The sequence below is a fragment of the Acinetobacter sp. YH12043 genome (genome assembly GCF_013419915.1).
Classification (GTDB): Bacteria; Pseudomonadota; Gammaproteobacteria; order Pseudomonadales; family Moraxellaceae; genus Acinetobacter.
The window spans coordinates 57,169-114,839 of sequence record NZ_VOZD01000009.1 but is presented as its reverse complement, the minus strand read 5'-3'; the positions used below and the strand labels follow the sequence as shown (position 1 = coordinate 114,839).

Here is a 57,671-nt window from a genome sequence, read left to right as displayed (position 1 = left end):
ATATTATAGCGTATGACTTGAATATCCGATGCTTCAGGCAAGGTATCCTCATCATAAGACTGTTGACTTAAAAATACCCTTTCCTGTGGTCGGAACGAATCATTATCATCGTCATTACACGCAGTCATAAACAATGACATGGAACATACCAGTGCCAGACAGGTTTTTTTGAAACCGTTTTTCACTACATTATTCATATTCTAATCCCTTATTGTTGTTTATGATTTTCATGAAGAATCTTGAATTAAGCATAAAAAAAAGCACCCTTATAGGATGCTTTTGTTATGAATCGACAAGGTGCAGTTACAGAAGCGCGGCAAAGATTCCAAGGAAAATCATCAGCCCCACCCAACGGTTATGCCGGAAGGCCCAGAAACAGCGCTGCGGGTCCTTATCTCGAGTTTTTGACCATTGATAAATAAAATCAATTGCGACGGCTAGAAGCCCCATCAGGCCAAATGGAACAAGCAAATCCTCAATCCATAATGCCGTGCCAATCAAGACCAGACTTAGAACCTGTAAGGTACTAATGATCTGAATATCATGCTGACCGAATAAAATGGCTGTCGATTTTACTCCAATCTTTAAATCATACTCACGATCGGTAATCGCATATTGCGTGTCATAGGCCACGGTCCAAGCCAGATTGCCAAAATAGAGAAGCCAGCAGGTTAGGTCTGGTGTCTGCCCGACTGCGGTATAGGCCATAGGAATGGACCAGGAAAACGCAGCTCCCAAAAATACCTGCGGCAAATGGGTATAGCGTTTCATAAATGGATAAATGAACGCTAAAAATAACGCGCCAAATGACCAGTAAAAGGTTTCAATCGGCAGGAAAAATAACAGGCAGGCACTGGCTGCGACGAGCACCAGAAAGACCATCACTGCTTCTTTAGCACTAATAATACCGGTGGCTAAGGGACGGGTTTTGGTACGCTCGACATGCGCATCCACTTTACGGTCGGCAAAGTCATTAATGGCACAGCCCGCTGCACGCATAAAAATTACACCTAGAATCATCAGCACCAGAATACTGAGATCAGGAACACCTTTTGCTGCGACCCATAGCGCCCACATGGTCGGCCAAAAGACCAGCTCTGTGCCAATTGGCTTATCAAAACGACAAAGATAATAATAGGCGCTCAGACGTTCACGCCAGGTAATTGCTTGTGCAGTTGCCATATCAAGTTAAGCCTGTTGATTTTGTATAAAGTGTTCAAATGCCGGTAAAAATGTTTCTTGTACAATAAATTTACAACCATGCCAAGTATAGCAGCTCTGGCGGGTCCAGCCCTCTTCCAGATAAATCACACGTCGCTCACAGTTTGGATTGGTCCGCTGGAATAATAGCCAGCCAATCGGCTTCGATCCAATGTGCTGAAAAATCCGCGCACGTTTTTGCAAGCTTAATATCGGAAATATACTTTTTGCTTTGACCCATGGCTGCTCTTCACAGCCATATAAATAACTTTCCCGCACCCAGGACGTATGCTGATGTGGCATCTGCATCCACCGCGCATCCACAAATTCCAGACGCTGAAAATGTTCCTGCTGTGGTTCTACCCGAAACTGTCCACTAGCCAGATCCGTTAATTGCTGCGTCAATGACCCTGAGGCATACAGCCATTCTCGAAGCGCAGCAGGTATATGCGGTCCATGTGGATTTTTAAATTTTACACTCACAACGTTATCAACTTCACGATTAGGCATTATCTGTCTTGGCAATCACTTCATATTTTCCATTTGGCAACTTTTTCAAAATCATGCCATCTGTGGTGAGATAAAAACTTTGTGGGTAGTCATAGTCCAAAGCCAGCTCAGGATGACGTAATGCCACAAACTCGACCTGCTTATAACCTTCAGATGTACGCGCAACTTCTACATAGGTCACTTCAGAAAAATTCAGTTTAAAGCCTTTACTATGATCCTGAGGATCAATCCAGGGAAAAAAGCCGGTATGTCTTTTACGTTGTGCCATAACTTCATATCTTTGATCAATAACAGCATCATACAAAAAAACCCGCACAAAGGCGGGTCTTTTTTACAATGAAATTCAGATCAGAATTACAGACTGTAGTACATGTCGAATTCAACTGGGTGAGTAGTCGTGTTCAGACGACGTACATCTTCAGTCTTAAGTTCGATGTAAGCATCAAGCATTTCTTTAGTAAACACGCCACCTTTAAGCAGGTAGTCATGATCTTCTTTAAGAGATTCAAGTGCCATTTCAAGGCTGTGTGCCACTGTAGGGATTTTCGCTTCTTCTTCAGGAGGAAGATCGTACAGGTTCTTGTCAGCAGCTTCACCTGGGTGAATTTTGTTTTGGATACCGTCGATACCCGCCATCAACAATGCAGCGAAACCTAGGTACGGGTTCATCATTGGATCAGGGAAACGTGCTTCGATACGTTTGCCTTTAGGGCTAGAAACATAAGGAATACGGATAGAAGCTGAACGGTTACGCGCTGAGTAAGCAAGCATAATCGGTGCTTCGAAGTGAGGTACCAAACGTTTGTATGAGTTTGTAGATGGGTTAGTGATCGCATTCAATGAACGAGCATGTTTGATCACACCACCGATGAAGTACAATGCCATTTCTGAAAGGCCTGCATATTCATCACCAGCAAACAGGTTCTTGCCATCTTTAGAGATCGACATGTGAACGTGCATACCAGAACCGTTGTCGCCTACCATTGGTTTAGGCATAAAGGTTGCAGTTTTAGCGTATTGGTGCGCAACGTTCCAAACAGCATATTTGAACTGTTGTACTTCGTCAGCTTTACGAACCATTGTGTTGAAGCTCACGCCAATTTCTAACTGGCAAGATGCAACTTCGTGATGATGTACTTCTACACGACCTGGGCCCATGATTTCTTCAATTTTTGCACACATGTCTGCACGCATATCTTGATGAGAATCAACAGGAGGAACTGGGAAATAACCACCTTTAACACGTGGACGGTGACCTGAGTTACCTGCTTCGTAATCTTTACCAGTAGACCAAGCAGCTTCTTCAGCGATCAATGTGTGGCGCGCGCCAGACATGTCGATGTCCCATTTCACTTCGTCAAATACGAAGAATTCTGGTTCTGGACCGAAGAATGCAGTATCACCGATACCTGTAGATTTCAGGTATTCTTCTGCACGGCGAGCAATCGAACGTGGGTCACGTTCATAACCTTGACCAGTTGATGGTTCGATAACGTCACAAGTCACAACAACAGTTGGCTCTGCAAAGAACGGGTCGATGAAACCTGTTTCTGCATCTGGACGTAAGATCATGTCCGATGCTTCGATGCCTTTCCAACCTGCGATTGAAGAACCGTCAAACATTTTGCCGTCTTCAAACGTATCTTCATCAATACTGTCTGCTGGATAAGTAACGTGCTGTTCTTTACCCTTGGTATCAGTAAAGCGAAAATCGACCCATTTCGCGCCACTTTCTTGTATGAGTTGAAGGACCTTGTTCGCCATGCTCATTTTGCTCCGATGTTTTTTGTTGCACTCGCAAAGTGCGTGTTAGAAGTTGGTATCTATTAAGCAATTAGCGTACCAACTTTTAAAAGTATATCTAAAATCTTGAAATCTTTATAAGAAAACATAGGAAGATAAAAATACCTTGTCGCTATTATACTGTGACTTAAACTAAATGCACTATATTCAAGCATTCTTCCTGAGATTTGTTGCAGGTATTTTTTTAGCGCACCTAAATAGTGCGATGATTTCATATTAGGTAAGAATAGGAGCACTTTTCAGTGAGGAATTGCGTTTTTATGCTAATTTAGTTTAAAAAATATTCGATTTCGTTTAATTCTGGTTAAGTTTTATCAGTTACAAAGCGTGATCTGTAGGTTTATGTACTTAAAAAGATCACTATTTTGAGTCACTTTTATTCAAATTGTCGATCTTATCGTTTGATTTATCCCACGCATTATTATTCAAATGATGTTTTTTTCAGCATAATTAATTTAATAATTTAAAACCTATTTATTTTTAATTTAAAAAAAATAATAACTGCAATATTTATTTAAACTTACTTTTCGTCAGTTAATTACTTATACACACATTTAAAATGCCTAAAAGGCTGTGAGCTAATCACCAGCCTGAAAATTGAAAAATTATTGCGCCCGATGTGGCTATTTTTTGCTATGATGAGGCGTGCTTTATTTTCACACAATGAAATCAACGATTTAGTCGTGTATTCCCTAGACTTGCAACAAGTCCCGATAAAGCTCAATCTGGATCACTTTAGCACAGTTAAGTGCAATAATTTCAATAGGTTAAGCTCATGCTTCTAATGATCGACAACTATGACTCCTTTACTTATAACATCGTCCAGTATTTTGGCGAACTGAATCAAGAAGTAAAAGTAGTCCGCAATGATGCCGTGACATTGGAGGATATTGAGCGATGGCAACCCAAGTATCTGGTGATTGGTCCTGGTCCATGTTCGCCAAGTGAAGCAGGAATTTCGATTCCTGCCATTCAGCATTTTGGCGGCAAGATTCCCCTGCTCGGTGTTTGTCTGGGACATCAAAGTATTGGTCAGGCTTTTGGCGGCGATATTATTCGTGCCAAACGCGTCATGCATGGTCGTTTGTCTGACATGTATCACAGCGACAAAGGCATTTTTAGCAACTTGCCGAATCCTTTCTCTGCGACGCGTTACCACTCGCTGGTGATTGATCAGGCCACTTTACCAGAATGCCTGGAAGTGACCTGCTGGACCAATGAAGAAGATGGCTCTATGGAAGAAATCATGGGGATTAAACATAAGACACTACCGATTGAAGGCGTGCAGTTCCATCCGGAATCAATCCTGAGCCAGCATGGTCATCAGATCTTTAAAAACTTTCTTGAAATTTACGCATAATGGGCAAAACGCAAGTCATGAATATTCAACAAGCTTTAAGCAATATTACTAAAAACATTCACCTGACTCAGGAACAAATGGAAGACGTGATGCGCACCATTATGTCTGGCGAAGCAACCGATGCCCAGATCGGTGCTCTGCTCATGGGTCTACGCCTGAAAGGCGAAAGTATTGACGAGATTACTGCTGCAGCACGTGTCATGCGTGAACTGGCAACCAAAATTGATGTCAGTGATGTCCCTCATCTGGTGGATATCGTCGGTACAGGCGGTGATGGACAAAACCTGTTTAACGTATCTACCGCTTCAGCCTTTGTAATTGCAGCAGCTGGTGCAACGATTGCCAAACATGGTAACCGTGGTGTTTCTACCAAATCAGGCTCTTCAGATTTACTGGAACAGGCAGGCATTAATCTTGATTTGAATATGCAGCAAACCGAACGCTGTATCCGTGATATTGGTGTGGGCTTCCTGTTCGCACCGAATCATCACAAAGCCATGAAATATGCGATTGGTCCACGTAAAGAACTGGGTATTCGCAGTATTTTCAACCTGCTCGGCCCGCTTACGAATCCGGCCGGCGTAAAACGTTTGGTCATCGGGGTATTTTCCAATGAACTTTGCCGCCCAATTGCAGAAGTCATGAAACAGCTCGGTGCTGAACATGTCATGGTCGTACATTCACGTGATGGCTTAGATGAAATCAGTCTGGCTTCTTCGACGCATGTGGCTGAGCTGAAAAACGGTGAAATCACTGAATGGGAAATCATTCCTGAACAGGTCGACATTGAATCGCAAACCTTAACTGGCTTAATTATTGAAAGTTCAGCAGAAAGTCTGGCTCTGATTAAAGATGCCTTAGGCAAGAAGAAATCTGAGATCGGTCATAAGGCTGCCAATATGATTGCCCTAAATGCCGGTGCTGGTATTTATGTATCAGGCCTGACTTCAAGCTATAAGCAAGGTGTGGCATTGGCACACGATATTATTTATGGTGGCCAGGCACTGGAAAAAATGAGCGTGCTGTCTGAATTCACCAAAACCATCAAACAATATGAAGCTTAATACGGTCAGGAATTTGAATCATGGTTGATATTGCAAATACAATTTTGGGTAAAATTGTTGATCGTAAGAAAGAAGAGTTCGCTCTTCGTTTGAAGCAGAAAAGCTATAAGGATATAGAAGAGTTAGCTCAAGGCGCGACACCTGTACGTGGTTTTGCTCAATCTTTAATGTCTAAACGTCCGGGTGTAATCGCTGAAATTAAAAAGGCTTCTCCGTCCAAAGGCGTGATTCGTGAAAACTTCAATCCTGCAGAAATTGCGGCGCAATATCAGGATGCCGGCGCTGCCTGTTTATCTGTACTGACTGATGTGGATTTTTTTCAGGGTGCTGATGAAAATATTCAGATCGCCCGTTCGCACTGTGACTTGCCTGCGCTGCGTAAAGATTTCCTGATCGATCCTTATGGTGTGATTGAAGCGCGTGCACTACATGCAGACTGTATCTTGCTGATCGTGGCCTGTCTGTCTGATCAGCAGTTAGAAGAAATGTCTAAAACCGCATTTGAGCATAATCTGGATGTACTGGTTGAAGTGCATGATGAAGAAGAATTAGGACGTGCTTTAAAACTGTCTGATCGTTGTCTGCTGGGTGTGAACAACCGTAATTTAAAAACTTTTGATGTCGACCTGAATACATCACTACGTCTGAAAAAATTACTGGATCCTTCACGCCTGCTGGTCACTGAAAGCGGTATTGCGACCCCTGCTGATGTTTCGATGATGCAGGAACATGATATTCATGCCTTCCTAGTCGGTGAAAGTTTCATGAAACAGCCACGTCCAGATCATGCTTTCCGTGATTTATTCGGTGAGCCTGAATCGGTTTAAAATATTAAGTATAAAAAAAGCCCCATCTCAGCATGGGGCTTTTTTTTATTTCTATTAACCAAATTCATTTAATACTGAGTTGAATGATCAAAATAAGAGATTAATTTTTCAAATTCTGGCAGTTCAGAATAGGACTCATCCGCCTTGATTTCATCTGCCCAATCCACCTTCGAGTTCAGACAAAAACTCAGTCTGTGCTGAATTTTGGGTGCTTGATCCAGAAGCCCTAAAGGAATCCAGATCAATGCAATTGTACCTACCTGATTCGGTACAGGCGAGCCACAGTGTTGACAAAAATGAGAACGAAATCCGGTCTCTTTTTGATAGCAGGAAATTGAAGTCTGTTCTGAGGTCCATTCAAAATATTGCTGATGAACTAAAGTTGCTGCATTTGCGGCCGTACCACTCTGTTTACGACATAAACTGCAGTGACAATGATACATGGCCTGAATATTCGTATTTACTTTGAACTGGACATCGCCACACAAACAACTGCCTGAATAACTCATTTTTTTATTTTCCAGGTTTGATTGATTTATATTTAAAGAGAGATGTTCCATCGAGGCAACTGTTAAGATGATAAAAGGAGAATATTCATGAATTATTTTCTATTTAAAGTTCATCAAGCTATACAATCTTAGAAAACTATTGAGAAATTAATGCTGGGTTTGGGATATGTTGTATTTAGTGCAATTCATTTCTCCTTTCAGTCATTTAAGACTATAATTTACCAAATTCAGTATCTCCCCCGTTTCCAGATTATGAGCAAACACGATTCTTCGCTTTCTAAAGATCAGTACAATTTACTCAAAGATCTTAAAAAGCAAATTAGTCATCCTCAGCCTAAGGCTGAACCTGTTGCCCCTGTCGTGAAAACAGCGGAGCAGGAACAGGAGGAAGACCTCGATCTATTTCGCAAGCAGATGCAAGGCGTACAAAAAATTGATGCCGGCAATATTGCGAAAATAGAAAAATCTCCCAAGAAAAAAGTCGATGCGCAAACTTTGGCCAAGCGTGCTGCTGCCGAAGGCCCCATGCATACCGATGAAACCGTCCTGTCTGATACTCAAGCCATGCTCAATCCGGTTGGCAGTCAAGCGAGCTTAAGCTACCGCATTGCGACCTTGCAGCATAAGGTTTTTGAAGATTTAAAAGCAGGCAATCTGCGCTGGTTCGAAGCTGTCGACCTGCATGGTTGTACGGTCGAAGAGGCACGTCAGGCTGTGCTTCAGATTATCCAGATCGCCAAAGATGAAAACCAGAACGTGATCAAGATCGTACATGGCAAAGGGCCGGAAGCGATTTTAAAAACTTATGTCAACGGCTGGTTACGTCAGCACCGTGATGTTCTGGCCTTTGTCAGTGCGCCTGAAAAACAGGGTGGCACTGGCGCAGTTTTAGTTTTGCTAAAACGTGCAGAAAAAAATCCAAAGTTTAAACAGTAAGCGGATTTACCCCCAAAATAAGGCATTGTAAAAGATTTCTGCTACAATGCCGTCCTTGTTCATTCTCAGTTTAAGTGAATACGTCATATGACTATGCAGCAATCTTACGCAAACATTCTTACTGCCGTTGGTGAAGATCTCAATCGCCCTGGTCTCAAAGATACGCCCGTGCGTGCTGCGAAAGCGTTTTCGTATTTAACCTCAGGTTATAGCCAGACTCTGGAAGAAGTGACCAATAGTGCGGTTTTTCCATCAGATAACCGTGAAATGGTTTTAGTGAAAAATATCGAATTTTATTCACTCTGCGAACACCATTTATTGCCATTTTATGGCCGTGTACATATTGCCTATTTACCTGAAGGCAAGGTATTGGGGCTGTCTAAATTTGCCCGAATTACTGAAATGTTTGCCCGTCGTTTGCAGATTCAGGAAAATCTGACCCAGCAAATCGCAGAAGCGGTTGCTGAAGTCACCAATGCACGTGGTGTGGCTGTGATGATTGATTCAGCACATATGTGTATGATGATGCGTGGTGTTGGCAAACAGGAATCGACGACGCGTACGGTGTCATTTATCGGTGACTTTAAAACCGATAAAGAAGTCCGCCGTGAGTTTTTAGGCGCTGTACCAGAAAGTTATTAATATAGATTCATACATGAAAGCCTCAATTGATATTGGGGCTTTTTTACACGATGAGGTTACGAAAATGTCATCTATTTGGATTGCGGGTCAAGGTTTAGGCCAGGCTGAAGAAAGTATCGATTATCCACGGCCAGACCGGCTGGTTAAAGGCAATCCTAAACGCCTGACCCAGAGTGCCTATCAACATCCCAATATGGATTGCGGAATCTGGCAATGTGAAGTGGGTGCGTGGAATATCGTATTTGCCGAGAATAAACAGGAATTCTTTCAGGTAATCGAAGGGATCGTCCGTTTACATGATGCTCAAAGACAATCCTTTGTTGAAATCAAAGCAGGTGAAGCCGGCATTATTCCACTCGGTTTTATTGGCACTTTTGAAGTGGTTGAAGCCGTTAAAAAATATTATGTCGTGGTAGAAAGTTAAAAGATAAGTACGAATTCAATATCTTCATCAGTTAAGGAATTTTGCAATCAATTCCTTAACTTTTCTACGTATTCATTCAATTTCTTAAAATTTTATCCCTACATTCTTTTCAAAAAGTTGTCTCATTAACTTAACTTCCCTAGTTTTAAAAATAAACAAATTGATGCTGCATAATTAATTTCCTGACTACATTTCCTGCCATGTTTAAATACAGATCTTTTGTTTAGAAGGCTGCATGATCCAAGTGTATAAATTCTGGAAACAGCCATGAGTAGAAAACAGCCTGATCCGCCTAAACGCCCTTCACGTGTTCATTCAAATAGTTTTGACTATAGTCTAGATTTTAAAAAAATTGATTTCCGTAAACGTCCAGACTTATACCGGATTGGACGCGGTGAGCAAGGCGTGCTTTTAGTAGAACCTTATAAGTCGGAAATTCTGCCCCACTGGCGTTTTGCAGATGCGGAAAAAGCCCAAGCCAGTAGTGAAAAAATTTATGCCCTGTTTCTAGAATATTTAAAACATGAAGATTTCGTCGGGGCCGATATGGCACGCAAGTTTTTACAAATGGGTTATACCCGCGCCCGACGTTATGCCAATCATAAAGGCGGCAAAAAATACGATGGTCCGGTTCCAGATGATAAAAAGGGTTTAAGTGGTGCGCATGGGCGTGAGGAATTGCCGCGCAGTTCTGAAGATCCGGTTAAAGCTGCTGCAGCGAAAAAATTTAAACAAAAATGGGATAAAGCCAAAGTCCATCCCGAATATGTACGGCAAAAACAGCAATTTCAGGCTGCGATTCAGCAGCAAATTTTAAATTAGACAGACGCTTTTTGTGCGCCCTGAATTTGAGAAGGTTGCGCCAGATAGACCCGGTTACGCCCTGTATTTTTAGCCATATACAGTGCAGCATCTGCGGCATCCAGGAATCTTTGGTAATCCGGATGACCATCAAATAACGCGCAGCCGATACTAACCGTGAGTCTAAATTGCTGTCCTTGAGCCGTACTGATCAGGCCATGCTCTACATATGTACGGATATTTTCAGCAATGTTCAGCGCGCGTCTTTCATCGGAATCCACCAGCAGCAGCAGGAATTCTTCCCCACCGACACGGAAGGCATAGTCACTGCCCTGAATATATTTCTGTAAGGCATCAGCAATAAATTTTAAGGCCAGATCGCCGGCTGCATGACCATATTTATCATTAATGGCTTTGAAGAAATCGGCATCGATCGCCAGCAAGGATAGTGGTGTCTGGTTATCACGAGAGAAATTGATTTCACGTGAAATAATGGTATTTAAATAACGGCGATTCAATAACTGGGTTAACGAGTCATTTCCAGATTCGATGTAATCTGCAACCTGGAATAATTGATCGACCAAGTGCTGTATTTCACGGTTTAAGTCACGAATACTTTGAATCAGATTCAGCATCTGATCTTTTTCAGTACATTCCAGCACTGCCTGATTCAGCGTATCGATCTGATAAATTCGCTCGATAATTAAATCGACCTGATCAGAACCGGTAAAGGCATAAGACGCCTTATGAATAAACCATAAGCCAAATTCTGACTTGGACAGCATTTGATGTCTAATGCCTGTAGTTCCAGAAAAGACCTTGAACATCAGCTCATTTTCCCAATCCAGCAATGAACTGCGCTGCTTATCTTTTTGTACCGCGACATCCTGCATTGCAGAAAATACCCGGTAACTGTGCTTCATTTCCTGATTCTGAACTGATTTCGCCTCATAGGAACGACACATAATTTCTGTGGCAAATCCCATGATTTGTACAATATAACTACAGGTAGTAAGCATGTTCGGCTGCGGATTTAAACTCAGCAATTCAAACATTTTGCGCTGAATTTCTCGTACACCGCGCATAATCAGCCAGGATGGAATCCCGACGCGTGCATGCACATGTCCAACGATATTCTGTTTTTGCACAGCCTCTGCATAACGCTTATTCAGCGCTACACTAAAACTTTCTGAAAGCCATTGATGTAAAGTATCGCGTAAACGCTGCTGAATCAGCTCATCAGTAAAATACTGAGATGCTTCTTCTTCCAGAAGCATATTTTTATAGAATTCTTCTACCAGTACCAAAGAGTGGTCTTGAATAAACTGAAATGCGTGTAGCAAATCATCTGATGAATAATTTTGACAGATCTGCTCCCACTGCTCCGCCAGCATAGCCATACACTCATTATTCATATAACTTTTCCCGATACTTTGCGATTCGCAGTGATATTATGTGACAAATACAACAATATTCAGGCATTTTAACCCAATTACTGAATACAATCTTTGATAATATCGGTAGAAGTCTCCGAACATGAATTTATTTTAAACATTCAAATACAAGTCATTTGATCTATAAAATTAATTTACTCAATATTCGATGTTATGTTCGCCAAATCAGAAATAATGGACTAAGCCCAGACTCCATTTTTCCCAGTCTTTCGAGTCCTGTTGCTGATATTCCCAGCCCGCCCGAATGGCATTTTGTGTATTCCATGCATATTGCAACTGGCTTTTCAACTTCAGTTGCCACTGATGAGAATCTTCCCAATACGGCAGTTCCACCTGTACCAGACTATTGATCTGATCCGTCCAGATATTCTGACAACCCACCGTTGGCCCCATACCGACACGCCATCCTTTGTCAAGCGCTTTTCCGGCCTGCACATGATTTTGTAGCTGCACATAGCAGAGATGTTCACGTGCTTCATTTGCCCAGCTATAGCCACCCTGAACCTGAAAATTGGCTACGCCATGCTGCTGCTCGGTACTAAACTGGCCATGCTGATCCAGTGCTTCCTGTTTCCAGCCCAAACTAAAACCCCAAGATAACGGCGCTTTAAATGCATTGATCGGGTTATAGGAATTCACTGTAAGTAGATCCAGGTGCTCCAGCTTCACGCGGTCATCACGGTATTGCAATGCACCATCCAGGAATAATAATTGGGTTCCTGTACGCAGCCCGCCTTGCGGATCCATGAGGTCGTGATAAGCCTGACGATGCCCCAACTGCACAAAAGTCTCACCCTGTACTTGCCCAGTTTCAAGAACGATATTTCGGGCATGATGGCTTTGAACCGGATCTATTTTTGGACGCTCTGGCTGCTGACGCTGTTTGTCTATCGCCAACTGACTTCTTAGGCCCAATAATTTGCGAAAGCGCGGCTGGGCAAAAGATTCATCAACTTCTTGACGAAGAAAATCCAGATATAAATGGTCATAGGCCATTTCCAGAATCTTGGCTTGGTCTTCAGCCGGATAATGTTGCAGCATGGCTTCCATTTCAGAGGTTTCTGCATAAGCCACCTGATGCGCAGTTTTTGCCAAGGATTTGCCATGTTGCCGGGCTTGAGCCAGCAATTGAGTTTCCAGCGCCGGACGATAAATTTTCTTCCTGATCAGTCCCTGCTGTTCCACAACTTTTAAAGTTTCGACCGGAATCGCGGCGGTATCGAATTGCTGCTGCAAGTTCAGTTCAGGACGCACCAGATCAAAAAGCCCTAGTAGACGATAAGCACAGTTATCATTAATGAAATAATAAGGGAAACTTACCTGCTGCATTTCCCAGAGATGCTTCACCAGAAAACCGGTTTCTTCAGGTGTTAAATTAAGTTCATATTCCCATAAATCACGGCTTTCAAAGTCACCATATTCCTTGACTTTGCGGTAATACGGCATCAAGGAATATTCCCCCGGATATTGTCCGGTCAGCCCTTTCCAGGCAAAGGACCAGTTATCATTACTGTCAACTGTGGCAGCATAATTGACCGCATAAGAAACCAGATTCAGTTGCTGCTGGTCTTTGGGATCCAGACGCAGCAAAGTATGACCAAACATGGAGCTGGGATTGCCCATATAATCGGTGGCATAAATCAGGGTCGCCTGATAAGGCTTGACTTCATTCATCCAGCGCTCAAAATCCGGGCAACTCGCTTCAGGCAATTGCTGTTCAGAAATATTCAGCTGTTGCATTAACCACTGACTACGTGCCGGGAATTTACATCGTACAGACTGATTGGGTTCTGCGGGCTCAAACAATGCTTGTATATTTTGCTCCAATTCAAGTTGCAGATCTGTCTTGCCCTGCTTTGCCAGAAAATAACCAGGATAGCTGACTTCACTTTTTCCTTCAGCATTGACATACATCAAACGCTGCCAGGTCGCGGTCTGGTGCAATTTTTTTTGTGTGGCTTGTTCTAGATAAGCTTGAATATCTGGAGAAATTTCGGATGCAAAACTTAGGGGACTCCACAGCAAGGCTGAGAGCAAAAAAGCATATTTCATTCAGTCAACGGTTCTTTTCAGTTTTTATTTATAAGAAAACCCTGCCAGGACAGCAGGGTTTTTACAGCGATACTTAGATATAAGCTTTTAATACTTCATCTTTAGCCATGACTGTTTGTAGAGTACTTAACACTTGTAAAGTATTCTGGTTTTCTTCTGAATAGATTTCAGAGAAATTCTGCTTAGATACAGTGAAGAAACGTGCTTTGTCTTCTGCCTTGATATTTAGCAGTTCAGCCAGTACATTCAGGCTTTCACCTTCACCTACGGCCATATCACGTGCCAATGCCTCAGCATTTTCATTGGTAAAAGTCACGACTTGAGCCGTTACTGTACCGCCCTGGCTACATCCTAAAGTACCGAAAGTAATACCCAGCCACTGGTTAGTAAACAGGACGTTTGTTGTACCTGCAAGCAGCTTAGGAATAATGCCTGACTGGCCTGCCCATACCTGGCTACCAATACCACAACCTACATCTCTATCCGCCATCGCCATACCAGAACCCGTTGCCAATACCACAGCGAGCATAATCTTTTTTAACATACTTATTCTCCGGTTATTCTCATGCATCTTTTGTTATTACGCTAATGATGTAATCTTCATTACACATTCAGGAGAGTAGCGGGAAGTCTAATTTGGCGCAATGAAAAAACTGTCTGATTTACATAAAGATAAACAGAATAGTTTTACCGGGTTTTTAGACTCCAGTTACCTTGAGAATTACGCTGTCCTAGAATCTTTAATACCAGCACCAGACTGAGCAATAAAAGTAAATACCAGGAACCGAGCTTGCCCCAACCGACCATGTGCCATTTTTCTACCTGGCTTGGATATAGCCAGATCTGATAAAAGGTACTGATGTTCTCAGCCACCCAGATAATGAAAGCCAAAATCAACAGGACAGGTAACATCGGCAGCTGAAAAGCATGCTGATTCAACTGAAATCGAATTCTGGTTTTCCAGAACATCACTACACTCCAGACAAATAACAGCAAACGATAGTCCGGAATGAAGAATTTACTCATAAAGTTGATGTAGGACAGTACTGCCAAAGCCAGCATATGGCTAAAGTGCGGCAATTTTTCAAATGAGACTTGGTATAAGCGTAAGGAACGTGCAAAAAAACTGCCGACAGCCGAATACATAAAGCCAGCAAATAAAGGCACCGTCAGTATTTTAAAAATTGCAGGTTGTGGATATTGCCAGGATGCAATCGCCGGATGGGTCAGGAAAATTTCCATAACCATCGCCATGATATGGAACAAGGAAATTACTTTGGCTTCGGCCCAGGATTCCAGTTTGGTATAGAGTAATACCACCTGAATCAGTAAAGCGAAAAATAATAGATAGTCATAGCGATAGAAACCGTAAAATAGTTCACTACCCATTGATGCGGTTTGTGCAAAAGCAAGCAGGAGCAGAATCCCAAATAAGGCAGCCGAAGCTGCCTTATAGATAAATTCAAACCCTGATTTAAAAAAGTCGATCAAGGTTTACATCCTAAAGGTATTTAGCGCTGTACTCATGTACGGTATCAATAAATACTTTAGGATTGGCTGGATCCACCCACTGGGTAATGCCATGACCTAAGTTGGCTACATAACCGGTTTTTTCACCGTTAGCATAGGCATCATCCAGCATCAACTTGGTTGCTTTAGCAATCGCGTCTGGAGTGCCATATAAAGTTGCCGGATCCAGGTTGCCTTGTAGTGCGGCACGGCCTGCAACAGTCTGACGCGCAACATTAAGCGGTGTAGTCCAGTCCAGACCAAAAGCATCTGCACCGGTCGCAACCATTGGCTCCAGCCATTGACCTCCACCTTTGGTAAACAGAATTACTGGAATCTTGCGACCGTCTTTTTCACGTTGCAAACCTGCCACAATTTTCTGCATATAATTGAGTGAAAATTCAATATATTCACGATGAGCAAGTGCCCCGCCCCAGCTATCAAAGATCTGTACTGCCTGAGCACCTGCATCAATCTGGGCATTCAGATATTCAGTCACAGCATCTGCTAAACGTTCTAATAAAGCATGCAGAACCTCTGGCTGTGCGTACATCATGTTTTTAGTGAAGCGGAAGTCTTTGCTCGAACCCCCTTCAACCATATATGTCGCCAAGGTCCACGGACTGCCAGAGAAGCCGATCAATGGTACTTGCCCACCCAAAGCGGAACGAATGGTCGACACTGCATTCATTACATAATCAAGGTCAGACTTGGCATTGAATTTGGGTAAATTAGCCACATCCTGTTCAGTCCGCACAGTTTTGTGGAATTTCGGACCTTCACCTGCTTCAAAATACAGACCCAGACCTAAAGCATCTGGTACAGTCAGAATGTCCGAAAATAAAATGGCCGCATCCAGCTCATAACGGCGTAAAGGCTGCAAAGTCACTTCACAGGCAAATTCAGTATTTTTGCAAAGAGAAAGGAAATCCCCTGCTTTGGCACGTGTTTCTCGATATTCTGGTAAATAACGGCCTGCCTGACGCATCATCCATACAGGGGTAGTATCTACAGGTTCACGTAACAATGCGCGCAGAAAACGATCATTTTTTAAGGTCGTCATTCACTTTCCTATCTATCTTTGATATTGCCCACATCATAACAAAATGGCTGCATTTTGAATAACTTCTCATGACTTTAAAAACCGATCATGTTAAGTGATCAAATGTGAGGAACTACACAAAAGAACTACTGCATCTCCACATTTTTTCTGTAATACTTATAGTGTTTTTTCACATAGTTAACGAAATATTTTTAAGGTTGAGTTACATGTTCGTTCGCACAATGCTCGCTGTGAGTCTAGGTTGCATTTTCGCAGGTACTGTTTTCGCTGCGTCTAATGCTGAACAACCATTAAACCCCCAAGTTGTCACTGATGTTGCGGTTCAGGATCCGATTGATCCTTTAGCGACTGAAGCTTCGGCAGCACAAGCAGAAACTCGAATTAGTGCTCAAGAACAACAAGATCTGAAGAAAGCTTCTGAAGCATTAGATGTATTACAAGATACTGAAGACCAGACTGCCAATATCGGTGCTGCTCCAACCACGACTAAAGCACCGACAAATTCTGCTGCTGCGAAAGCATCTTGGACTTTAGACGGCCTTAATAATGCAAGCTGGTATGAAGATATTGGTAAAGGCCAATTTCCGGTATATGCACGTGCGCATGTCATGTTGAATAATGCCCATGCTTCTCCAGGTGCGATTGACGGTACTAGCGGTAAAAATACCTTGAAAGCGATCGCATCTTTCCAGCAAATGAATGGCATTAAACCAACAGGTACGTTGACTCAGGAAACTTGGGATGCCCTATTGGCTAAACAGGGTTCTAAGCCTGCTTTTATTGAATACACCATCACTGAAGAAGACCTGAAAGGTCCTTATGCCGAGTCTATTCCTTCTGACTATGCCTTACAGGCAAAAATGAAAGGTCTGTATTACACTCGCGTAACTGAAATGCTGGGTGAAAAATTCCATATGGATGAAGACTTTTTGAAAAAGTTAAATCCAAAAGCTACCTTCAAAAAAGCTGGGGAAAAGCTGATTGTTGCTAATATCCGTAATGAAGTTCCTGAAGATATTCATTTAATTGTGGCGCATAAAGGCGCCAAGCAGCTTTATCTGTTCAATAGCCGCAACCAGATGATTGCTTCTTTCCCGGCAACGATTGGTAGTTCAAGTACTCCATCGCCAACAGGAACTTATAAAGTGACTGGCGTAGCGAAAAACCCATGGTATAGCTACTCGCCATCTAACTTTGTTCAAGGCAACAACAAGAAACCACTTTCTTTACCACCTGGTCCAAACGGTCCTGTAGGTAATATCTGGATCGGTTTAAGCAAAAAATCATTTGGTATTCACGGTACACCAAATCCATCGGCAATCTCTAAAACTGCATCACATGGTTGTATCCGTCTGACCAACTGGGATGCGAATGATTTAGGCCGTAAAGTGAAATCAGGTGTAACTGTCCGTTTCCTTGAATAATCTTTATTTAAGTCCCTAAGCCCGCTTACGAGTGGGCTTTTTTATTCCTGCTTTCTTTTATATCGTTGCAAAAATGCAATGATCTGTCGCCTGTTTATAATTTTTTAAGAATTAAAACAACGTTATGATGATCTCAAGTTAAAAATTAAAGTGAGATAAATTCATGAAAGCTTTTCTACATCCAAGTGAAAATCGTGGTCATGTAAAAATGGGCTGGCTGGAGTCTAAACACAGCTTCTCATTTGGCAACTGGTACAATCCGAACTATATGGGCGTGAGTGCATTACGCGTTATTAATGATGATCTGATTGATGCACATCAGGGCTTTGGTACCCATCCGCATGACAATATGGAAATCCTGACCTGTGTATTGAAAGGCACGATTACTCATCAGGACAGTATGGGCAATCATGGCGGTATTGCAGCAGGTGAATGGCAACTGATGAGTGCTGGAACCGGTGTACGTCATAGTGAAATGAACCAGGGTGATGAACAGGTGCATCTCCTGCAAATCTGGATCATTCCGAATGAACATGATGCTCAGCCAAATTATCAGCAAATTCGTCTGAACGCAAAAGAACAACCAAATCAATGGCATTTAATTTGTGGACCAAATGACAATGCACCCATGCACATTCGTCAAAATGCTGAAGTCAAAACAGCCGTGATCCAGCAAGGTCAAAGTCTAGATATTAAGGCTACCCAGCATATCAATTATGTACATGTGATTTCTGGCTCAGTACAAATTGCAGAATATACAGTTGAAGCTGGTGGTGCGATTGCCTTTATGGATGACGCAGAGATTAAAGCAATTGAAGATGCACAAGTGATCTGGTTTGATTTGCCAGAAGCTGCTAATTAAAACTTCTATTTATATTCAGTCTATGCCGACCCATCATTTTGATCAGTCGGCATTTTTTATAGAAAACATATAAAAATAATAGTGATTCATTCTTTATAAGGATTTGAACTTCAATATCCCACTATACAAATTAAACCAATTCACATCAGTTTTTTACCGAACAACAGTAAATTTTGGGCGAAGATTGAGCTGATCCATTTTGATTGAATCAATATAGCGAATGGCTGTTCTGGTCATTATCTTGTATAGATTAAACAGGTGTATGCACCTTTTCATTTATTCTGAATAAACCGAAGAGCACATCTAATGAACCAGATTTTAGAAATCCAAAGCAGCCAGCAACAAGCTCTGCACTTTTTATTAGACTTTTTAAAACAGCAGCAATATCAGTTTACGGCCATTACCCCACTTTCCCATCAACGGATTCTGGATCGTAAAAGAAGCGAAAAAAATAAATATAAAACCCTACAGGATATCTTTGGCTGGAATCTGGAATTTACAATTACCGATCTTGATCCTGTTCTTTTTTCATTATTATTAGAGCATCAGCTTTTGGAAGTTCAGGATAACGCATATAAAAGTCTGATCAGAGTCGCTTCACTCGAAGACGAATTATTTATTCACTCAGCCTTTCCCACCACCCAACAGGACGCTGTTTTTTTTGGTCCTGATACTTACCGTTTTGCCTATCATTTAAAGCAGTATTTATCTTGCCAGGCCAATTCTTTTAAACGGGCGGCTGAAATATGCTGTGGCACTTCTGCTGCTGCAATTCATATAGCTAAACATTTTCCAGATCATGAGGAAATCTTTGTCGCAGATCTGAATCCGAAAGCCCTTCTCTATAGCCAGATTAATATTGATTTTTCAGGTTTTGATACGATTTATCCTGTGCAGAGTAATTTATTTTCTGGTCTTGAAGGCCAGTTCGATCTGATTTTTGCCAATCCTCCTTATTTAATTGATCCAGATCAACGGCAATACCGTCATGGAGGCAATGAACTGGATGGCAATGAATTGTCTTTTAAGATTATCAAACAGGGTTTACAGCGGCTCAGCTCAAATGGACGTCTATTTTTATATACTGGCGTCACTATTTGTCAGGATGGCAATCGCTTCTTGCAGCATCTGGAAGATTTAATGAAACAGCATCAAAATATTAACTGGTCTTATGAGGAAATTGATCCGGATATTTTTGGTGAAGAGTTAGAGCAACCTGCTTATCAACATGTAGAAAGAATTGCGCTGGCTCTGCTGAAGTTCAAAGTCAAAACTGATAGAACATGAAATTTCAGCTCGGGTTGAGGCCATTTTTAAACTGCGGCCTAATTAAAACAAATAAAAATTAAATCAACCCACATCACATTTAAGATTATTTTCAATAATTATTTATCATTAAAAACATATACTTAAATTAAATATGAGTTATATTTTACCGCCACTTACTTCTATAATTCTCATCTGATATTTACGACAACTTTAAAAATAATGTCGTCTTTTTGGTTATACCTTGGGGAAAATTGTGGAAAGAAATTATTTGAGGTTGAGAACAGCCTTACTAACCTTATCGCTATCGATGAGTCTGATTGCCTGTGGTGGAGGTGGCAGTAGCGGAACATCTTCTCCTGCAGAAACACCAGATTCTGCTGTTAATCCACCATCAACAACCCATCCACCTGATAACGAGGAATCATCCCCCTCACCTATAGAAACACCTGATGGCAGTACACCACCTTTAAATCCACAAACGCCAACGACCACCCGGATTAATAAGGCATTGAGTACAGGTGATGCCCGACCTTTGATTCAGCAAGATTCCGCTACATTGCTAGACTAGGCCCTGCAGCTCGCCAAGCAACAACAAACATGGCAAAAGGGTTTAATTACCTCACTCTATACCAGTTCGAATGGCAAAGTTTTGCAACCTCAACTGCAATTTACGCCAACTGCTTTGATTAATCTTTATCCTTATGATTTAAGCGCAGCTTTGCCAATTGCAGTTTCAGATCAAGCCTGCGGCTGGAATTTAAGTCAGCAGGCAAATAAAGGCTGTGGTCTGGGAGTCGCATCACAAATCGGTAAAGGCCGTGCGCTGGCTTTTGGCCAGAATATGCTTGGAGGGATCTCAGCGAATAGTCCTGACGTGGTAGATTTTGCACCCGTGCTCAACAATGGTTTTCGCTGGCTATTGACGGGGAAAACACAAGCACAGCCTAAACAAGAATTAAAACTTACCGTGAATGGCCTGGCACAAACCAACCTGAGCATGATAGAAAATATTTTGCCCAGCATTTAGGGGTTAAAGTTACCTTTCTACATTGTAATGCACTGGATCAAACCAATACCTGCTGGAAAGATGCTGACCTGATGATTTTAGGCAGTAATATTGGCGCCAATAATTTTGAATCCAGCTTGATTCAGGAATATCTGGAGGCAGGTAAGCCAATATATTTCCAGGCAATGGGTTATAACGTCACTACACCGATGGAAAAAATCTTTTCGGCATTGAAGATTGAGACCAATAATAATTACTGGCGTGGCCAAGATACTTTACTCATGTCTTCAGGACGTTCTATCACAGATCAATGGAATAAAGTGAATGACATTGATAGTACGATCCAAATGTTGGAATATTTCAAGTCACCAAGTGCGACACGTCTAGGTGATTTAAATGCCAATAATCCGTTGATTCAAACCATCAATAAAGCTTCTACCAATCTACAAAATTTAAATGCACAAGGCATTACTGCATTTAGCGCAAAAAATAATAATCAGATTCTAAAAGCTTTGGTGTTATTGGCAGATCTCTGGCGTCCAGGCGTGAATTACAGCGGACTGTCGAAAAATGGCGATGCTCTGACTTTTATGCGTACCTATGCCAGCGACTCCTGGACGGACTATAAACGCAAAACCACATTGGTGAATCCAAATGGTGCCGGCGATTATATGCCAGCCTCTGCACAAAACATGGCTGTCAGTGCTCAAGCCGAAACCATTACCGTGACCATTCCACAAGGCAGTGGAATTACCACAATTGGTCGTGCCAGCATTCCGGGCAAACCTGTCAGTATTGAGATTGTTGATGCTCAGGGTGCGCAGCTTTCAGTCCAGACCAGCTATTTACGTGCCTGGGGCAATCCCTTTGATGATGGCGGCTATAAACGTCCTCGCCGTCCCAATAGTTTCACCGTAAAATTAGACGCCACTCAAAGCAATGACTTTATTAGCCCGTTCGGTGGACCATTGATGTTGAATTACAGCAATGCCAAAGCAGGCTCGGTGGTGACCTTAAAAATCAAAGGCGCAGCAAAATATGCGCATTATGATTTTACTCAAACGATCACTGAAGCGGATATTAGCGAAGCCACCAGCATCCTGCAAAGTAGAAACTTCGGCTGGAACACTTTTAAATTTGTTGGTGGTGAAATTCAACAGACCAATGACTATGCTTTAAAAGCCATTGGTGATCGATCGGCACGTACCTATGTGGATCAGATTAAGGGCGTAATCTTTGACAGTAACCACATTGCTAACGGTTATAACAACATGCCGCTGGATAGCAGTACGGCACAGCGTTGTAATGAATTAGGCTGGGATTGTACCGGCACAGTTCATCGTGCCCCGTGTTCAATATTTTGTGGGCTGGATTGCGACCTGTGGCTTCCTGTGCTCAGGAAATCCATCAGATGGGTCAACTTGATACCGGTTGGGGCTGGGTGCATGAACTGGGACATAATACTGTTCAGGATGTCTTAACCATGGTATTCCCTTCCACTGAAACCGGGAAAACTATTGGTTGCGTAGTGGAATGTAATAACAACATTCTGGCAGGCCTAAACATGATGCGTAAATATCATCTATATGCTCAGGACAGTAATGGCAGCAACTTCCGCCACCCAACCTTATATGCCAATATCAAGGATACACGGAGTCTTGGTCTGTCAGGTGAGGTACAACGTGCCGCCATGGAAAAACTCTTATGGCAAGATGGCTATCATGTATCGATGCAGGCCTTCCATATCCAGATGGCCATGAACTATACCCGTTTACATCAAGGTAAATCGCGACCTGATCTTCAGGGTGTATTTGAGTTCATACGCCTACTGAATACGGCACAACGTTATATAACCAGATCGATTTAAGTAAAGCTTCTCAAGCAGATAAGAATAAACTGGGACTAGGTGCATTTAATGCGAAAAACATGAGCCGCCCTGACCTGATTTATGTACTCAGTTCAAAAATCATGGGCTATGATCTTAAAGATTTCTATGCACTTTATGGCTTGCCTTTAACTGCAACCGCACATGCTTCAGTCGCCATGCTTAATCTGCCTACCGCACCTTTGTATTTCTATGCGCAACCAGATGGCGGTTCAAATCGCCTGGCAACAGGACAATGGCTCACCATTCCAGCAAACGGCCCTCTCCCTAACTATCCTTACTAATTGACCAATTTAATATAAAAAAATCCCGGCTTCGGCTAGGATTTTTTATAGCAGAACATTTTCATGATCCGTGTATTAGCGATCAGTGAGAACTAAATAAATAGCTATTTATTTTTCTTGTCTCGACTGCCTTCAAGGATTTCAATTAAGCTCAGATTAATATTTCTCGCCAGTTTTTTTAATTTCTCTCTCGGTTTTCCTCTGCAAAGAAAGCGGAAACTATAGAGCTCATCTTTATAAGAAATCACATAGAAAAAAGTTCCTACTGGCTTTTCTTTAGTTTCTGTCCCGCCTCTTTTTAATAGTCCTGTACAGGCAATATAAATATCAGAATAAAACATTTTCTTGGCTTTTCTGACCATTTCCTGTGTGACTTCCATAGATTCCGGCGTATATTGTTTAATAAATTCAGGTTTGATTTTTAAAATATTCTCTTTGACACCCATGTCATAACACACCAGTCCGCCATATAAAATATCACCCGAATATTTATTTTGGGAAAATCGGTAAGCCAGGTAACCTGCTGATGCACTCTCTAGAAAAGTAATACTTAATTTTTTTTTGGCGAGTAATTTTATACATTTATTCATAGAGTAAACTCCTGACTTTATGATCATCTATTGAGTATTAAATATTCAAAAATAAAAGATTAAATACTTAGCTTCTGAATGTCCTAGCAAAACTAAAACTGAACTGCCCTTGCTCACCACCTTAAACCAGCTGTATATCCTCAGTCATTTATATGACTTAAGTTCATACCAACGAAACTCATAATAACCTTGACGGGTTTTAACTCTGATTGGCTTTCTGATTTGATGTGTATTAGATTTTTTATAGATTCATGATAGTTTTATGCCTAAAAGCATAAGTAGTAGAAGATATAAAATATAGATCACTGAAATGATGGCTAAGTCGATTTAAGTGTGAACTAAAATGTGCTTATTAATTCAGGGTTTATTTATAAGACGATGAATAGGTTTAATTAAGAAGTGAATAATTTCAAAGACAAAATCCTGGCAAGATACCAGGATTTTTTATATTCACTTTTGGTCATGTCATATGACCACTAAATAATTTTGAAAATTTTGCCGCTGATGGTGCTTTGAAAAAACATTTCAAAACTTGGGCGAATATTTTCACCTTCAACCGTAATATGTTTAACGTTAGAATCCGATTGGGTATGAACAAAATCAGGGTCAACAGTAGCCTGAATCACGTATTGAACACCGAATTGATCTTTCACATTAATATTTTGCTTAAGCATAAATAAACCTTTAGTAATGATTATAAGAGAGATCGGCTACAAATTGGTTAGCCAATATATAATTTAAATATTAAATAACTTTATGATTTAATTTAAATAATTGATTTAAAGATGTATAAAATGTACGACCGTCTAGATTCAGGTCAACTTCGATTCCTGATTGAAGCAGTACTCTTTTACCTACTTCAATTTCCTTAAAACCTTGACGTGTATTTTGCATTTTATTCAAGGGAATCAAAGAAACAATAATTTCTGTACCATTTTTAGATTTTGCAATTAATTCATTAATTTTTAACAACTTGTATCCTATTTTTATACTTCTTCCAATCTAGAAAAAGCTTTTTAACTTTTATTTAAAACAATAAAAAAGCACTGATGCGTGCTTTTTTATTCTACAGACTTATAGCGCAGTAATATTTACAGCATTTGGGCCTTTTTGACCTTGAACTACGCTGAATTCAACTTGCTGGCCTTCCATTAAGGTTTTAAAACCTGAACTAGCAATTTCACTGAAATGAGCAAAAACATCTGGACCAGATTCTTGTTGAATAAAACCGAAACCTTTAGTTTCGTTGAACCACTTTACAGTACCTTTAACAATATTTGAGTTTGACATAATAAAACCTACTAATTTTTAATAATTTTTAGTCATCTGAATGACCAGTTGTAACTTTGAAAATAATAAAGAATGGAACTTAAAATCTGGATAAAACGAAGGATTATGAATAAAACGACGATACTTAAGGAAGATTTTTTGCAACAAGACTTTTTTCTAGTTAAGGCCAGTATACAGGAAGATTTAAAATAATCAAGTTTTCTTATATATATATTTAATTACTTTATAAATATTATTTTATTATTTACAGAATTTTCATTATATTTTATTTAATTTCAACGACTTGATAAAATAAATCCATATTGCTTGAGTGAGTTAAACTTTTACATTTTAGTGTACTTTCGTTTCCTGCAAACAAAGAAGCAGAGAAATAACAATGTCATCGCTCTGCTTTACTTAATTTTAAACTGCCCTTTCCCTAATAATATTAAAAGGTCACACGCTTATATTCCCGGTATTCCGGTATCCAGAAATTCGCATCTATGGCTTTCTGCAGCACCTCAGAACCAACTTTTGGAGCGACGCCATCCTCAACCGCAGCTTGTGCAACCCTTAGAGCAATAATCTTGGAAATATGCTGAATCTGATCCAGATCTGGCAACAAATTGGCGGTTGGGTCTTGAAGTTTTGGAGAGCATTCTGCTAAGGCATTACTTGATGCCATCAGCATATTATCCGTGACTCGTGTAGCGCCTGAAGCAATCACGCCTAGTCCAATTCCCGGGAAAATATAAGAGTTATTACATTGAGAAATAGTATAAATGTGTTCCTGATAATTAACGGGTGCAAATGGGCTACCTGTAGCAATCAGGGCTTTTCCATTGGTCCATTGAATAATATCGGCTGGAACAGCTTCTACGCGAGAAGTAGGATTCGATAAAGGAAAGATGATCGGATGTTCACAATTTTCAGCCATGGTCGTGATTACTTCTTTACTAAATAATCCCGGCTGTCCAGAGACCCCAATCAACACTGTGGGCTTTGCATATTTGATGACATCCAATAGAGAAATAATCTCTTCGGCATTTCCCCATTCAGCAATATTTTCTGGTTCTTGAGCCAGTTTTCTCTGAAAATTTAATAGGTTTGGCTGGTTTTGAGTAATAAGGCCGAAGCGATCCACCATAAAAACCCGCTTACGCGCTTCAGCATCAGTCAGGCCTTCTGCCACCATTTTTGCCACAATCTGTTCAGCGATCCCACAACCGGCTGAACCTGCTCCCAAGAAAGCAATGGTCTGATCTTTTAACTGTTTGTTTGACGCATAGGAAGCCGCAATCAAACTGCCTACTGCCACAGCTGCCGTACCCTGAATATCGTCATTGAAGCAACATATTCGATCTCGATATTTTTCCAGTAAAGGCATGGCATTGTGCTGGGCAAAATCTTCAAATTGAATTAGCGCATCGGGCCATCTTTGCTGAATCGCCTGTATCACCATTTCGACAAACTCATAATATTCATCACCAGTGATACGAGGCTGACGCCATCCCATATAAATCGGATCATTCAACAGCTGCTCGTTGTTCGTGCCTACATCCAAAGTAATTGGCAAGGTATAGGCTGGACTAATGCCTCCGCAGGCCGTATATAAAGCCAGCTTTCCAATTGGAATACCCATTCCGCCAATGCCTTGATCACCTAAACCAAGAATGCGCTCTCCATCCGTAATCACAATCACTTTGACATTTCTTCGATTCACGTTATGCAGGATGTGCTCAAGATGATCCCGATCTGGATAAGAAATAAAAACCCCGCGATGACGGCGATAAATCTCGGAAAAATGCTGACATGCTTCTCCTACCGTTGGCGTATAGATGATCGGCATCATTTCGCTTAAGTGATTTTCGATCAAATGATAGAAAAGCGTCTCATTGGTGTCCTGGATGTTACGTAGGTAAATATGCTTATTGATCGCATCATTGAATGAACAATATTGCTGATATGAACGCTGACTTTGTTCCTCAATCGATTCAATCGCTTGGGGCAAAAGTCCATGTAAATTAAAATGAATACGTTCTTCTACAGAGAAAGCTGAGCCTTTATTCAGCAATGGGAGTTCAAGTAATGCAGTACCTGCGTAGGGAATATAAAGTGGACGTTTAGGGTTCAGAGGTTCAGTTGCCATTTTTAACTCGCACTTTAAGATTCGACATAAATGAAAGCCGAAAAGAACAAAAAATTATCCTACTATCCTAGTCGACTTTCAGCTGTTTCAGTCATTCAGCGAATTAATAATGAAAAATGTTCTATTTAATAAACTGATAACGGCAATAAAATAAGCTTTAGATTTTTATATCCTATTGTCAGATAAAAATTTGGATCATACTTTTTTAATTTAGGCTTAAGCTAATTGCCTGAGATTAAATTTTAGAAATTAAAGCTATATATGCATTCGTTTTTATTCATTTATTTTTTAATAAGAAAATATTTTGGAAATTAGATTACTTAGTTTTTTATCTATCTACTCTATCTTAAGAATTAGACAATTTCTGAATAAATAAAACTTAGACAATAAAAAACCCCGATCATTGATCGGGGTTTTTCGTATCTGGCGGAAGCGGTGAGATTCGAACTCACGGAGGGGTATAAGCCCTCGTCGGTTTTCAAGACCGGTGCATTAAACCGCTCTGCCACGCTTCCATGTGCGCAATAATACGGAGCTTTTAGGTGACTGACAAGTGAAAATTACAGTGAATCTCATCAACTGCATATAGTTTCATCAAATCCTTACAATTTTGCTGCCAATTCAGCCCCTTCACGAATTGCGCGCTTGGCATCCAGCTCAGCAGCCAGCTTTGCTCCACCAATAATATGGTAATTCGCTAAAGTCTTTTGATCCTCTGAAGGCATGACATCTTTGACTGACTCCTGACCAGCACAAACCACGACCGTATCTACACGCAGCAACTGATCATGTCCATCCACTTCAATCCACAAACCTTCGTCCGTGATCGATTTATAGTGCACACCGCGTAACATGCGTACGCCATGTTTTTTTAATTGGGCACGATGAACCCAGCCCGTGGTTTTACCTAAGCCTGCTCCTAAAGCAGTAGTTTTACGCTGTAATAGATAAATTTCACGTACAGGTGGCTCGACTTCTGCTGGCTGCAGTCCGCCTTCACTTACATAATTTGCATGCAGATCTACACCCCATTCCCGTTTCCATTCATCTACTGGTTGCGGTTGTGGCTGATGCGGTGGCTTTAATAAAAATTCTGATACATCAAAACCAATTCCTCCGGCACCAATGACAGCGACACGATCTCCTACTGGTGCGCCGCGCAATACTTCAGCATAAGACAGGACTTGAGGTGCATCACTACCGGTAATTTTCAATTCACGCGGAACAACGCCCGTAGCCACAATGACTTCATCAAAACCTTCGCGTTCCAGTTGCTCCCGATTCACTCGAGTATTTAAACGGACATCTACCCCGGTTTTTTCCAGTTGTACTTTGAAATAGCGAATGGTTTCATGGAATTCTTCTTTACCTGGAATTACTTTGGCCAGATTAAATTGCCCACCCACTTCATTAGTGGCTTCAAACAAAGTCACATCATGACCGCGGCTAGCTGCGACTGTAGCTGCGGATAAACCTGCCACTCCACCACCTACCACGGCGATGCCTTTAGGTTTTTTGGTTTTGACATAAACCAGTTCGGTTTCATAGCCGGCACGTGGATTCACCAGACAGGTAGCACGTTTATTTTTAAAGGTATGATCCAGGCAGGCCTGATTACAGGCGATACAGGTATTAATTTCATCAACTCGATTGGTTGCTGTCTTATTCACCCAAAATGCATCTGCCAATAACGGGCGTGCCATTTGCACCATATCTGCCTGACCCGATGCCAAAATTGCTTCAGCAGTTTCTGGCATATTGATCCGGTTCGATGCAATGACTGGAACAGCAACATGCTTTTTGACTTCTGCGGTGTAATCTACGAATGCAGCACGAGGAACAGAAGTGACAATCGTCGGAATACGCGCTTCATGCCAGCCAATACCAGTATTGAGTAAAGTTATTCCAGCCTTCTCTAATGCTTTAGCGACGGTAATCACTTCCTGCATAGTATTGCCATCATGCACCAGATCTAGCAAGGACAAACGGAAACAGATAATAAATCTTTCACCAATTTCAGCACGAATCGCTTTAACAATTTTCACTGCAAAACGCATGCGGTTTTCAATTTCTCCGCCCCAGCGATCAGTACGCTGATTGACATGACGGCTTAAAAACTGGTTAATCAAATACCCTTCAGAGCCCATGATTTCCACGCCGTCATAACCCGCTTTTTTAGCCAGTTTTGCAGTTTTAACATAGTCCTGAATCGTATCCAGAATCTGGTTTTCAGACATCTGACGTGGTTTAAAAGGTGAAATTGGCGATTTGATCGGACTGGCAGATACCACAAAAGGCTGATAGCCATAACGTCCGGCATGCAAAATCTGCAACAGAATCTTGGCCCCATGCTTATGCACGGCATGCGTAACCAGTCGATGCGGTGCAACATCGCCCAAGGTATTCATGGTTCCGCCAGCAGGCAATAACCAGCCCTGACGGTTAGGTGAAATCCCGCCAGTAATCAGGAGACCCACACCACCTTTGGCACGTTCACCAAAATAAGCGGCCAGTTTAGGATAATTATAAAAACGATCTTCCAAGCCCGTATGCATTGATCCCATCACCACACGGTTTTTAATCGTGGTGAAACCCAGATGTAATGGTTTTAAAATATTTGCATAGCGCGTCGTTGTCATAAAATATCCCTGATTCTTATTTGGCTAAAAGCTTAAATCTTATCAATGTACTTTAACTGATTTTCAGAGGCTTTTTATGACTATCAGGTCCGCTTTCTCAGGCACAAATACCAATTGTGATATTCATGCTGTACCTTAATAGGGAATTTATTGCTGCCATTGATTTTTGCTCGATTTCCATAAGGCAATTACTCCGAGTACTGTACCAATAGGAAAACTGAACAGCATCAGGATCGCCATAATTCTGGACAAGGTACGTCCTGAACCATTGCCCTGTTTTACCTTGAAACAGGCCTGAATATTCAAAACAATCAGCACAGCTAAAAGTAGCAACACAATACCCAGACTCAGCATGGAAATCGTCGACTGCTGATATTCCAGATATAAAAATGCAACCGTACTAAAAACCAACAAACCGGCATAGATTCCATGCACAATCGACAGGGTTTCATTTTTGGCAGCCGGTTGCAGATTAGGTAAAGGAGGAATATTCGGGCTCATGAGGGCTATCCTGAAGATGTTTTTTCTTAATGATTTTATTGAATCTTCCCAGATTTTCCTATTTTTTAAGCGTTTGTCAAAAATACGGTAATTTTATGATTATTTAAGCCTATTGAATCAAGATTTTGAAACGAGTTTTTCTTTTCTAAAGCAAACCTAAATAAAATAATGATACAATTGACGCAATATGTGTTTTTTCAGGCCACCACTTCTGGCGTGCCTATTTCATATCATTAGGATGAACAATGTCTGATAATGCAACTATCTTGCAGAATGTCCCAGTAGGCAAAAAAGTTGGTATTGCCTTTTCTGGCGGTCTAGATACTTCTGCAGCTCTTTTGTGGATGAAACAAAAAGGCGCTAAACCTTATGCTTATACAGCAAACTTGGGTCAGCCAGACGAAGACGATTACGATGCGATTCCAAAAAAAGCTGAAGCTTATGGCGCAGTAAAAGCACGTTTGATCGACTGCCGTTTACAGCTTGCATTAGAAGGTATTGCTGCAATTCAATGTGGCGCGTTCCACATTTCTACCGGTGGCGTTCCATACTTCAACACGACTCCTCTTGGCCGTGCAGTAACAGGTACCATGCTGGTAACTGCAATGAAAGAAGATGACGTGAACATCTGGGGTGACGGTTCTACTTATAAAGGTAACGACATCGAGCGTTTTTACCGCTACGGTCTGTTGACTAACCCTAACCTGAAAATCTACAAACCTTGGTTAGACCAGACTTTCATTGACGAACTAGGCGGCCGTGCAGAAATGTCACAGTTCCTGATCGACAATGGCTTTGACTACAAAATGTCAAAAGAGAAAGCTTACTCAACTGACTCAAACATGTTGGGAGCGACTCACGAAGCCAAAGATCTTGAATACCTGAATGCCGGTATCAAAATCGTTGATCCAATCATGGGCGTTGCATTCTGGAAAGAAGAAGTTGAAATCAAACCTGAAGAAGTATCGATTACTTTTGAAGAAGGTTTCCCTGTTGCAATCAATGGTCAACGTATCGAAGATCCAGTTGAGTTCATTCTTGAAGCGAACCGTATTGGTGGCCGTCATGGTCTAGGTATGTCGGATCAGATCGAAAACCGTATCATCGAAGCGAAATCTCGTGGTATCTACGAAGCTCCGGGTATGGCCCTTCTTCACATCGCTTATGAACGTCTGGTCACTGGTATTCATAACGAAGATACGATCGAACAATACCGTATCAACGGTCTTCGTTTGGGTCGTCTTCTGTACCAGGGTCGCTGGTTCGATTCTCAAGCATTGATGCTTCGTGAAACTGCACAGCGTTGGGTTGCCAAAGCGATCACTGGTACTGTGACTTTAGAACTGCGTCGTGGTAATGACTACACCATCATGAACACTGAGTCTCCTAACCTCACTTATGAAGCTGAGCGTTTAACTATGGAGAAAGGTGATTCTATGTTCTCTCCAGCGGATCGTATCGGTCAGTTAACTATGCGTAACCTGGACATCACAGATACACGTGCAAAACTGGGTATCTATACAGATTCTGGCTTACTTGCAGTAGGTACAGGTTCTGCAGTACCTCAGTTAAAAGACAAAAACAAATAAGTTTGTTTTAACGTCAAAAAAAACCGCTCATCTGAGCGGTTTTTTTTATGGATTCGATTTAGGTATTTACACTATTTGGATTTGCAGTGCGGATCGACTGATAATAAATCTGATTCCGTCCTAGCTGTTTGGCCCGATACAACGCCTGATCGGCAATTCCCAATAAGACATCCTTATCAATAAAGTCTTCACCACGATACACAGTGATGCCCAAACTGATGGTGATGTGATCAGCCACACCAGATTTCTCATGCGGAATTTCCAGACGCTCAATCGCATTAAAAATATTAGAAGCCACTGCATAAGCACCATGAGCATCAGTTTCTGGAAGCAGTACCACAAACTCTTCACCACCATAACGGGCCACGAAATCCATATGCCGGATCGCATTTTTAATAGTAAAGGCAATACTGGAAATGACATCGTCCCCTTTTTGATGTCCATAAAAATCGTTATAGTTTTTAAAATGATCCACATCGATAAATAAAATCGCCAAAGCATGCTGATTACGGCGAGAACGTTCAAAGAAGATATCCAGTGTTTCATCGAAAGTTCGTCGATTAGAGATTTTGGTCAGCTCATCATGCTGGCTTAAATGCAATAATTCTGTGGTATGAATCCGCTGAATTTTCTCACTGATTCTGGCCCGCATGGTGTATAGAAAAATCATTCGCTCACGGGCAAAAAGCATATAACTAATCACACATCCCAATAGGCTACTGCCAATTAGAATCCGCCCCAAGACCAGCGCATTAAATTCGATCGATAACACGGATAACAGCCAGACCGTACAAAGTGCAGCAAACAACCCCGTGATTAACATCTGTAAAGGTTTTACTCCGGTCAGAATATAACCCAGAATGTAGATAATAGTGATGATCGCCATCGACTGATGTTGCAAGCTTACTGTTTGAATGGACATGGTCAGATAAGAGGTCGAGACTATCATCCAGAACATCAGCAGCATGGAAGCCTGCGGAAAAAAGCGTTTGATTTTAGGTAGACAGGAGAAGAAATAAAAAGCAAGTAAAGCGAGACTACCATTGATCAGCCCCAGCATACAGCGCACAAAATCTTGTACAAAATATTGTGAATCGATAATCCAGTAGTCGGTCGGAACCATGACCGACAGAAAAATAAAATAGGTCAGTACACCTGCCCAGACATATTTTTCGACATGTTTACGTGCTCGCTCCAGGTTTTTGCTCCAGAACTCCTGTTCCAGATTCTGAGGGAAAACCGAGCCTACACGCTGACTTTGCCGTGTGATTAATTCTTCTATTTTTTCTTTTTCATCTTGCAATTTTGCTAGATTGTACTTGTATTCCATTGCCAAGTATTTATGTAATTTTTTTATTAATTTTAAAATATCATACTTTTATAAATTAATTTATAGATATCCCTTATTTTGTATATATTTCTCGTTACCATTTTAGGCATAGATGCATTATCATTTGTTTTATTTCTCCGATTGAATTCGCCTTGAATACGATTACCCTTCTCCAGCCAGACGACTGGCATGCCCACCTGCGTGATGGTCACGCTCTGCAACGCACCGTTCCTGATCTAGCTAAACAGTTTTCCCGCGCCATCTGTATGCCGAACCTTGTTCCACCGGTTAAAACTGTGGAAGAAGCATTAAGCTACCGTGAACGTATTATGGCGCATGTTCCTGAAGGTAGCGATTTTGATCCACGCATGGTGCTGTATTTCACAGATAATACCTCTCCAAGTGAAGTCAAAAAGATTAAAGATTCTGAGCATGTCAATGCTATTAAACTTTACCCTGCTGGCGCAACCACCAACTCGGATAGCGGTGTAAGCGACATTCGTAAAGTATATTCAGTCATTGAACAGCTTGAAGAGCATCAGGTGCCTTTATTGCTGCACGGTGAAGTGACGCATAATCATGTCGATATTTTTGACCGTGAAAAACGTTTCCTTGATGAAGTCTTAGCACCATTACTAAAACAGTTCCCGAAACTGAAACTGGTTCTGGAACACATTACTACCAGCGAGGCAGCTAATTTCGTACTGGAACAGGATCGTAATGTGGCTGCGACTATTACCCCACAGCATTTACTGTTTAACCGTAATGATATGCTGGTTGGTGGGATCAAGCCGCACTTCTATTGTCTGCCAATTTTAAAACGTCAGACGCATCAGCAAACGTTGCTTGAAGTGGCAACGAGCGGTAATCCTAAATTTTTCTTAGGCACCGACAGTGCACCGCACTCAAAAAATGCCAAAGAAAATGCGTGTGGCTGCGCAGGATGCTATAGTGCTCCGACTGCAATTGAGTTATATGCTCAGGCCTTTGATCAAGTAGGTAAAATCGACCGCCTAGAAGGTTTTGCCAGCCACTTTGGTGCAGATTTCTACGGCCTCCCACGTAATACCAAAACCATTACGCTGGTCAAAGAAGATCAAGTTATTCCTGAAAGTCTAGACTACTTGGATGGTGAACAAATCGTTCCGCTATATGCAGGAAAAACCATTCAATGGAGAAAAATGTGACAAATGAAACTCTTCCAGTCATTGGTCAGCGTTTCCGTGGATTTTTGCCTGTTGTTGTCGATGTTGAAACAGCAGGCTTTAATGCACAGACTGATGCCTTGTTAGAAATTGCGGCCATTCCTATTGTTTATAATGAAGATGGCCAGTTTGTGCCCGGTGAAGCTTACCACGCACATATCAATCCTTTCGAAGGTGCCAACCTGGATCGCCGCTCTTTGGAATTTATCGGGATTGACCCGTCAAATCCGATGCGGATCGCAATGGCTGAAGATGAAAAAACCGCGTTAAAACGTATTTTTAAATCGGTCAATGAAGTGCGTCGTCAGCAAAATTGTACGCATGCCGTTTTGGTCGGTCACAATGCGCATTTTGATTTGGGCTTTGTACAGGCAGCAATTGCCCGTACCGGAACCAAAAACCAGAATCCGTTTCACAGTTTTTCTGTGTTTGATACCGTGACTTTAAGTGCGGTGATGTTTGGTCAAACGGTTCTGGCTAAATCTTGTATTCAGGCCGGTATTGAGTTTGATGGCAAAGAAGCACACTCTGCGTTATACGATACGCAAAAGACTGCGGAACTGTTTTGCTATATTTTAAACAAACTCGCACCTCACCTGCTTGACACTTTGGTGGCGGATCAATAAGATACCGCCATCTTCTAAACGTCCCTATCGTCTAGAGGCCTAGGACATCGCCCTTTCACGGCGGTAACCGGGGTTCGAATCCCCGTAGGGACGCCATCTTATTTATCCCCTTCTTCTTTCATTTTTTCCAAGAAAACTCTTTTTCTTATTATTGCTTTCAATACTATTGTTATAAATTTCGCATGACTGAGTTTGGTGCCCTTTCTCGTTTGCTTAGGCTATAATCAAGTTGATGTTAGGTTTTGATCAATTTTCCCATGCTAAAGAAAATCCTGCTTGTTTTACTTATTCTGGCACCTTCAGCGCTTTATATTTATGTGATCAGTCGCGATGATAAAACTGCTGAGAACCGAGCAGAAACTACGCCTGCTGAAAAAACACCGACTGAGCAATACCAGACTCCCGATCACTAGTTTTTAAGAGGCTTTGCAAATATTTATTTTTTAAATTAAAAGAAGAACTTTATGAGGAAATTCCAATTTATGTGATATTTCACATAATTAAAACTAAAATACTTTTTTTAAATCTCTCCTTTTAATTGAGCTATGCAATCTCCCTCTCCACCTTCACAGCATTCGTCTGTTGAGGGTCAAACTCCGTCGTTAAAACGAGCCATGGGCACACGTCATCTGATCATGCTTTCCCTTGGTGGCGCTATTGGTACCGGCCTGTTTATGGGTTCCGGTGAAGTGATTTCACAAGCTGGACCTTTGGGCGCAGTACTGGCCTATATTATTGGTGGCTTGATCGCCTATATGGTAATGCTCTGCCTCGGTGAACTGGCCGTACATTTACCCGTGTCTGGTTCCTTTGGTGCCTTTGCAACCCATTATATTGGACCGGGTACAGGCTATATGGTGTCCTGGATGTACTGGCTCGGCTGGTCAGCCACTTTGGGTACCGAATTTACTGCCGCAGCAATTTTGATGCAGGAATGGTTCCCGCAAACTTCGATCTGGTTATGGACATTGATCTTTGCTGCAGGTGTACTGCTCTCCAATTTAAGCTCAACCCGTACCTTTGCCGAATCAGAATTCTGGCTGTCACTGGTTAAAGTTGCGACTGTACTGATTTTTATTATTCTGGGCTTTGGCTGTATCTTTGGCTTTATTCCATTTCAAGGTTATGAATCTGCGCCACTGTTCAATAATTTGACTGAACATGGCTGGCTACCAAATGGTTTGATCCCATTATTCACTACCCTGCTGATCGTGAATTTTGCCTTTAACGGTACCGAGATGATCGGGATCGCTGCCGGTGAAACCGAAAATCCTGAGAAAAATGTACCGAAAGCGATTCATGCTGCGGTATGGCGTCTGATGATTTTCTTTGTTGGCACCATCATTGTGATCAGCTCGTTACTGACTTATACCGATGCAGGTCTACAGGTCGGTGGTCATGGGGGCTTAAGCAGCAGTCCGTTTGTATCCGTGTTTACCCAGATGGGTATTCCTTATGCCGAAGATTTCATTCGTTTCGTAATTATCACTGCGCTGCTCTCTACTGCAAACTCTGGACTCTATGCAGCTTCACGTATGATGTGGGCATTGTCTTCACAAAACCAGTTACCGCGACTATTTGCCAAAGTCAGCAAATCCGGCGTGCCTTATGTAGCAGTTTGGGTCACCATGATTGGCGGCTTGCCTGGTCTGCTCTCTGAACAATTTGGTGCAGATGTCATCTTTAAAAACCTGATGGGCGTGGCCGCTTTTACCATGGTGATTGTCTGGATGAGTATCTGCTGGAGCCAGTTTAATTTCCGTCGCCAATGGCTGAAGTCTGGTCATAGCGTCTCTGAACTAAAATTCCGTACACCTTGGTTCCCCTTAGTTCCCACTCTAGGTTTTGTAACTTGTACTGCAACCGGTCTGAGTATGGCAGCTGACCCTGAAATGCTCTCTGGTTTTATTGGCTGTTTATTGTTTATGGCAGCATGTTATGCAAGTTATTACTGGCTTTATCATCAAAAAGCTTAAGTTCTAAACTTTTGAACTGAAATAATTTCTTTAATAAACCCAATTCCGATTGGGTTTATTTTTTCATATCAGGTAAATCCGTTCAGAAAATAATATCTTAATAAAATAAAGTTTTTGTTTTGCCTAATGTTTAAACTGTTAAATACATTTTAGTAAAAACTCTTTTGACAAAGTCCGGCTTAGTCCTTAATATAGCCATCACCTCGCAACGTCCCTATCGTCTAGAGGCCTAGGACATCGCCCTTTCACGGCGGTAACCGGGGTTCGAATCCCCGTAGGGACGCCATTATCTGATCGCTCACGATCAAGTCTTATACATAATCCATATTAATACGTTGCAGATTTGTAGTTTTTCACTACAATAACCCGCTTCATTCTTTTATTTTTTGACTCCTATGCACTCATCTCCGAATGATGCTACGCATCAGGGCAATTCTGCGCCTTTAAAACGCGCTATGAGTACTCGACATCTGGTCATGATTTCGCTTGGTGGCGCAATCGGAACAGGCCTATTTCTAGGTTCGGGTGAAGTCATTGCACAAACGGGGCCTGTAGGTGCCATTCTTGCTTATCTCCTTGGCGGGATCATCGCTTACATGGTTATGCTATGTCTGGGTGAACTTGCCGTTCATATGCCCGAATCGGGCTCATTTGGCGCCTATGCCAAACGCTATATTGGACCAGGGACTGGCTACACCATTACTTGGCTATACTGGCTGACCTGGTCAGTGACCCTGGGAACTGAATTTACCGCTGCAGCTTTATTAATGCAGGAATGGTTCCCGGATAGCTCCATGTGGATGTGGACACTGATTTTTGGTGCTTTCGTATTCGCACTGAATATGATTTCCACTCGCTGGTTTGCAGAGTCCGAGTTCTGGCTGGCACTGGTGAAAGTCGTTACTGTCGTAACCTTTATCCTGCTTGGCCTACTCGCTATCTTTGGTGTAGTAAGCTATCAAGGACAGGAAGCTGCCCCGCTATTCAGTAACCTGACAGCTCAAGGCTGGTTCCCCGAAGGTCTGTTCCCAATCTTCACCACCATGCTGATTGTAAACTTTGCTTTCTCTGGAACTGAATTGATTGGTGTGGCTGCGGGTGAAACAAAAGATCCGGCCAAAAATGTACCCAAAGCGATTAATACTGCAATTTTCCGCTTACTGATTTTCTTTGTAGGTACGATTATTGTGGTGACCTCCCTTCTTCCGCATCAGGAAGCAGGTCTGGCAGCTGAAGGTGTCAGTAGCAGTCCATTCGTGACAGTATTCCAGCATATCGGTATTCCTTATGCTGAAGATATTATCCGCTTTGTGATTATCACAGCATTGCTATCTGCTGCTAACTCAGGTCTATTTGCTGCATCCCGTATGATGTGGTCATTGTCTTACAGTAAACAGTTACCAGCGGTATTTTCACGCCTAAATGCGCGTGGTGTACCTTATATTGCAGTCATTGTCACCATGATTGGCGGTATGCCTGGTTTGCTGTCTGAACAGTTCGCACCGGAAACTATCTTCACTAACTTGCTAGGTATTGCAGCATTTACCATGGTAGTGGTCTGGATGAGCATCTGTCTCAGCATGTTCAACTTCCGCCGCGAATGGTACAAACAGGGTAAAACAGCAAAGGATCTTGATTTTGCTGCGCCATTATTCCCGATCGTACCGATTCTGGGTTTTCTGTTCTGTCTGATTACCTGTATCAGTATGGTGTTTGATCCGAGCATGCGTATCAGTTTCTTTGGCTGCTTGCTGTTTATCGCACTGTGCTATGCCAGCTACTACAAGTTCTATCACAAAAATACTTAAACATTAAAATGACCAAAAGAGCAGCTTCGGCTGCTCTTTTTTATTTATACTGAAAATGTTCTAGGCAGCCAGCGTGGTGTGTCGATGAAAATTATTTATATTCATGGCATGAATAAGCAGAAATTTAGCTCTGCGTCCCTGCGTCAACGTTGGCTGAGTTTGCTAAAACATGGTCTGGAACAGTCGCATCAACAAACACGTTTTGCCTACCTCAAACGGCATATCCGTATCCCTTTTTATGGCGACTTACTGTCCCGTCATCATTTACATAATGTGCTAAATGCCAGCACCTTAATGCCGCAAGACTGGCCTCGCTTTCCTTTCCAGTCTCCAATTAAATCCCAGCCACCACCCCATCTCAATCAATATTCACCTGAAATTTGTGAAATTCCCGAGCTAAGGGTTGAGGATGCCATGACCTTTAACCAGAAGCTGCAGTTTATTAGTACATTAAGCCGGAATACTCTATTACGGGATTTTGTGATCTTACTGAATCATTTCCCTCGCCTGCATGATACGCTGATCAAAAAATTTCTGATTGAAACCTATTCTTATCTGGCAAATTCCACATTCATGCAGCAGGTGCATCAGCGAATTGGCCAGCAACTGCATGGCGATAAACCCTGTATCCTAATGGCTCATTCTTTAGGAAGTGTGATTGCCTATCATTATCTGCTTTTGCACCCGGAACTGAATGTACAGCGTTTTATCAGCATGGGATCACCAATGGCTTTCCGGGTCATTCAGGAACATTTGCCCCAGCCTGTTCATCGGCCAGAAGCTATTAAAGGTGACTGGATTAATTTTTATTGCAGTGATGACTTTTTAACTGCCTTTCCATTATCAGAACCGCCTTTTCAGTTTCAGCCGGCAATTATCAATCGGGAGATTCGTACTTCAATTTATCATCCGCATGATATTGATGGCTATGTCCAGCATCCGGAAGTCATCGAAGCCCTACTGGAATTACTCTAAAAAGCACCTTAATTTACAGATTTAATTTTACTATTTCCTTTGCATTATTTTTCTGCTGAGTAAAATTCTTTATTCATACCTACTCATTTTGTGGTTTATTTATGACTCTTTTATAAATATACATATGTCTGTTAATTATTGTTTTATCAAAGATAATTTACACATTAACACCACAAAAAGCGCTGCTTTTGCTACGTTAATATTTTCTATACTGTAAATATAATTCTATCGAACTCAGTGGGGTGTCGATGAAAGTTATTTTTATTCATGGAATGAATCAGCAACATCATAGCGCTGCCTCCATCCGGCAGCGCTGGCTCCATATACTTCAAAAAGGGATGCGTAAACATCAACAAGATGCCAGATTTAGTTATTTAAAACGTCACATTCGTATTCCATTTTATGGCGATCTGCTTTCACGTTATAACGTCCGCAATATTCTAGAAGCTGGCACCCTGATGCCCCAGGAATGGCCTAGCTTTCCTTTTCGTAAGCCTGCTCAACCTCAGCTTCCCGCCCCTGTTCCACGTCCTGGTTGGCGTAGGCCCACAATTACCAATTTCGCCCAACCCAGTTCAAGTGACACCATGGATTTCAGGCAGAAATTCAATTATTTTACCGCCCTCGGCAGGAATGTGGCGCTTCGGGATTTTGCCTTATTACTCAATTATTTTCCCACTCTGCATCGCACTCTGTTGCAGAGATTTCTGATTGAAACTTATCTTTATCTCGATAACCCTGATTTCATGAGGAAAGTGCATGAACGGATTGCCCGACAATTGAGTGGTCGCAAACCCTGCATTGTCATTGCCCATTCTTTAGGAAGTGTGATTGCCTATAATCATCTTATCCAGCACCCTGAACTGAATGTACAGCGTTTTATTACTTTAGGTTCACCATTAGCCTTTCAGGTGATTCAATCCAGCTTGGCACAGCCGGTGGTACGACCTAAGGCAATTAAAGGCGACTGGATCAATTTCTACTCAACGGATGATTATCTCACCGCCATTCCGCTTACCGAACCGCCATTCAAGTTTGAACCTGAAATCATCAATCATGGCATTCGTACACATATTCACCGTCCACATGACATTACTGGCTATTTACTGCATCCTCAGGTTGTTGAAGCCATTCTGGAATTGCTTAAAAATCCGGCCTAAATCCTGCATTTTTCAAGTATTCTGCTAATATTGTTTTAAATTTATGCACTCAAAAGAAAATTTCCAAAAAACTCTGGAAAAGCGTTTGACACCCCCCTGTTTTCACCCTAATATACGCCCACCTCTGAAACGTCCCTATCGTCTAGAGGCCTAGGACATCGCCCTTTCACGGCGGTAACCGGGGTTCGAATCCCCGTAGGGACGCCAATTTCAGAAGTAATATTTTATTAAGTCCCTATCGTCTAGAGGCCTAGGACATCGCCCTTTCACGGCGGTAACCGGGGTTCGAATCCCCGTAGGGACGCCATTACTTCAAATCCAAAGTTCTGGTTTAAAATATCACTTCTACACTGTCCCTATCGTCTAGAGGCCTAGGACATCGCCCTTTCACGGCGGTAACCGGGGTTCGAATCCCCGTAGGGACGCCATATTCGAGATAGTTAATTTAATTAACTTCTCATAAAAAAGCCCAAGCATGATGACTTGGGCTTTTTTATTATTTGTTTTTTTTGCTTGTTCCTTCATTCCTTTTTTTAACGTTTGATCAAATTGTCTCGATTGCAATTGTATTTGTTTATAAATAATTCATTCAAAAATCTTATTCTTTTACATTTCTCTTCAACTCGTTATCCATTCATTTTCATTTACAGCAATCGCACTATAAATCCGAACAAAAAATCAACACCGGTGGTATAAGCATGCCGTTAAGTTAGAAAGCATAATATATCTGCAAGGATCAGATTATGTTCGTCAGTACAAAGTTAAGTTCGCCTGAATCATCTATTAAAAATCATAATCATCAATTTAATAACTTTAAAGATTGGGTCAACTTCTTTCAAGATCAACAGATTTCGACGGCAGTAAAGACCGAACAGGCTGAGAACTATTTAAGAGATTTAATCCAGCAAGTTGATGTGGCTGGATTGGAATGGCTGAATCAACCCAGACATGTAGAGCAACATTTTCTTGAACAGCACCACCAAACCTGCGCAATCTTCCAGTCTTATGTAGAGCGGCGTAGACAGCAGCAAGGACGTGAATACTTCCCGACTGTGTCACATGCATTTGAGTTCCTGGCCAAAGTCGCACCTGTAAAACTGGTAGACGGCTCATGGCTGTATTCAACTGTGCAAAACTGGAATCGTCCGGAAACCAAAGACCTGATTTATATCTATCTGGAAGAACTAGGCATGGGTCATACCCGTGCCAATCATGTCACCATGTATCAGGACTTGTTGAATCATTATGAGCTGAACAGCTATGCTGAGCAACTGGATGCCAGCTATTATGAACAAGCAGCCGTGCAGCTGGCTTTGGCCTATGCGCCGCCAGAATATCTGCCGTTAGTGATTGGTTTCAATCTGGGTTATGAGCAGCTGCCCTTACACCTGTTAATTACCAATTATGAATTATCTGAACTCGGTCTTGATCCACATTATTTCAATGTACATATTACTATTGATAATGCTCACAACGGTCATGCACAAAAATCGCTGCAAGCGTATTTAGATCAGTATGCACTTGCTGAAGATCCTGCCCAGTATCTAGACCTGATTAAAAAAGGTTATGTGCTGAATGACATTGGTAAAAGTTCTACCCAGATCATCAAGCAACTGGATACTGAAAAACTGGCTTTGAAAGTATTTCAGAACAAAGCGCTGATTGGACAATATATCCATAACCAGAAATGCCAGTTTAGTGGCAAGACCATTAATGAGTGGTTATCCGATCCGGCACAGATTGCAGACTTCTTGAAAGTCATGATTGAAAAAGGCTGGATTGTAAAAGATGCACCTGTAGAACAAAGCCGGTTCTGGAAAATGATTGATGATCCAGATGGTAAAATGTTTGGTGTATTTAATGCGACTGAAAAACAGATTATTAAAGACTGGATTCAAGGTGAGACTTTTGCCGCTCGTCTGTCATCACGTAGCAGATCTCAAGTACATAACCAGATGGAACCGGTGTTGAACCGTATCGACCAGCAACAGATCCATCAACTGAAAAGCCGTCTGAATCGCTGTGCTGCTGCCGAACAGAAGATTGATCTGTTGATTCCTTATGTGGCACCGCATATGCATCATCAGGAAGTGGGCTTGTGGGCAACACGTCAGCTTTCTCAGTTGCTCTTCCCTTTTCAGACTCAAGCCATGACTTATTCTTAAAAAGGTCATTCATAAAAAAACAGGGCATTTTATATGCCCTGTTTTTGCTTCAATGCATTATACAAATTAAGCCGATTTACGTGAATTGATCTGACCTTTAATCACAGCTTTCACATTACCTTTTACGTAATTTAAAAATACCTTTAAAGGCGACAGTTTTGGATTTGGTCGATTACCTTTGGCAATTTCTTTAAATTGTGCGGCATACCAGATGATTTCCATAATCGCCATTTTATCGATCATTGGAATACCGGTTTTAATTTTCTCAACTGCATAACGTACATCCTGTCCAGCCACCAGACGGTTACCCAGATCAGGCTCGACCGCAAATGGACGTGCAATACCGACAAAATCACATGCGCCGCTGTCAAGGGCTGCATTCATACCCACTGCGGTACGGAAGCCCCCCGTCACCATTAAATAACAATTAACTTCCTGACGGATCTTTTCGGCAAAATCGAGGAAATAGGCTTCGCGGGCAACCGTTGATGCTTTACGTTTCTCTGCTTTTACTCCGGCCATTGCAGGTGCTTCATAGGTTCCGCCAGAAACTTCAATCATATCGATCCCGACTGCATCCATCGCCTTAAAGACATAAATAACGTCTTCTTCACTAATGCCACCGCGCTGAAAGTCTGCCGAGTTTAATTTCACTGAAATGATAAAATTCTCTGAAGTTGCTGCACGCACTGCCTTATAAGCCTCTAGCAAGAATCGGCTGCGGTTTTCAATACTGCCACCCCACTGGTCTTGACGTTTATTGGTCAGGGGCGATAAAAACTGGCTAATTAGATAACCATGCGCCCCATGTAACTGCACGCCTTCAAATCCCGCCTTTTCACAAATGGCAGCTGAAGTCGCAAAGCGCTGGATAATATCTAAAATTTCATCTTCACGCAGTTCACGTGGCGTACCGAAACTCATCGCCAGTGCCGGACTAAAAGGCACAGCTGAAGGCGCTACGGTTTCTTTATTCAAGCCTTTCGGGCACTGACGTCCAGGATGAGACAACTGTACCAGTTGCACCATGCCATGACGTTTGCCGACATTCGCCCAAGCTTTTAACTTTTCCAGGTCACGTTCAGTTTCTACTACCACTACACCGGGTTCATTCTTGGCACGAAAATCCACCATGACATTACCCGTAATCGCACAGCCTAAACCACCTTTGGCCCAAGCTTCATATAACTTTAAATGGGCCTGATTGGGTTGGCCTGCATCATTGGCCAACGCCTCACTCATGGCACCTTTAATGATACGGTTTTTAAACTGGGTATTACGGATCTGGATGGAATCGGCCAATTGTGTCATGTACTTTCCTGAAATGTTTATCTTATTTTGTATGTGTTATAACCTAACTTACCATAATTGACAATTCATATTGTCAAATGGATACAAATTTTATTTGTAGATATTAAATCAGTCTTAAAAAATCATTTTAAATTTTGGGATCGAAAGCATCCCGGATGGCTTCACCGATATAGATGAGTAAAGACAAGACAATGGCTAAAGTCAGAAACCCGGATAAAGCCAACCACGGCGCATTGAGATTATTTTTACCCTGCAGTAATAATTCACCTAGAGAAGCGGTTTCAGGCGGCAAACCATAACCTAAAAAGTCCAGTGCAGTTAGTGCGCTGATGTTGGCAGTCAGCATAAAAGGTAGTTGTGACAGGCTGGAACCCATCACATTGGGTACAATATGCCTGAACATGATCCGGCCATGCCCTGCACCAATACTTTTCGCTGCCCAGACATATTCCAGATTTCTGGCCCGTAAAAATTCAGCGCGCACCATCGACACCAGTGTGGTCCAGCCAAAAAATAGCATGATCACAAATAGCCAGTAAATATTCGGACTAAACACACTGACCAGAATCATGACCATAAACAGCATCGGCAGGCTGCTCCAGACCTCAAGTGCACGTTGCCCGATCAGGTCAATCCAGCCACCATAATAGCCTTGAACTGCACCGACCAGCACACCTAATCCTGCCGACAGCAAAGTCAGTGCAAAGCCAAACAGCAAGGAAATACGCAAGCCATATAGAATCCGTGCCAGCACATCCCGTCCCTGATCATCTGTTCCTAGCCAATTTTGCCTGCTTGGAGGTGAAGGTACTGGAATATCGAGTGCCAAATTGGGTGTGTCATAGCCGAAGCGGATCACCGGCCAGATTGCCCAGCCTTTGGCATTAATCAGCTGCTGTACCGCAGGATCCTGATACTCGGCTTCAGTTTCAAAGACACCCCCAAAAGTCGTTTCAGGATATGACTTTATTACTGGCAGATAATAGGAATCCTCATACTTGATCAGTAAAGGCTTATCGTTAGCGATCAGCTCAGCACCAAGTGACAAGATAAAAATAATGACAAAGGCAATGCAGCAGGCAAATCCGGTTTTATTATTTTTAAAACGTTGCAGGCTGGCGCTTAGCATTGGTGACATTATTTCCATCCTCGCGAATCGAAATGAATCCGGGGATCAATTACCCGATACAGCACATCACTGATCAAACGTAGCACCAAGCCCAATAAAGTAAAAATAAACAAAGTTCCAAAAATGACCGGATAATCCCGCTGCAGAATCGCTTCAAATCCCAGCATGCCCAAACCATCCAGATTAAAGATGATTTCAATAAACAGGTTCCCGACAAATAAAATACCGAGCAAAGCTTCTGGCAATCCAGCGATCAACACCAGCACTGCATTGCGCAGTACATGCCGATAGAGTACTGCCCTTTCCTGTAGTCCCTTCGCTTTTGCTGCCAGTACATAGTGTTTACTGAGTTCTTCCATAAAGGAAAATTTCACCAGATAAGTCAGCCGTGCAAAACCACCTAGCACCATGGCCAGTAGCGGCAAAGCCATATGCCAGAAATAATCCTGAATTTTTCCAAAGAAAGATAATTCATCAAAATTTTCCGAGCTTAATCCTTGTAAAGGAAACCATTGCAGATAGGAACCACCTGCAAAAAATACAATCAGCAAAATGGCAAAGATAAAGGCTGGAATGGCATAGCCCACAGCCAGCAGCAAAGACGTCGTTTGATCAAACAGACTGCCATGCTTTTTGGCTTTCTGGATGCCAAGAGGAATAGAAACCAGATAGATCAGCAAGGTACTCCAGAAACCTAAAGACAGTGAAACTGGCAATTTTTCCCAGATCAGTTCAGTCACAGCTTGGCCTTTAAAAAAACTCTGGCCTAAATCAAATTGGGCATAGCTTTTCAACATTTCCCAGAACCGTAGATGAACCGGTTGATCAAATCCATACTGAATCTTGATCTGCTCCAGCATTTCGGGCGTCAGGCCTTGCTGTCCCTGATACTGCAAGCCACCAATCGCCAAATTATTCGCATGCTGTGACTGATAGATAGCCTGTTCCACTGGACCACCCGGTGCAAGCTGAATCACCACAAAATTGATCAGTAAAACCATCAATAATGTCGGAATCATAAGAAGCAAACGTTTGACGATATAAGTGCTCATGGCACTCCCCAAAGCTGAAAACCTAGCGATATTTTAAGTACGGTGCCACTTGTCTGGCTTTAGCTGTATCCACCCACCAGTAATCAATACCCGCAGAAAGCTTGGGCTTGATCTTGGGCTGCCGATACATATTCCAGTAAGCATACCAGTATTCACCCGTACCATAGGTCGGAATATGATAATAACCGGCTCGCAATAAACGATCTAAAGCTCGGGTACTATAAATCAGCTGCTCCCGGCTTTGTGCCTGAACCACCTGATCAATTACCCGATCAATCACCGGATTTTGAATACCGGCATAATTATAATTGCCAGGCTGACGTGCCGCCTCACTGCCCCAAAACTGTTTCTGTTCCTGCCCCGGTGTCAGCGATTGCGGCATGGTATCCATAATCATATCAAACTGATAATTTCTTAGTCGCTCATAATACTGAGCCGTTTCCACCATCCGAATGTGAGCCTGAATTCCTAAACGTTTCAAATGCCGTAGATAAGGCATCAGATGACGCTGCTGTTCAGCCTGATGCAACAGAAATTCAATCTGTACAGGTTTACCTTGAGCAGTCACCAGTTTCCCCTGCTGATAACGGTAACCGGCATTCAATAAAATTTGTCGCGCCTGTAATAAATTTTTGCGGTTAAACCCGGAGGCATCTGATTGCGGATAATGCCAATCCTGTAATACCGCCTGACGTTGCACCGGATGCAATTTTGATAAATTTGGCTGTAATATTTCCAGCTCCTGAGCACTCGGCTTGCTTGTAGATGCCAGTTCACTATTACTAAAAAAGCTGTTCAGACGCTGATATTCTCCATGAAACAAGGCTTTATTTAGCCATTCAAAATCATAGGCCAGAGTTAAAGCTTGCCGGAAGCGAATATCAGCAAAGGGCTGACGTCGCGTATTAAAAATCAGGCTTTGTGTAGGAATCGGATTGTGATGCTGAAAACGATAGGTTTTGATTTGGCCTTGCTGTACCGCAGGAAACCGATAATCACTTACCCAGCGGTTGACCTGTTTTTCTTCATGCAGCGTAAACTGGCCAGATTTAAATGCCTCAAACTTGATTTCCGGACTACGGTAATAGCGATACTGTATGCGATCAAAATTATAACGGCCGCGATTGACCAGCAGGTCTTTACCCCAATAATGCGGATTACGTTTATAGGAAATACTGCGTCCTGCATCAATACGTTCAATCACATAGGGCCCAGAACCCAAGATCGGTTTCAGGTTAATGTCCTTGAAGTTGCGCTTTTGCCACTCCTGCTGAGAATAGATCGGCATTTGCGTCACAATCATCGCCATTTCCGGATTATGGCGAGATTTAAAACTAATCTTAACTTTTGAAGGTGACAGGACTTCGGTTTTTTTAATATCTGCCAGATACATCTGCAAGCCGAAATTAGACTGGGTCTGGTACAGATCAAAACTGTATTTCACATCCTTAGCCGTCACTGGCTGACCATTACTGAATCTGGCTTTAGGATTTAAATGGAAAATAATATAAGCGGTCTGCTTTGGGTCAAAACTGACTTTCTCCGCCAGCAAAGGATAATAGACGCCGGGTTCATCCAGGGATTTTGACATGAGGCTGTCAAAAATATAATTAACCCCTTCAGTGACATTCCCCTTACCATTCATACTGTTCAGATTATCAAAACTGCCATCGGCTGCTTGAATCAGGACACCACCTTTGGGCGCTTGCGGATTGGCATAAGGCAGAGATTTAGCCTGTGCATATTTGGGTACACTATGCAGTGCAATATAAGGCGTCGTAATGACTGCTGCCCCGCTGGAACTGATGATCCAGGGGGCAGCAAGAATCCATAAGATATGGACGGGATTAAACAATTTCACGATCCAGAAATTAGTTTGGAACCTTAATCACATCACCAATACGCAATTGAGTATTGGGTTTCAGTTCATTCATTTCTGCCAGTTCATTGGTTGCCATACCATAACGGGATGCCAGGCCGATCAAGGTATCGCCACGCTTCACCTTGTATTCAGTGACAAGTTTTGGAAGCTGAAGCGTTTGGCCCACACGTAAACCGGCACGTGGACTAAGATTGTTCAGGCTCGCCAGATCAGTAACGGGTACTCCTACACGATTGGCAATCGCAATCAGAGATTCCCCGGATTTTACCGTATAGGATTCTGTCGCCTTAGAAGATGCAGATTTTGTTGCGACTTTCACTACCGGCTCTTTTTTGGCGATCTGAATATCTTCATTAATTTTTAAACGCTGTCCAATCCGCACATTGCTATTGGTATTCAAACCATTCAAGTCTGCCAGATAACGTAATTGCAGATGATATTGGCGGGCAATCGAGCTTAAGGTTTCACCAGATTTCACGATGTGAGTATCTGATTTAACATTCTTTTCCTGAGTCTCGGTGACCACTTCCTGCACAGGTTCAGGACTGCCAGATAATTTTAGATGCTGACCCACACGCAGATTGGCACTACGGGAAATATTGTTCAGGTTAGCAATTTGATCCATCGACAGATTATATTTTGCTGCAATCCCGGTCAGTGTATCACCCGATTGAACCGTATAACTGTCAGGAACCTGACTACCAGCTGGAATCTTGATGGTTTGACCAATGCGTAAGCCGCTGTTTGCAGACAGGCCATTTAACGCAGCCAGTTCAGATACCGTCAATTTACTTTGATTGGCAATACTGTACAGGGTTTCACCACGTTTGACCTGATAACTTTCTGTTGGCGTATGATCAACCTTAACGTTCTCGAACTTCTGTTCGACTTTTTCGGTTTTCTTGCTGCTCGTAGTCAGTTCTTCAACTTCATTAAGAGGAACATTAATCTTCTGCCCAACCATTAAACTGCTACCCGCAGTTAAACCCGGAGTTAGTGCAGCAAGCTCGGCATTCGACAATGCGTAGCGATCTGCAATCAGTTTCAGGTATTCACCGCGTTTAACAGTATAGGACTTGGTCTGAACTTTGGCAGTTTCGACTTTTTTGCTGTCTTCAACTTTCGCTTTGCTGGTACTTTCTTTCAGGGAAAGCTTTTGCCCCACAAATAAACCACTGGTCGTACTCAGATCATTATAATCAGCCAACTGTTTGACGCTCAGGCCGAACTGACTGGCAACACTGGTCAATGAATCATTGGCCTGAACCACATAGCTTTCCGGTTTCTCTTTGGCTTTCGGTGCTTCCTGTACCGGCTTGGCATCATAGAGATAAATTATCGTACCCACATATAATGTAGAGTTTGGATCAATCTGGTTCCATTTCGCGACATCACGCCAGTTCACGCCATTTTTGGCTGCGATCAATGCCAGATTATCACCCGGTAAAACCTTATAGGTACTGCGCTTACCTTTCGGTGCCACAACCACGACTTCTGAATCAGTCTTGACATAGTTTTTGCCCTGATTGAGTCGAGCTTCAACTGAATCTGCACTGGTGTTTACAGCGACTTCTTTCGGATATGAGAATCCTTTGGTCAGCTCCTTGCCCTGCTGCTCGGCAATAGACTGACTGGTCTGAATTGCAGTCAGTTTAATCTTGCCATCATAAGGGTCAACAATTTCTGTACCTGCAGGTGCCAATGCTTTGAGCTCTTCAATGACCTGTGCCTGTTCAGCTGCAGTCGCCACAGGTTGTAAAAGCTCATCCACGGTCTTATTAATTTCTTCTGCTGACACCACTTTCTGGATTTGCTGACGTTCAGCTGCGGTAATTGGTGGCTCGACCTGGATAGGCTTCACCGAAGCAACTGGCGTCACAGCAACCGGAATACGTGGCGCGCTTGGAATAGGCAATTCACTTTTTGCAGCAAATTCAGCAAGTGCTTCGGAACCACGTGGTGTGCTGACCCGTTTGGTGGTTTGTGCAGTTAGATTAGGTGTCGTGGTGGTTGACACTGCTGCTGGTGCAGTCGTAGTTGGTCTAGGTGTTGTGGTCGCAGTTGGAGCTTTAGTTGCTATTGCAGTCTTAGCAGTCGTAGTGGCAAGCACCGGTGGAGTCTGCTTGGCAGGTACGATGGTGGTACTGGTTGATGCTGGTGCTACAACTGGCTTTGGAGCTACTGTAGTGGTCGTTTTAGGCGAGTTACTGACAGTACCTGCCCATAAGCCGCTTGAGCTCGACTGCAGTTTTTTCAGTTTTTCATCAATCGATGGACTTAAGTCAGCCGGAATCAAAATACGGCGTGGACTTTCAGGATCAATACGGTCACCACGATGTCCCGGGTTAAGCTGATACAGTTCAGCACGGCTTAAACCCGTAATCGATGCAATCTCATTTAAATTGGCTGCACCCACAGTCACTTCACGAAAGTGAGGACGGTTGGCAATCGGTGGCAAACTCACGCCATAAGTACCCGGATTTTTCACAATCTGTGCAACTGCCAGGAAGCGCGGTACATAGTTCATGGTTTCCTGCGGCAGTTTCAAGGACCAGTAATCGGTAGGTAAACCTGCAGCCTTATTACGGTTAATCGCCTGCTGGATACGGCCTGGACCGGCATTATAAGAGGCCAAAGCCAATTCCCACGAACCAAACTGGTTATATAAGCTACCCAAGAATTCATAAGCCGCACGGGTCGATTCCACCACATCACGACGGCCATCGTAAAGTGAGGTTTGTTTCAAACCATAAATACGGCCGGTACTCGGAATAAACTGCCATAAACCTGCCGCTGCTGCACTACTGGTCGCCGCCGGGTCATAAGAACTTTCAATAATCGGTAATAAAGCCAGTTCCGTAGGCATACCACGGCGCTCTGCTTCTTTCACCGTATAATAGAGATAACGTGATGCACGGGCACTCAGGCGGTCCAGATACGGCTGACGGGAAATAAACCAGCCACGCTGTGCATCAATACGCGGATTCCAGGTATTCAGATCCATCTTGAAACCCACGGTCATCCGTTTCCAGATATCACCATGCTTCAAAATCAGTAAGCGGTCACCTTCAACCGCACGCATATCCGTTGCAGAAAGTAAATCTTCCAGCCCATCCAAACTGCTTGCATCTAGATATTGTGAGCCAACCTGCTTGCTTGACGCTTTTTGGGTCGCACTTTGTGTAGATGAACAGCCCGTCAGTCCCAAGGAAGCGAGTGCCGTTCCAAGTACAGAAAATTTTAAAAATGCTGGTAATGAGGGCTGCCACAAAATTGCGGTTGGTTTATACATAAAGAAATCCAAACAATTCGTATATAAATTTATTTTTTAGATATGCCATTGTAGTGAAGCATGTCGTGGACACAAGGCATTAATTTACCCCGATTTCACGTTAAATGTTACAAGAAATTAAAAAACTGGTGTATCTAGACGCATCAAGCGTATTTGCGTTATACAATATCCGCTTCAGCAAGTTCTTTTTTGATCGGATTTTAATTTATGTCTCACACTATCACGCTATATGTTGATGGCGCCTGTCGCGGCAACCCGGGTTTAGGCGGTTGGGGTGCGTACATAATTACCGAACAGCAGGAACACAAAATTTGTGGTGGCGAAGATCATACCACCAATAATCGCATGGAGCTGACCGCGGCGATCGAAGGCATCCAGTTCTGTCCGAAAGATGCCAAGCTGGTCATTTATACCGATTCCAATTATGTCAAACAAGGCATTACCGAATGGATTCATGGCTGGAAAAAGAAAAACTGGAAAGACGTTAAAAATCCGGATCTATGGCAAAAACTGGATGCCACCTGTCAAGGCCGCGATATTGAATGGCACTGGGTCAAAGGCCATGCCGGACATCCTGGCAATGAAATGGCCGATCAACTGGCCAACCAAGGCGCAGATGAAACCTTGAAAAAATCCAAATCAGTGACTGCAATCACTGAAAATAAAAAAAAATCTGAACCTGACTGGCTTCTAGACGACCCTTTCGGGCTGGATCTTGTCGATAGTGAAGAAGAACTCGAAGAGAGCATGGAAATGGCTGAAGAAGAAATGGAACAGACTGAAAATTTGGAAACAACTGAAAATACCGATGAGTCCGCTTCAGTCACTTCAGATCCAACCGAACTACATCCGCAAATTGTGATTACACCGCCGACCTTAGAGCTGCATGGCCCCCGTCAATTGATTCTGGATACTGAAACCACCGGTTTCTATTATCAGGATGGTGACCGGATCATTGAGGTCGGTGCGATTGAGATGATTAACCGGAAACTGACCGGCAGCTCAATCCATATTTATATCAACCCGAAAAAACCGGTTGGCGATTCGGTGAATGTCCACGGTATCACCGACGAGTTCCTGCAAGACAAGCCGCTGTTTGAGGAAATCTCACAGGTACTGTTTGACTATCTGCAAGGTGCCGAAATTATTGCGCATAACGCAACCTTCGATATGAACTTCCTGGATATGGAGTTCAAGCGTGCAGGTTTTGTCGCGCTTTCTGAAGTTTGTGAAGTGACCGATACCCTGGCAATGGCCAAATCCAAGCATCCGGGACAGAAAAACTCTCTAGATGCCCTCGTGCGTCGTTATGAAATTCCACAGCGTGACCGTACCTTCCATGGTGCCTTGCTCGATGCGGAAATTCTGTCCGATGTTTATCTGGCCATGACCGGTGGACAAGTCTCTTTTGATATGGATGCCCTGTCACATACCGAAGAACAAGGCGGCAGTTCAGGCACTGTGAAAATTGAAATTGAATTGCCTGTGATTCTTCCATCAGATGAAGAACTTGCCGAACATGAGAAATGGGTCAAACAATTTGAAGAAAAGCATGGAACGCCTTGCCTTTTTGCCAAATAAAATCTAAATTTCAAGCAGTAATTTCGCTTTTAAAATACAGTTCTTCAGTTATAGTAATTCCAAAGAGGCCCCGTCCGATAAAGCGGGGCTCATATATAGATAATACTCAAGGAAAGGTGCAGATCCATGTCTTACCAAACCTCTATACATTTTGATCCAACAGCTTTACTGATAATAAAAAATGAGGTTGATAACTCGATCAAGTTAGTCGAATCAGCAGTAAGCACCTTGGTAGAAGATCAAACTTTACCTTTTGGCATTGACGATGCATTAAATCAGTTCGAACAATGTGCACAGGTACTGGCACTGATTGATATGCCGAATCTGGCACAAATTGCAGAATATTCAGCAGAACTGATGCGCAAGATTATGGGGAGTCCGGCGCAGGTCAACACTCAGGATGTGATCGCATTGAGTGAAGGCACCACCATGCTAAAACGCTATATCGAATTTATCTGCTTGCGTGAAGTGAAGATTCCTCAGTTCCTGCTCGATACCCTGAACCGTCTGGAACTTGCACTTGGTAAACCATTAACCACCGAAGGTCAGCATATTGAACCTTTGCTTGATCTGATTACTCCAGACTTCCAGTTACCCCAAGTACCAGGTCTGGAAAAATCCAAATATGTGCAACGCCTGTATAAGCTGTCTCTTAACAAACTGCTAAAACAGGAAGAAAGCGAGATGGACCTGCAGGCGATCAAACTGGTCGGTACTTATCTGGCAGGCCTTTCAGCAAGTCATCCAAGCAAGCAATACTGGCATCTGGTGCATGTTGCTTTTGATAATATTGATCACCTGCTCATCAATGAACCACGTTTACGTACTTTAATCAGTATTGAACGCAACATGTCGCAGTACTTTAGTTCAGCCGACAGCTTCAAAGCTTCTCTGTCTGATCTGGCAAATGTATTAAGCTTATGTATCAGTCAGGAAGATGCAACTGCACAGCAAATCCGTAGCCAGCTGAATATTGGTGATGATCTACTGACAGATATGCAGCTTCAGGTGTTCAGCCGTCATCTGTATGGTCCGGACTTCGAAACCATGCATACCATTAGCGAACTGGTGACTGCGGAAATGACCCAGATCCGCAATGATATCGAATACAACTATCAGCACATGACACCTGAAAAAACTCAGGAACTTCAGACTCAGCTGAATAGCCTGGCCAATATCTTCAAGGTTCTGAACCTGAACGAAGCCTATCATGATTTAAACCGTCAGGCAGCTTCACTCAGCCAGGCAGATATTCTGAAAGATGAGTCTTTTGCCCAGCAGTTGATGAATGTAATTCTATCCGCGATGAACTCGATTGGTGTATTGGAGCGCCATCATACTTCGAGCCGCTTGCAGCTACGTGTGAATAACATGAATATCTCACTGGATCGTCTGGATGAAGCACACAACGCTTTGTTGAATGAAACCAAGGCACTGATTGAATTATCTAGCCAGATTCTGACTGATTATCTGCAGGATCAAGATCTGACCAAACTCGAACCTGTACCAATCCAGTTCTGTGAAATTGGCGGTGCTATGCTGTTCCTGAATGCTGAACATGTGAAAGCTGCATTCAATACAACTGCCCTGTTTATCAAAAACCGTATTGAACAGTCGGTTGCATTAACACCGGCAGAAATTCATCATGCGCTGGATGCATTGGCTAGTGCCGATATGATGATCGACAACTTAAAGAACAAACAGCCTGTATTACAGTCTATGTTTAAGGTAGCATTAGACAGTAGTGAGAAACTGAAAATCGTTGCCTAATGTCTAAAAAATTATCACTTGCTTATATTTTCCAGCAGCAACAGTTGCTGGTCGATCAACACTTTCAACTGCCTCAAGTTGAAGCTCTGGCAAGTGATTTGCTGCTGAATCCGGGTGATCAGGTGGTTGCCCGTGATCTTCTTCCAGATGAGCCGATTCCTGAAGGCTTGCAACTGGTTCCAATCCGTCAATTATTACAGTTTTGGAATGTTCAGCAATTTGAACAGGCCAGTCGTGCTGTGCAACTCTTGGAATGGCGCCGGAATCACAAGTTCTGTAGCCATTGTGGTACTCCGACTGAAGCCCATGCTGTTGAATATGCCATGGTTTGCCCAGCTTGCCATTATCGTCAGTATCCAAGGGTGCAACCTTGTGTGATTACTGTGATTACCCGCGGTGAAGATGAAATTTTGCTGGCCAAAAATGCACGTAATACCAAAAGCCAGATGTATGGTCTGATTGCCGGATTTGTCGAAGTTGGGGAAACGCTTGAAGAAGCGGTACGTCGCGAGACGCTGGAAGAAGTCGGCTTGAAAGTGAAAAATATCCAGTATTTGGCCAGTCAGCCATGGCCTTTCCCGAGTAATTTGATGATTGCCTTCAAAGCAGAATATGCTGGCGGTGAGCTGCAATTGCAGGAAGAAGAAATTAGCGATGCGAAATTCTTCAAGTTTGATCAGCTGCCTGAAATTCCATTTAAAGGCAGTATTGCCCATGCCATGATCATGCATGTGACTCAAGGTACACCGGTCGCAGATGATACCCGTAAATGGCTCTAAGGTTTTCAATTAAAAAAGCCCGGTTTTTATACCGGGCTTTTTTATGGGAATTACCACGATCACAGATCTTCACTTGAAAGCATCTTCTAGCGCCCACATCACACGCGGCTTGGTTTCAAAGAACCGGCTAAACAAACTGGACAATGAACCGATCATCGTAATATGACCCAGTTTCGGAATGGTAATCAGCTCACTATGATTGCCATGGTCTTTTAAAACCCGGTCCAGATCCTGACTGTTGAAATGACCGACAATATTGTCCCGCTCTGCCATGAACAGATAATGTTTGGTGGAGGTATTTTCCACAAAATAATATGGCATGACCTGCTGATACGGAATCGACTGGTCAAAAGCATCGGCACAGATCGGATCATCTTTATAGTCAAAATGATAAGGACCTGCCAGTCCAATAATGGCGCGGATCTGTTCCCGCTCAATCATGGCCTTTTGTGGATGGTATAGCGCTGACATGACATTAAATGCCCCGGCTGAATGCCCCATTAAGACCAGATTTTCCGTAGAAACATTTAACTGGTCTGCATGCTGCTGCAAATGATTTAGCAATAAATGCAGGTCATTAATATAAATCGGGAAAATATGTTCAGGCGCTAGATGATAATTCATCACCACCACATCATAACCTTCTTTGGCAAAGGCCTCGCCGATGAAGTGGTAATCCTTTTTATCACCATGCAGCCAGGCACCACCATGGACAAAGATAATCAAGGGGCGATGTGCTAATGGCTGATGGCTTAAAAACAGATCAAAACGTTGACGGGCTTTTAAGCCATAGGCTAACTGGGTTTCAACACTATAACCCTGTTTGGGGGTTAACCGGTTCAGCGCATAACTGCCAAAATCATAGATCCGGAAATCTTTATAACGTTGTTGGACTTCAAGGATCTGATCTGACAGCTGCGTTTTAAATTGACTGACCTTATGGAACATCGGTCGGTTCAACTGTATCAGGATCGATGGCGACTGGAGTCTGTTCAACACCCGACTGTGCATAAGATGCAGGCGCTGCAAAATTCTGGTTAGTACTATAACCAGAGCGCTGATCCACGTTGTCGATGAGCGTGACAATTTTCGTGATATTCCCCACTTGTTGCAGCACCTGATTCAGGTCATCGATTTCAGCACTGTTCAGACGTCCCATCACATACAGTACACCATCTTCAGTATGCACATGCACTTTGCTGTCAGACACCACCGGTGCTTTCATAATCAAACCACGGGTATTCGCCGTCACGGCGGTATCCTGCATGATCGTAGTGTAGCTGCTCTGGTTACCCACAGTGATAAAGTTATGCACCGCTCTGACATCACTCATGGATTTGACATTATCTTCTGCCAATTGCTTGAGATGCGCATCCGGCACCTGCCCGGTCAACAGGACATTACCATGGAAGCTTTCAATATTGACCCTTGACTGTTTAAAACGTGAATCCAGTTTATAAAGATTAATTTTTGCAGTACGTACAATAGAAGAATCGATAAATACCTGTCCTAGCGTCCGAGCTCCATTTTCGGTACCTACAGGAGCCGTACCAGTACCGCTAGAAATAAAGCTGGCACAACCCGATAAACTTGCGACACACAGCATTGTTATTGCAATACGCTTAACCACTCAGCAAGACTCCTTAATTTTAATCAGTCTTATTTCAATATAATAATCTGTTTTTTCAAGGCCAGATGTTCTTCATCATACTTGAACTTTCCCATGATGCTGCAAATTTTATCTACCGCATCCGATCTTATTTTATTCAAAGATTAATAAACTCTTGATCAAAAGTAAAAGCATTTTCAAACCAGTGCAGATCATAAGGGTATTGAGAAAAATCATGCTGTATGGTTTTTGCAAAATACCGATTAAAATCAAAACAAATCACATCAAAACGATAGTAATAATGTGCAAACTGTGGATTTTTTTGAATAAAACATACAGCCGTTTGTAGGACTTTTCGTTGCTTCGCAGAGGAAACAGATTCAAAAGCCAATGCATAACC

At 42.5% G+C, this 57,671-nt stretch carries 54 protein-coding genes and 6 tRNA genes (2 of these 60 only partly in view); 32 read left to right on the top strand and 28 right to left on the bottom strand.

Annotation, left to right across the window (positions count from 1 at the left end):
- The 5 genes from FTU01_RS06350 to glnA form a co-directional block, all read right to left on the bottom strand.
- On the bottom strand, positions 1-197 hold the beginning of the coding sequence (locus FTU01_RS06350; RefSeq protein WP_180138556.1) for a S9 family peptidase. The gene continues 1,054 nt to the left of window position 1, outside the view; only the first 197 of its 1,251 coding nucleotides appear in the window; it begins with the start codon at positions 195-197; its stop codon lies beyond the left edge, outside the window.
- Between the two features lie 106 nt (positions 198-303).
- Positions 304-1,182 (bottom strand): 4-hydroxybenzoate octaprenyltransferase, encoded by an 879-nt coding sequence (gene ubiA / locus FTU01_RS06345; protein WP_180138554.1) that lies wholly within the window; start codon positions 1,180-1,182, stop codon positions 304-306.
- Between the two features lie 6 nt (positions 1,183-1,188).
- Positions 1,189-1,710 carry a chorismate lyase gene (locus FTU01_RS06340; protein WP_125279763.1) on the bottom strand — a complete coding sequence of 174 codons (522 nt, stop codon included), beginning with the start codon at positions 1,708-1,710 and terminating at the stop codon, positions 1,189-1,191.
- Positions 1,703-1,978 carry a hypothetical protein gene (locus FTU01_RS06335; RefSeq protein ID WP_004782767.1) on the bottom strand — a complete coding sequence of 92 codons (276 nt, stop codon included), beginning with the start codon at positions 1,976-1,978 and terminating at the stop codon, positions 1,703-1,705. The genes FTU01_RS06340 and FTU01_RS06335 overlap by 8 nt, the downstream gene beginning before the upstream one ends.
- Positions 1,979-2,064: 86 nt before the next feature.
- Positions 2,065-3,480, bottom strand: coding sequence for a type I glutamate--ammonia ligase (gene glnA, locus FTU01_RS06330; protein ID WP_171064793.1), 1,416 nt, complete (start codon positions 3,478-3,480; stop codon positions 2,065-2,067).
- Positions 3,481-4,288: 808 nt separating this feature from the next.
- On the opposite strand from glnA, the gene FTU01_RS06325 reads away from it, so the two are divergent.
- Genes FTU01_RS06325 through trpC form a run of 3 tightly spaced genes read left to right on the top strand, consistent with a single transcriptional unit; the run spans position 4,289 to position 6,764 of the window.
- A complete protein-coding gene (locus FTU01_RS06325; RefSeq protein WP_004782771.1) occupies positions 4,289-4,873 on the top strand; it encodes an aminodeoxychorismate/anthranilate synthase component II in 585 nt (194 codons plus the stop codon).
- A gap of 17 nt (positions 4,874-4,890) precedes the next feature.
- Positions 4,891-5,937 carry an anthranilate phosphoribosyltransferase gene (gene trpD, locus FTU01_RS06320; protein WP_034590018.1) on the top strand — a complete coding sequence of 349 codons (1,047 nt, stop codon included), beginning with the start codon at positions 4,891-4,893 and terminating at the stop codon, positions 5,935-5,937.
- Between the two features lie 20 nt (positions 5,938-5,957).
- Positions 5,958-6,764 carry an indole-3-glycerol phosphate synthase TrpC gene (trpC, locus tag FTU01_RS06315; protein WP_159124402.1) on the top strand — a complete coding sequence of 269 codons (807 nt, stop codon included), beginning with the start codon at positions 5,958-5,960 and terminating at the stop codon, positions 6,762-6,764.
- Between the two features lie 68 nt (positions 6,765-6,832).
- On the opposite strand, the gene FTU01_RS06310 is transcribed toward trpC, so the two are convergent.
- The gene (locus FTU01_RS06310) at positions 6,833-7,273 is read right to left on the bottom strand and encodes a GFA family protein (protein WP_159124403.1); all 441 of its coding nucleotides are present in this window, start codon (positions 7,271-7,273) and stop codon (positions 6,833-6,835) included.
- A 252-nt stretch (positions 7,274-7,525) separates the two neighbouring features.
- On the opposite strand from FTU01_RS06310, the gene FTU01_RS06305 reads away from it, so the two are divergent.
- The 4 genes from FTU01_RS06305 to FTU01_RS06290 all read left to right on the top strand — a co-directional run bounded on the left by FTU01_RS06305 (position 7,526) and on the right by FTU01_RS06290 (position 10,097).
- The gene (locus tag FTU01_RS06305; protein ID WP_034590020.1) at positions 7,526-8,209 is read left to right on the top strand and encodes a Smr/MutS family protein; all 684 of its coding nucleotides are present in this window, start codon (positions 7,526-7,528) and stop codon (positions 8,207-8,209) included.
- A 93-nt stretch (positions 8,210-8,302) separates the two neighbouring features.
- A complete protein-coding gene (gene folE / locus FTU01_RS06300; RefSeq protein WP_171064799.1) occupies positions 8,303-8,851 on the top strand; it encodes a GTP cyclohydrolase I FolE in 549 nt (182 codons plus the stop codon).
- 64 nt (positions 8,852-8,915) lie between these two features.
- Entirely contained in the window at positions 8,916-9,275 is a 360-nt protein-coding gene (locus FTU01_RS06295; RefSeq protein WP_180138552.1) for a cupin domain-containing protein, read from the top strand.
- A gap of 267 nt (positions 9,276-9,542) precedes the next feature.
- Positions 9,543-10,097 carry a DUF4385 domain-containing protein gene (locus FTU01_RS06290; RefSeq protein ID WP_180138549.1) on the top strand — a complete coding sequence of 185 codons (555 nt, stop codon included), beginning with the start codon at positions 9,543-9,545 and terminating at the stop codon, positions 10,095-10,097.
- Here FTU01_RS06290 and FTU01_RS06285 read toward each other — a convergent pair.
- The 5 genes from FTU01_RS06285 to hemE all read right to left on the bottom strand — a co-directional run bounded on the left by FTU01_RS06285 (position 10,094) and on the right by hemE (position 16,154).
- Positions 10,094-11,491: a diguanylate cyclase gene (locus FTU01_RS06285; RefSeq protein WP_180010811.1), complete on the bottom strand. Its 1,398-nt coding sequence runs from the start codon at positions 11,489-11,491 to the stop codon at positions 10,094-10,096. The two genes, FTU01_RS06290 and FTU01_RS06285, sit on opposite strands and share 4 nt — an antisense overlap.
- A 204-nt stretch (positions 11,492-11,695) precedes the next feature.
- The gene (locus FTU01_RS06280; protein WP_180138547.1) at positions 11,696-13,582 is read right to left on the bottom strand and encodes a DUF4105 domain-containing protein; all 1,887 of its coding nucleotides are present in this window, start codon (positions 13,580-13,582) and stop codon (positions 11,696-11,698) included.
- Between the two features lie 73 nt (positions 13,583-13,655).
- Positions 13,656-14,126 (bottom strand): DUF3015 family protein, encoded by a 471-nt coding sequence (locus FTU01_RS06275; RefSeq protein WP_004782788.1) that lies wholly within the window; start codon positions 14,124-14,126, stop codon positions 13,656-13,658.
- 143 nt (positions 14,127-14,269) lie between these two features.
- Positions 14,270-15,073 (bottom strand): DUF817 family protein, encoded by an 804-nt coding sequence (locus FTU01_RS06270; protein ID WP_180138545.1) that lies wholly within the window; start codon positions 15,071-15,073, stop codon positions 14,270-14,272.
- 10 nt (positions 15,074-15,083) lie between these two features.
- Positions 15,084-16,154, bottom strand: coding sequence for a uroporphyrinogen decarboxylase (gene hemE, locus FTU01_RS06265; protein WP_179992059.1), 1,071 nt, complete (start codon positions 16,152-16,154; stop codon positions 15,084-15,086).
- Positions 16,155-16,360: 206 nt separating this feature from the next.
- Here hemE and FTU01_RS06260 point away from each other — a divergent pair, with 206 nt between their 5' ends.
- The 8 genes from FTU01_RS06260 to FTU01_RS15515 all read left to right on the top strand — a co-directional run bounded on the left by FTU01_RS06260 (position 16,361) and on the right by FTU01_RS15515 (position 22,884).
- Complete coding sequence (locus FTU01_RS06260) at positions 16,361-17,578, top strand: L,D-transpeptidase family protein (protein WP_180138543.1); 1,218 nt, start codon at positions 16,361-16,363, stop codon at positions 17,576-17,578.
- Between the two features lie 163 nt (positions 17,579-17,741).
- On the top strand, positions 17,742-18,440 hold the full coding sequence (locus tag FTU01_RS06255) for a pirin-like bicupin family protein (RefSeq protein ID WP_180138541.1): 699 nt from the start codon (positions 17,742-17,744) through the stop codon (positions 18,438-18,440).
- A gap of 306 nt (positions 18,441-18,746) precedes the next feature.
- Complete coding sequence (locus FTU01_RS06250; RefSeq protein ID WP_180138539.1) at positions 18,747-19,727, top strand: class I SAM-dependent methyltransferase; 981 nt, start codon at positions 18,747-18,749, stop codon at positions 19,725-19,727.
- Positions 19,728-19,977: 250 nt separating this feature from the next.
- Positions 19,978-20,277 (top strand): hypothetical protein, encoded by a 300-nt coding sequence (locus tag FTU01_RS15535; RefSeq protein WP_257233496.1) that lies wholly within the window; start codon positions 19,978-19,980, stop codon positions 20,275-20,277.
- Positions 20,278-20,358: 81 nt separating this feature from the next.
- Positions 20,359-20,736 (top strand): hypothetical protein, encoded by a 378-nt coding sequence (locus FTU01_RS15530; RefSeq protein WP_257233495.1) that lies wholly within the window; start codon positions 20,359-20,361, stop codon positions 20,734-20,736.
- Entirely contained in the window at positions 20,664-22,196 is a 1,533-nt protein-coding gene (locus FTU01_RS15525; protein ID WP_373686375.1) for an ImpA family metalloprotease, read from the top strand. Before FTU01_RS15530 ends, FTU01_RS15525 begins: the two co-directional genes overlap by 73 nt.
- A complete protein-coding gene (locus FTU01_RS15520) occupies positions 22,127-22,582 on the top strand; it encodes a hypothetical protein (protein WP_257233494.1) in 456 nt (151 codons plus the stop codon). The genes FTU01_RS15525 and FTU01_RS15520 overlap by 70 nt, the downstream gene beginning before the upstream one ends.
- A gap of 59 nt (positions 22,583-22,641) precedes the next feature.
- Positions 22,642-22,884: a hypothetical protein gene (locus tag FTU01_RS15515; RefSeq protein ID WP_257233493.1), complete on the top strand. Its 243-nt coding sequence runs from the start codon at positions 22,642-22,644 to the stop codon at positions 22,882-22,884.
- Between the two features lie 104 nt (positions 22,885-22,988).
- Here FTU01_RS15515 and FTU01_RS06240 read toward each other — a convergent pair whose 3' ends face one another.
- The 8 genes from FTU01_RS06240 to FTU01_RS06205 all read right to left on the bottom strand — a co-directional run bounded on the left by FTU01_RS06240 (position 22,989) and on the right by FTU01_RS06205 (position 30,032).
- Positions 22,989-23,474: a CinA family protein gene (locus FTU01_RS06240; protein ID WP_125278923.1), complete on the bottom strand. Its 486-nt coding sequence runs from the start codon at positions 23,472-23,474 to the stop codon at positions 22,989-22,991.
- Positions 23,475-23,950: 476 nt separating this feature from the next.
- A complete protein-coding gene (locus FTU01_RS06235) occupies positions 23,951-24,148 on the bottom strand; it encodes a hypothetical protein (RefSeq protein WP_034706083.1) in 198 nt (65 codons plus the stop codon).
- Between the two features lie 70 nt (positions 24,149-24,218).
- Positions 24,219-24,446: a hypothetical protein gene (locus tag FTU01_RS06230; RefSeq protein ID WP_004782813.1), complete on the bottom strand. Its 228-nt coding sequence runs from the start codon at positions 24,444-24,446 to the stop codon at positions 24,219-24,221.
- Positions 24,447-24,548: 102 nt separating this feature from the next.
- Positions 24,549-24,764, bottom strand: coding sequence for a cold-shock protein (locus FTU01_RS06225; RefSeq protein ID WP_004782814.1), 216 nt, complete (start codon positions 24,762-24,764; stop codon positions 24,549-24,551).
- A gap of 427 nt (positions 24,765-25,191) precedes the next feature.
- Positions 25,192-26,892, bottom strand: a complete 1,701-nt coding sequence (locus FTU01_RS06220) for an NAD-dependent malic enzyme (protein WP_180138537.1) — start codon at positions 26,890-26,892, stop codon at positions 25,192-25,194.
- A 424-nt stretch (positions 26,893-27,316) separates the two neighbouring features.
- Positions 27,317-27,407, bottom strand: a tRNA-Ser gene (locus FTU01_RS06215).
- Between the two features lie 87 nt (positions 27,408-27,494).
- Complete coding sequence (locus tag FTU01_RS06210) at positions 27,495-29,531, bottom strand: NADPH-dependent 2,4-dienoyl-CoA reductase (protein ID WP_180138535.1); 2,037 nt, start codon at positions 29,529-29,531, stop codon at positions 27,495-27,497.
- 147 nt (positions 29,532-29,678) lie between these two features.
- Positions 29,679-30,032: a hypothetical protein gene (locus tag FTU01_RS06205; RefSeq protein ID WP_180138533.1), complete on the bottom strand. Its 354-nt coding sequence runs from the start codon at positions 30,030-30,032 to the stop codon at positions 29,679-29,681.
- A 245-nt stretch (positions 30,033-30,277) separates the two neighbouring features.
- Between FTU01_RS06205 and argG the strand changes: the two genes are divergently transcribed.
- On the top strand, positions 30,278-31,621 hold the full coding sequence (gene argG / locus FTU01_RS06200; protein WP_180138530.1) for an argininosuccinate synthase: 1,344 nt from the start codon (positions 30,278-30,280) through the stop codon (positions 31,619-31,621).
- 58 nt (positions 31,622-31,679) lie between these two features.
- On the opposite strand, the gene FTU01_RS06195 is transcribed toward argG, so the two are convergent.
- Entirely contained in the window at positions 31,680-32,951 is a 1,272-nt protein-coding gene (locus FTU01_RS06195) for a GGDEF domain-containing protein (protein ID WP_180138528.1), read from the bottom strand.
- A gap of 152 nt (positions 32,952-33,103) precedes the next feature.
- Here FTU01_RS06195 and pyrC point away from each other — a divergent pair, with 152 nt between their 5' ends.
- The 13 genes from pyrC to FTU01_RS06130 all read left to right on the top strand — a co-directional run bounded on the left by pyrC (position 33,104) and on the right by FTU01_RS06130 (position 42,866).
- Positions 33,104-34,138 (top strand): dihydroorotase, encoded by a 1,035-nt coding sequence (gene pyrC / locus FTU01_RS06190; RefSeq protein ID WP_004782837.1) that lies wholly within the window; start codon positions 33,104-33,106, stop codon positions 34,136-34,138.
- A complete protein-coding gene (rnt, locus tag FTU01_RS06185) occupies positions 34,123-34,782 on the top strand; it encodes a ribonuclease T (protein ID WP_034704922.1) in 660 nt (219 codons plus the stop codon). The genes pyrC and rnt overlap by 16 nt, the downstream gene beginning before the upstream one ends.
- A 20-nt stretch (positions 34,783-34,802) precedes the next feature.
- Positions 34,803-34,878 (top strand) — tRNA-Glu (locus FTU01_RS06180).
- Positions 34,879-35,039: 161 nt separating this feature from the next.
- Positions 35,040-35,195: a hypothetical protein gene (locus FTU01_RS06175; protein WP_004782839.1), complete on the top strand. Its 156-nt coding sequence runs from the start codon at positions 35,040-35,042 to the stop codon at positions 35,193-35,195.
- Positions 35,196-35,327: 132 nt separating this feature from the next.
- On the top strand, positions 35,328-36,758 hold the full coding sequence (locus FTU01_RS06170) for an amino acid permease (protein WP_180138526.1): 1,431 nt from the start codon (positions 35,328-35,330) through the stop codon (positions 36,756-36,758).
- A gap of 210 nt (positions 36,759-36,968) precedes the next feature.
- Positions 36,969-37,044, top strand: a tRNA-Glu gene (locus FTU01_RS06165).
- Positions 37,045-37,153: 109 nt separating this feature from the next.
- A complete protein-coding gene (locus FTU01_RS06160; RefSeq protein WP_180138524.1) occupies positions 37,154-38,566 on the top strand; it encodes an amino acid permease in 1,413 nt (470 codons plus the stop codon).
- An 84-nt stretch (positions 38,567-38,650) separates the two neighbouring features.
- Positions 38,651-39,541, top strand: coding sequence for an alpha/beta fold hydrolase (locus FTU01_RS06155; RefSeq protein WP_180138522.1), 891 nt, complete (start codon positions 38,651-38,653; stop codon positions 39,539-39,541).
- A gap of 248 nt (positions 39,542-39,789) precedes the next feature.
- Positions 39,790-40,701 (top strand): alpha/beta hydrolase, encoded by a 912-nt coding sequence (locus FTU01_RS06150; RefSeq protein ID WP_180138520.1) that lies wholly within the window; start codon positions 39,790-39,792, stop codon positions 40,699-40,701.
- A 131-nt stretch (positions 40,702-40,832) separates the two neighbouring features.
- Positions 40,833-40,908: transfer RNA gene (locus tag FTU01_RS06145), tRNA-Glu, on the top strand.
- Between the two features lie 24 nt (positions 40,909-40,932).
- Positions 40,933-41,008: transfer RNA gene (locus FTU01_RS06140), tRNA-Glu, on the top strand.
- 45 nt (positions 41,009-41,053) lie between these two features.
- A tRNA-Glu gene (locus tag FTU01_RS06135) sits at positions 41,054-41,129 on the top strand.
- Between the two features lie 315 nt (positions 41,130-41,444).
- A complete protein-coding gene (locus FTU01_RS06130) occupies positions 41,445-42,866 on the top strand; it encodes an iron-containing redox enzyme family protein (RefSeq protein ID WP_180138518.1) in 1,422 nt (473 codons plus the stop codon).
- A 66-nt stretch (positions 42,867-42,932) separates the two neighbouring features.
- On the opposite strand, the gene FTU01_RS06125 is transcribed toward FTU01_RS06130, so the two are convergent.
- The 5 genes from FTU01_RS06125 to FTU01_RS06105 form a co-directional block, all read right to left on the bottom strand.
- A complete protein-coding gene (locus FTU01_RS06125) occupies positions 42,933-44,177 on the bottom strand; it encodes an NADH:flavin oxidoreductase/NADH oxidase family protein (RefSeq protein WP_180053185.1) in 1,245 nt (414 codons plus the stop codon).
- Between the two features lie 127 nt (positions 44,178-44,304).
- Entirely contained in the window at positions 44,305-45,315 is a 1,011-nt protein-coding gene (locus FTU01_RS06120; protein ID WP_180138516.1) for an ABC transporter permease, read from the bottom strand.
- The gene (gene yejB, locus FTU01_RS06115; protein ID WP_180138514.1) at positions 45,315-46,358 is read right to left on the bottom strand and encodes a microcin C ABC transporter permease YejB; all 1,044 of its coding nucleotides are present in this window, start codon (positions 46,356-46,358) and stop codon (positions 45,315-45,317) included. The genes FTU01_RS06120 and yejB overlap by 1 nt, the downstream gene beginning before the upstream one ends.
- 22 nt (positions 46,359-46,380) lie before the next feature.
- Entirely contained in the window at positions 46,381-48,213 is a 1,833-nt protein-coding gene (locus FTU01_RS06110; protein WP_180048105.1) for an extracellular solute-binding protein, read from the bottom strand.
- Positions 48,214-48,229: 16 nt separating this feature from the next.
- Entirely contained in the window at positions 48,230-51,532 is a 3,303-nt protein-coding gene (locus FTU01_RS06105) for a LysM peptidoglycan-binding domain-containing protein (protein WP_180138512.1), read from the bottom strand.
- Positions 51,533-51,739: 207 nt separating this feature from the next.
- On the opposite strand from FTU01_RS06105, the gene dnaQ reads away from it, so the two are divergent.
- The 3 genes from dnaQ to nudC all read left to right on the top strand — a co-directional run bounded on the left by dnaQ (position 51,740) and on the right by nudC (position 55,662).
- Positions 51,740-53,113: a DNA polymerase III subunit epsilon gene (gene dnaQ, locus FTU01_RS06100; protein ID WP_159123349.1), complete on the top strand. Its 1,374-nt coding sequence runs from the start codon at positions 51,740-51,742 to the stop codon at positions 53,111-53,113.
- 126 nt (positions 53,114-53,239) lie between these two features.
- Positions 53,240-54,883, top strand: a complete 1,644-nt coding sequence (locus FTU01_RS06095; protein WP_180138510.1) for a chemotaxis protein — start codon at positions 53,240-53,242, stop codon at positions 54,881-54,883.
- Positions 54,883-55,662 (top strand): NAD(+) diphosphatase, encoded by a 780-nt coding sequence (gene nudC, locus FTU01_RS06090; protein WP_125278943.1) that lies wholly within the window; start codon positions 54,883-54,885, stop codon positions 55,660-55,662. The genes FTU01_RS06095 and nudC overlap by 1 nt, the downstream gene beginning before the upstream one ends.
- A gap of 69 nt (positions 55,663-55,731) precedes the next feature.
- On the opposite strand, the gene FTU01_RS06085 is transcribed toward nudC, so the two are convergent.
- The 3 genes from FTU01_RS06085 to FTU01_RS06075 all read right to left on the bottom strand — a co-directional run.
- Positions 55,732-56,610 (bottom strand): alpha/beta hydrolase, encoded by an 879-nt coding sequence (locus FTU01_RS06085; RefSeq protein ID WP_159123346.1) that lies wholly within the window; start codon positions 56,608-56,610, stop codon positions 55,732-55,734.
- On the bottom strand, positions 56,600-57,292 hold the full coding sequence (locus tag FTU01_RS06080) for a BON domain-containing protein (protein WP_159123345.1): 693 nt from the start codon (positions 57,290-57,292) through the stop codon (positions 56,600-56,602). Before FTU01_RS06080 ends, FTU01_RS06085 begins: the two co-directional genes overlap by 11 nt.
- A 136-nt stretch (positions 57,293-57,428) precedes the next feature.
- Positions 57,429-57,671: the 3' portion of a YraN family protein gene (locus FTU01_RS06075; RefSeq protein WP_034703744.1), read on the bottom strand. 171 nt of this gene lie beyond the right edge of the window; 243 of the gene's 414 nt are visible here — the last part of the coding sequence; its start codon lies off the right edge, out of view; the stop codon is at positions 57,429-57,431.

Excerpts from the sequence above, each read along its gene's own strand:
- ubiA (WP_180138554.1), bottom strand. The coding sequence starts at position 1,182 with ATGGCAACTGCACAAGCAATTACCTGGCGTGAACGTCTGAGCGCCTAT.
- FTU01_RS06340 (WP_125279763.1), bottom strand. The coding sequence starts at position 1,710 with ATGCCTAATCGTGAAGTTGATAACGTTGTGAGTGTAAAATTTAAAAAT.
- FTU01_RS06335 (WP_004782767.1), bottom strand. The coding sequence starts at position 1,978 with ATGGCACAACGTAAAAGACATACCGGCTTTTTTCCCTGGATTGATCCT.
- glnA (WP_171064793.1), bottom strand. The coding sequence starts at position 3,480 with ATGAGCATGGCGAACAAGGTCCTTCAACTCATACAAGAAAGTGGCGCG.
- FTU01_RS06325 (WP_004782771.1), top strand. The coding sequence starts at position 4,289 with ATGCTTCTAATGATCGACAACTATGACTCCTTTACTTATAACATCGTC.
- trpD (WP_034590018.1), top strand. The coding sequence starts at position 4,891 with ATGAATATTCAACAAGCTTTAAGCAATATTACTAAAAACATTCACCTG.
- trpC (WP_159124402.1), top strand. The coding sequence starts at position 5,958 with ATGGTTGATATTGCAAATACAATTTTGGGTAAAATTGTTGATCGTAAG.
- FTU01_RS06310 (WP_159124403.1), bottom strand. The coding sequence starts at position 7,273 with ATGAGTTATTCAGGCAGTTGTTTGTGTGGCGATGTCCAGTTCAAAGTA.
- FTU01_RS06305 (WP_034590020.1), top strand. The coding sequence starts at position 7,526 with ATGAGCAAACACGATTCTTCGCTTTCTAAAGATCAGTACAATTTACTC.
- folE (WP_171064799.1), top strand. The coding sequence starts at position 8,303 with ATGCAGCAATCTTACGCAAACATTCTTACTGCCGTTGGTGAAGATCTC.
- FTU01_RS06295 (WP_180138552.1), top strand. The coding sequence starts at position 8,916 with ATGTCATCTATTTGGATTGCGGGTCAAGGTTTAGGCCAGGCTGAAGAA.
- FTU01_RS06290 (WP_180138549.1), top strand. The coding sequence starts at position 9,543 with ATGAGTAGAAAACAGCCTGATCCGCCTAAACGCCCTTCACGTGTTCAT.
- FTU01_RS06285 (WP_180010811.1), bottom strand. The coding sequence starts at position 11,491 with ATGAATAATGAGTGTATGGCTATGCTGGCGGAGCAGTGGGAGCAGATC.
- FTU01_RS06280 (WP_180138547.1), bottom strand. The coding sequence starts at position 13,582 with ATGAAATATGCTTTTTTGCTCTCAGCCTTGCTGTGGAGTCCCCTAAGT.
- FTU01_RS06275 (WP_004782788.1), bottom strand. The coding sequence starts at position 14,126 with ATGTTAAAAAAGATTATGCTCGCTGTGGTATTGGCAACGGGTTCTGGT.
- hemE (WP_179992059.1), bottom strand. The coding sequence starts at position 16,154 with ATGACGACCTTAAAAAATGATCGTTTTCTGCGCGCATTGTTACGTGAA.
- FTU01_RS06260 (WP_180138543.1), top strand. The coding sequence starts at position 16,361 with ATGTTCGTTCGCACAATGCTCGCTGTGAGTCTAGGTTGCATTTTCGCA.
- FTU01_RS06255 (WP_180138541.1), top strand. The coding sequence starts at position 17,742 with ATGAAAGCTTTTCTACATCCAAGTGAAAATCGTGGTCATGTAAAAATG.
- FTU01_RS06250 (WP_180138539.1), top strand. The coding sequence starts at position 18,747 with ATGAACCAGATTTTAGAAATCCAAAGCAGCCAGCAACAAGCTCTGCAC.
- FTU01_RS15520 (WP_257233494.1), top strand. The coding sequence starts at position 22,127 with ATGGGTCAACTTGATACCGGTTGGGGCTGGGTGCATGAACTGGGACAT.
- FTU01_RS15515 (WP_257233493.1), top strand. The coding sequence starts at position 22,642 with ATGAGCCGCCCTGACCTGATTTATGTACTCAGTTCAAAAATCATGGGC.
- FTU01_RS06240 (WP_125278923.1), bottom strand. The coding sequence starts at position 23,474 with ATGAATAAATGTATAAAATTACTCGCCAAAAAAAAATTAAGTATTACT.
- FTU01_RS06235 (WP_034706083.1), bottom strand. The coding sequence starts at position 24,148 with ATGCTTAAGCAAAATATTAATGTGAAAGATCAATTCGGTGTTCAATAC.
- FTU01_RS06225 (WP_004782814.1), bottom strand. The coding sequence starts at position 24,764 with ATGTCAAACTCAAATATTGTTAAAGGTACTGTAAAGTGGTTCAACGAA.
- FTU01_RS06220 (WP_180138537.1), bottom strand. The coding sequence starts at position 26,892 with ATGGCAACTGAACCTCTGAACCCTAAACGTCCACTTTATATTCCCTAC.
- FTU01_RS06210 (WP_180138535.1), bottom strand. The coding sequence starts at position 29,531 with ATGACAACGACGCGCTATGCAAATATTTTAAAACCATTACATCTGGGT.
- FTU01_RS06205 (WP_180138533.1), bottom strand. The coding sequence starts at position 30,032 with ATGAGCCCGAATATTCCTCCTTTACCTAATCTGCAACCGGCTGCCAAA.
- argG (WP_180138530.1), top strand. The coding sequence starts at position 30,278 with ATGTCTGATAATGCAACTATCTTGCAGAATGTCCCAGTAGGCAAAAAA.
- FTU01_RS06195 (WP_180138528.1), bottom strand. The coding sequence starts at position 32,951 with ATGGAATACAAGTACAATCTAGCAAAATTGCAAGATGAAAAAGAAAAA.
- rnt (WP_034704922.1), top strand. The coding sequence starts at position 34,123 with ATGGAGAAAAATGTGACAAATGAAACTCTTCCAGTCATTGGTCAGCGT.
- FTU01_RS06175 (WP_004782839.1), top strand. The coding sequence starts at position 35,040 with ATGCTAAAGAAAATCCTGCTTGTTTTACTTATTCTGGCACCTTCAGCG.
- FTU01_RS06170 (WP_180138526.1), top strand. The coding sequence starts at position 35,328 with ATGCAATCTCCCTCTCCACCTTCACAGCATTCGTCTGTTGAGGGTCAA.
- FTU01_RS06160 (WP_180138524.1), top strand. The coding sequence starts at position 37,154 with ATGCACTCATCTCCGAATGATGCTACGCATCAGGGCAATTCTGCGCCT.
- FTU01_RS06155 (WP_180138522.1), top strand. The coding sequence starts at position 38,651 with ATGAAAATTATTTATATTCATGGCATGAATAAGCAGAAATTTAGCTCT.
- FTU01_RS06150 (WP_180138520.1), top strand. The coding sequence starts at position 39,790 with ATGAAAGTTATTTTTATTCATGGAATGAATCAGCAACATCATAGCGCT.
- FTU01_RS06130 (WP_180138518.1), top strand. The coding sequence starts at position 41,445 with ATGTTCGTCAGTACAAAGTTAAGTTCGCCTGAATCATCTATTAAAAAT.
- FTU01_RS06125 (WP_180053185.1), bottom strand. The coding sequence starts at position 44,177 with ATGACACAATTGGCCGATTCCATCCAGATCCGTAATACCCAGTTTAAA.
- FTU01_RS06120 (WP_180138516.1), bottom strand. The coding sequence starts at position 45,315 with ATGTCACCAATGCTAAGCGCCAGCCTGCAACGTTTTAAAAATAATAAA.
- yejB (WP_180138514.1), bottom strand. The coding sequence starts at position 46,358 with ATGAGCACTTATATCGTCAAACGTTTGCTTCTTATGATTCCGACATTA.
- FTU01_RS06105 (WP_180138512.1), bottom strand. The coding sequence starts at position 51,532 with ATGTATAAACCAACCGCAATTTTGTGGCAGCCCTCATTACCAGCATTT.
- dnaQ (WP_159123349.1), top strand. The coding sequence starts at position 51,740 with ATGTCTCACACTATCACGCTATATGTTGATGGCGCCTGTCGCGGCAAC.
- FTU01_RS06095 (WP_180138510.1), top strand. The coding sequence starts at position 53,240 with ATGTCTTACCAAACCTCTATACATTTTGATCCAACAGCTTTACTGATA.
- nudC (WP_125278943.1), top strand. The coding sequence starts at position 54,883 with ATGTCTAAAAAATTATCACTTGCTTATATTTTCCAGCAGCAACAGTTG.
- FTU01_RS06085 (WP_159123346.1), bottom strand. The coding sequence starts at position 56,610 with ATGTTCCATAAGGTCAGTCAATTTAAAACGCAGCTGTCAGATCAGATC.